The sequence below is a fragment of the Leptolyngbya sp. NK1-12 genome, assembly GCF_032598965.1.
GTDB lineage: Bacteria > Cyanobacteriota > Cyanobacteriia > Elainellales > Elainellaceae > Elainella.
In genome coordinates, this window is sequence record NZ_CP053586.1 from 455,001 (window position 1) to 512,671 (window position 57,671).

A 57,671-nucleotide genomic window follows, 5' to 3' on the forward strand; every position below is an offset into this window, starting at 1 on the left:
AATCCTGAGTTAGGAAACCGAGCGGTCAATAGTATCATCAAGGGTCTGATTAGGAGCGTGGTTGTGGGGCGTACTGGCAATGAGATTGGTGAAGGTGGCAAAGCCTATCCCGTTTGAGAGATTAGCTGTTCAGCCCGCCCCAACTTGGGAGGTTAATCGTAATGAGGAGCGTTATGAAAAATACCTCGTCCATCGCAAAGCGTAAGTTAGCTCAATCTCCAGCCTTGCCTGCCCAGCTGGCTCATCTTGAGCAACTCAATCTGCATGCAGCGGGAATTGATGTGGGTTCTGCTGAGCATTGGGTTTGTGTCCCTGCTGGAAGAGCCGAAGTCAATGTCCGTGCCTTTGGTTGCTTTACCCCAGACTTACAAGCGATGGCAGCATGGTTGCAGGGGTGTGGGGTGACAACAGTCGCAATGGAATCAACAGGAGTCTACTGGATTCCAGTCTTTCAGATTCTGGAGTCCAGCGGGTTGGAGGTCAAACTGGTGAATGCACACCATCTCAAAACGGTGCCTGGACGTAAGAGCGATGTGCTTGATTGTCAATGGCTCCAGAAATTGCACACCTATGGTCTGTTAGCTGGCTCATTCCGTCCTGAGGAGCAAGTATGTGTGCTGCGAAGCTATGTACGTCAACGAGAACGACTGATTCAAAGTGCGGCTGTGCATATTCAACGGATGCAACATGCCTTGATTCAGATGAATCTGCATCTGCACAAGGTGATTAGCGACATTACTGGCTTAACGGGGATGTCCATCATTCGAGCAATTGTTGCAGGAGAGCATGACCCTCAAACCTTAGCTGCCCTCAAGCACTCGCGTATCCGCAGTAGCCATGACGAAATTGCCAAAGCGCTCAGCGGTAATTATCGAGCAGAATTGGTGTTTGTTTTGCAACAGGAGTTAACGCTTTACGATCTGCATCAACAGCAGATTGCTGCTTGTGATGAGCAGATCGAGCAGTGCCTGTTGAAGTTTGATGCAAAAACTGAGCAAGCACCACCAGAGGCAAAGAACAAGCGGCGTAAGACCACTCAAAATGCTCCTGCCTTTGATTTGCGTGGGCAGCTATATCGAATCAGCGGCATCGATTTTACTCAGATTCCTGGGCTTGATGCGTTGAGCGTCCAGACGATTCTCTCTGAGGTGGGCTTAGAGTCCAATCGCTTTGCCAGTGTCAAACACTTTTGTTCCTGGTTGGGATTATGTCCTGGGACGCGCATTACTGGGGGAAAGTCGCTGAGTTCTCAGACACGAGTAGTGGTGAATCGAGCAGCGAATGCTTTTCGTTTAGCGGCTCAAGCTGTTAGCCATAGTCGCTCAGCCTTAGGGGCATTTTATCGACGCCTGCGGTCTCGTTTAGGCGCACCTAAGGCAATCACAGCAACGGCTCACAAGATTGCTCGTCTGTTCTACAAGCTATGGTCTGAGGGCGGAACCTATGCTGACCCTGGAGAAAACTATTATGAGCAGCAATACCGGGAACGCCTGGTTAAACACCTGAAGAAAACAGCTCAGTCTCTCGGTTTTGAAGTTGTGCCCCACTCCTCCACTGAAAGTGTTTCTTGAGAGCTAGTCCATCTGCCTCTTGGCACTAATGCGATGGATTTAAGCGACAATTAATTAGCCAGAACAGTGTTGAAAGGATGGGTTCTCGTGAATTTTCAGTCGGTGATTGCTACGCTACATCAGTTTTGGAGTGACCGAGGCTGCTTGATTGTTCAGCCCTACGATACAGAGAAGGGAGCTGGTACCAAAAGTCCGCATACATTTTTGCGAGCGCTGGGTCCAGAACCTTGGTCAGTGGCGTATGTGGAGCCTTGTCGGCGTCCAGCAGACGGTCGATATGGAGAAAATCCAAATCGGGTGCAGCATTACTATCAGTATCAAGTGCTGATTAAGCCGTCGCCAGAAAATATTTTGGATGTTTATTTAGATTCCCTGAAGGCGTTGGGTATCAAACCAGAGGATCACGATATTCGATTTGTGGAAGACAACTGGGAAGACGCTGCTGTAGGTGCATGGGGCGTGGGCTGGGAAGTCTGGCTAGATGGAATGGAGATCACTCAATTCACCTATTTTCAGCAGTGTGGTGGAATTGATTGCCGGCCCGTGTCAATCGAGATTACCTATGGTCTGGAGCGACTGACAATGTATCTCCAGGAGGTCAACGCGATTTTTGACATCCAATGGAACGAGAAGTTCACCTACGGTGATGTTTTTCTACAATCAGAGATTGAAAACTCGACCTATAACTTCGAGGCTTCTGATCCGGAAACGCTGTTTACTCTGTTTGGCATTTATGAGCGTGAAGCTCACCGATTGATGGAAGCCAAGCTGGTTCTGCCCGCGTTTGACCAGGTTTTGAAGTGTTCCCACACGTTTAATTTGCTCGACGCCAGAGGTGTGATCTCTGTAACCGAGCGAACTCGCTATATTGGTCGCATTCGTAGCTTGGCACGGCAAGTCGCTCAACTCTATCTACAGCAGCGGGAAGAGCTAGGATTTCCACTGATGAAAGAGTCTGAGGCCAAGGCAGCTTAATTGCGATTGGGGTCGCTCAACTAAGGCGAGTAATGGCTTGATTGACTTTGGGTTTCCCAAACCTGGCCCAAGCACTCCCCCCTCTAAGGAATAGCTCCATCCAGCGGAGGGGCTGACCATCGGTGCCTGTCCAGCCGGAGCTGCCAGGTGCAAAGGCGAGTGTACCTTCAGGGACTCGGAAACTGCCGTCGGAGTAAACAGCGTCGCTGACAATATCGCCGATTCGGATCACAATTTTGGTTTCAGGTTCCAAATTGAGCGTATGCGCCGGAATCGTGGTTTTGATATTGCCATAGCCGTCGATCCAGGCAATTCGGTCGAGGGGCACATCCAGGATCTGACTCGGTTCAATCGGATTACCCAGCAGGGACAAATCGTTATGGGCAATAGCGGCGGCGGCTGGAGGAAAAACATCCCGAGAGCGGAACTGGGAACCACCACGCGAGACGTTAACTGTATAGATTTCTTTGGCGTAGTTTTTGATAAAGGAAAGCGTATAGCCAGCGTTAACACCGACCACCTTGATGCCGTTAGTCAGGAGCGCATAGGTCAACCCTTCTCCCTCATTGTTGCGTCGAGCTTCTGGATCATCCTGTCGAGGAGCGCAATTGTGATAGATCAGACGCTCTGCCGGACCTGGATTCAACCCTAGCTGCGCAATCCAGAAACCAGTAGCCAAGGTACTGAAGGGCGGCACAGAGAGTTCATGAATCTGGGCTTGAGGGATGCCCAACAGCAATTGCTGTTTCACTTCCGCAAAGGCGGGATCTCCGATACCGTAGTCCGCAATCAACGAAATGAACATGGAATAAGCTCAAGAGAAAGAATGTGCAAACATGCTAGCGGCAGCCTAACCTATTTTGATGGGTTTCGCTAGCGGCTAGAGCACAATTTATTCCCGCAATTCGTTGGTTTCGTCGCTTGTTTTCACGGCACAAATTTGCTGCTGTCAATTGCCGCCAGCACAAGATTTCAAGACCCATCCCAGCACGACACCAATGCCACCGAAGCGAACCGCCTGCCAGAACCCTTCTCGCAGCTCCTTCCAGGAAAAAAGCTGACTTTCGAGGGCAAGCTCAATTTCTTCTAACTGTTGGCGGATTTGCTTCAGTTCAGCGCGTAAAGCATTGGAGGTGCGATTGCGGTTTAACTCTCGCTGAGTTTGGTTAAGCTGCTGTCGGAGTGCTTGCTGCCGTTGTTGATCGGCTTTGACTTGGGCATAGCGCTGCTTTAAAGCTCGCAGAGCTTCCTCAAGATTCTGTAGCGATTGCTCAAACTCTTCTGGATTGGGAGCGGAATGATCTGATAGCGGCGGCATGGAATTGGCGTAGTAGAGTAGGAACAAAGAGTCATGATTCGCTAATCCTCGATACTACTATGCCCGATATCGCCATGCCCAATTCAAGCCAAACCCAACCGATATTCTCAGACAATCTATCTACATCGCGAACCGATCCCTGCGCCGAGTTGACCACCCAGGAATTGGCGCAGGCTTTAGCAGCTCGTCTGGCGATTGCTCCGAATGATTGGCATCGGCTCAAAGCCAACCGTAAAGCTAGAGCGAGTGAACAGGCCGCGATGGCGCTAGTTTATCTGCTCAAAGACCAACCAGAAGAAGCATTGGCCCGGCTCCAACAAGCAACCGGATGGTTGGATCGGTCGATTTCGGCCCCACCTTGCCCAACCCACGGTCGTTAGATACAACTCGATTAATTGAAAAAGCGGCGGTTCAAACTGTGCCTCTATGGACAAAACCCGCGAAGTCGGACTACCCAGTTAAACTGAGCATCGGCCAAGGTTAGCTTGAGGTGCAGATTAGATAACCACACCTCTCAGCTGATCTTTTTTTAGGGGTTGTCCTCAAAAATTGCCGTATTCAGCAATTGCTGTTTTCAAGCGGTCAACTACTTCAGCAACGGGAAGACTACCCAGTTCTCCAGACGCGCGGGTGCGAATACTGAGACTGTTAGATTCCGCTTCCTTGGCTCCTACCACCGCCATGACTGGGATTTTTTCTTTCTCAGCATTGCGGATCAGCTTGCCTAGCCGCTCACCGCTCTTATCGACCTCGACCCGAATCCCCAATGGCCGCATTTGGGCCGCCACCTGATCGCAGAAGCCCAGCACCTCTTCGGTCACAGGCAAGAGACGCACTTGGACCGGGGCTAGCCATAGCGGAAAGTCACCAGCGTATTCTTCGATCAAGATACCGATCAATCGCTCCAATGAACCAAAGGGAGCACGGTGGATCATGACTGGACGTTGGCGGGAGCCGTCTTCCGCGACATATTCCAAATCAAAGCGTTCTGGCAGGTTGTAGTCTACCTGGACGGTGCCGAGCTGCCATTCCCGTTCCAGCGCATCCTGAACCATGAAGTCGAGCTTAGGTCCATAGAAGGCTGCTTCCCCAATTCCTTCAAAGTGATCCATACCCAGCGTTTCTACTGCCCGTCGGATTGCACTTTCAGCCTTCTGCCAAGCTTCGTCACTACCGATGTACTTATCGGAGTTGGGGTCACGGAAGCTGAGACGAGCTTTGAAGTTCTTCAGCTGGAGCGAGTTAAACACTGTCTGGATCAGATCCACCACTTTTAAGAACTCATCATCGAGCTGTTCAGGAGTGACAAACAGGTGAGCATCGTCTTGAGTAAAGCCCCGTACCCGAGTCAGTCCACCCAATTCGCCCGACTGCTCATAGCGGTATACGGTACCAAACTCAGCTAGACGCATGGGCAGATCACGATAAGACCGCAGCTCGCTCTTGTAAATTTGAATGTGGAACGGACAGTTCATCGGCTTCATCACAAAGCCCTGTTCCTCAGCTCGCAGCTCGTCATCATCGGCCATGAGTGGGAACATATCTTCCTTGTACTTTTGCCAGTGCCCCGAGGTTTTGAATAAATCAACCCGGCTGATGTGGGGCGTCACCACCTGCTGATAGCCGCGCTGAACCTGCTCCTGCTTCAGGTAGTCCTCTAGAATGGAGCGCAGTATTGTACCCTTTGGAGTCCAGAGGGGCAGACCCGGCCCGACCTGATCGGAAAAAACAAACAGTCCTAGCTCCTTCCCTAATCGACGGTGATCTCGGCGAATCGCTTCCTCTTTGCGGCGCTTGTATTCAGCGAGCTGCTCTGGAGTTTCCCAAGCAGTGCCGTAAATGCGCTGAAGTTGAGCCTTGGTTTCATCTCCACGCCAATAGGCTCCAGCAACGCTTTCCAGATCAATGGCATCTGGATTGAGGTCAGCCGTACTCTCCATATGGGGACCAGCACAGAGATCCCACCACTGGTCGCCTAAGTGATAGATCGTAATTGGCTCTTGCAAATCAGCCAAAATTTCCAGCTTATAGGGTTCCTTAATGGCCTTGATGCGACGTTCAGCCTCTTCGCGACTCACCTCCTCGCGAATTACCGGCAGCTTGCGGTTAATGATTTTGGTCATCTCCTTCTTGATAGCTTTGAGATCCTTTTCGGTAAATGGATCGGGGCTATCAAAGTCGTAATAAAACCCATTTTCAATCCATGGTCCAATCGTCACCTGCGCTTTGGGAAACAGCTTTTGCACTGCCATTGCCATGACATGGGAGGCGGTGTGGCGAATTTTCTTCAGTGTTTCTGACTCACTGGTGCGCGGCAGATAAATTTTTTGAGGCTGTTCTGCAACAGATGCGTCTGATTTAACCATTGCAAACAAAGACACTACCACTTAATAAACTTTACTAGCCTCTATCTTATCGAGACTAGATACAGAACCGCAGCTTAAAGCACTCTATCCACATTTTCTCTACAGAACGCTTTTCTAGGCTTGATGAAAAAGTTTGCAAGATTTGTTAAGAAACGTAAAGTGCGTTAAGCTTAGCTTTAGTAAAACTCTAGCTTCAACAAATTTCTACATTAAATGTTTAATCCTGGTTCTAATCTACCTGAGCCTGAGCTGCTGAAAGCCCTATTGCAGCCTTTATTAGAAGACTTTGAATATTGGTTTAAACGAGCGCGAATCCTCTTAGAGGATTACACCATTGACTTTCTTGGTGAAGAGCAGCAGGCTATGTTGCTGGAGCGAGTGAAGCAGGCGCAGCAAGAAGTTAGTACGGCGCAACTCCTATTCCGAACAACGGGAGGGCAGGTTGGAGTTGAAACCTCAGTCCTCGTGCCTTGGCACCAGTTAGTGACCGAATGCTGGCAAGTTGGGATGAAGTTTCGTTTAGAAAATCCTGATATTACAATTCAGGAACGATTTGACTCATCCCAGCCTTGAAAAGATTAAGCTTGAGGAAGAGTTGTAATCCTGTCTTCAGATTCTGGTTGATCTGAGAATGGTTAAATAAAGTTATTATTTCAGTACCAATACTTTACGTCGTTCGGTTTAGGTTCCCATCTATTCGATTAAAGCTGTCGGTTTCGAGGAGAGCTTATGCTGCATTTGCTTTATATTCTTGCTTTCACAATATTGGCATTTTTAGCGGTTGGCAATTTAATCCGGAATTTAATGATGCTGGGCATGGAGTCACAGCGTTCCTACGGAAATCGGGGCCGCTTTGCACCAGACGGCTCTGATTCGCAGGGTTTGACAAACGGGCGCATTCGTTCAGTTCCCCATCCCGAACTGTTGGATGAGCAGGGAAATATTGTCAACGAGCCATTTCTGGTGATGCGGTCGATTACGGTCGAAGATGCTCGTGAGCGTTTAGATGCCCTCTACAATGCTTCCCCTAGTCCTAGTGACGATAAGCAGGGAGACGCTCAAAAATAATGAAAATCGCCTGAAGCGACCTAGCTCAAAGCCAGTACGATAAAGGACGCCGTTGGCGTAAATCAAGACTATCAGCCAAACTGGGTTCCTCCCAATCCAAAGGATGGCTTTGATGCGCTGGTAAGACGGTAGCTTTGACTTCGGCGGCCTCGGATTGGTGTGCTTGTTCAGGCCGACGAGTGCTGGACAGTGGCTCGGATAGTGTGAAGGAGGGTTGGGCTATAGGCTGTAAAGGTGGGAGCAGCAACTCTGCCTTTGATGGAGCCGGAGTCATGGGCTGAGTTTGTGGAATAGTTTGCGGCAGATTGGATGCTTGGCTACGCGCTTGAGGCAATTTTTTAGACCGCAAACGTCTAGTCTTAGCTACCTTAACTGCTGCATTAGGCTTTAACCATTGGGACAAGAGGAAGCACCCCGCGGCACAGCTTAACAGGATAGCCCCTCCAGCAGAAAAGGGAGATGTCGGCTCAGCAGCTTGACGGGGTTTAAACGCCTGCTTTGAAGCGGTTCGAGCCTGAGACGAATTGACCTGTGCCTCCGCGTCTGCGTTCGATGCAAACGCCGGACTAGGCTGAATCACCGGTAGTTGCTGCGTAGACGGCTCCGGTAGATCTGGCGGTAGATCTGTTTGAGGAGATGGCAGCTGAGAGTCTACTGAAGCAAGTGCAGAATGCTGCTGATTGCTGTACTTCACTGAAGCATCAGGATCCATAATCGACATTACTGCTGCGGTTGTGCTGCCGATCAGGATCGCGAAAGCAGCTAGCCATAATAGCGGTATGTAGCCTTGCAGAAGCAGAAAAACAAACTGAAGCGGGGACTGCCGACTCGATTTGGCAGGAATGCCTGGTTTGGAGGTGTCCTGCGAAGGTCGGATTGGCTGCCGTACTTGGCTGCGAACAGTTTGCTGCCTGCTCATAGGCTAGACCTTCATAAAAAGCAAATAAAGCTGAATATTTTGGAATTATGCTTTCTAAGCCTTCCCTAGAGAGGCTGTTGAAGGCACAAAGAACTACAAAAAGCTGCTGTAAAGTTTCCCAGGCTATCTTGAGAGACCGTCTCCCAGACCGCTTTCTGCAAGCTACTCGCTCACACACAAATTATTTTTGGTCAATATCATTCTACGCCCTTCCCAAGCATGTGACCAGTACGGGCAGGAAGAACAATGGTTAGCCGGATTTGCTAGGCTTCTAATTTGCTGGGTTAGCGCCGTTCCTGAGCCAACTGCACCAGCTGATCGACCAAAGCGGGAAATGATATGCCGCTGGCTGCCCAAAGTTGGGGATACATGCTGGTTGCTGTAAAACCGGGCATTGTATTGATCTCGTTCAGCAGAATTTCTCCAGTCGCTTCGACATAAAAGAAATCTACGCGAGCAATACCGGCGCCATCAATAGCTTTGAAGGCCTGTACCGCCATTTCTTGAATGCGGCTGCTAATTTCAGCCGGTAGCGCCGCTGGAATCTGCAAATCTGCTTTACCTGCCGTATATTTTGTTTCGTAATCGTAAAAATCGCTGTCGAAGGTAATTTCACCTACCACAGAAGCTTTGGGTTGGTCGTTACCCAACACCGCACATTCCACCTCACGGGCAATTACCCCTGCTTCTACGATCAGTCGCCGGTCGTAGCTTGCCGCGTTGTCTAGAGCTGCTTCCAATTCTGAGCGGGTGCGTACTTTAGCAATACCTACAGATGAGCCGAGATTTGCCGGTTTGATAAAACAGGGATAGCCAAGGGTGGCCTCAATTTGGTCACAGAGCTTGGGAAACACACAGGGATTGGACCAGACTTCGCTGCGACTGACGGCAAGGTACTTAACTTGGGGCAGTCCAGCTTGGGCAAACCCTGTTTTCATAGCCAGTTTGTCCATCCCAATCGCCGAGGCCAAAACACCGCAGCCCACGAATGGTACCTGCATCAGCTTCAGCAACCCCTGAATAGTGCCGTCTTCACCATTGGGACCATGCAGAACAGGAAACCAGACATCAACCTGCGTCACCTCTGCAGGAAACATCCAAAGCGATGCGTCTCCCGCAGCTTTATCAGCCGGCACTCCCGATTCTAGGACCGTTTGCGCCAATTCTCCTGTCTGCCATAGCCCATTTTTTTGAATATAGAAAGGAACTACCTCATATTTGCCTTGATTGGCAGCGTCCAGAAGTGCTTGAGTAATCGCTTGGGCAGAGCAAATTGAAACCTCGTGCTCGCCCGAACAGCCACCGAACAATACTCCAACGCGCAGTACCATACCTTTCTCCTCTGACCCAGCCTGATCGCAGATAGCGTATCATACCCTTTCTTTAAGTTTCGTGTCATTGAGGGGCGGAGTAAGCCAGCAATTCTCATTTTGGCGAAAAGCTGTTCAAGTCCTGGAAATATCGGTATTGTAAGAACATCTAAGAGAGCCAAGAGAGCCAGAACCGTTGAAAGAACGGGGGTTGTTTGACACAATAGTTGGTTCCTTTCGCCAGCGCCTGTCCTCGCTACCGGACAAACGCACGGGCAAGAATACCCGCTATGGGATGGAAGATGCAGCCTTGAGCGCGTTTAGCGTGTTCTTCACCCAAACCCCGTCATTTCTGGCATACCAGCGAATGATGGAGGGCAGTAAAGGTCATAGTAATGCCCAAAGTCTGTTTGGAGTACATCAGATACCGAGTGACAACCAGATTCGGGCGTTGCTCGATGGGGTGAAACCAGAGCAGGTATTTCCCATCTTTGAGGAAATCTTGCAGGTGTTGGAGCAACAGGGACAGTTGAAGAGATTGCGCTCGTTTGCCGACACTCTGCTCATGGCAATCGATGGCACCGAATACTTCGGTTCGAGCCAAATCCATTGCCCGCAGTGTTCAACGCGCCAGTTGAAGTCAGGAGAGATGTACTATTTTCATAGTGTGGTCACTCCAGTCATCGTTTGTCCGGGTCAATCTCAGGTGATTCCATTGGTGCCTGAGTTTGTCGTACCGCAAGATGGGCATGACAAACAAGACTGTGAGAATGCAGCCGCCAAACGGTGGTTTTTGCAGTACGGACAACGCTACCGTGCCTTCAATGTAACGGTTTTGGGCGATGACCTCTACTGTCATCAACCCTTATGCCAACAGCTCTTAGCTCAACAATTCGACTTCATTCTGGTATGCCGTCCGGAGTCTCACGCTACCCTCTATGAGCATCTCGAAGGCATTGATTTACCGACAGTGACGACCAAACGTTGGACTGGAAAGGTCGAGGAAACCTATACCTACCGCTACCTCAACGACGTGCCCCTCAAAGATGGGGATGATGCGCTCTTGGTGAATTGGTGCGAACTGACGGTGAGCCGCCCAGATGGGAAGGTAGTCTACAAAAATTCCTTTGCCACCAATCATCCAATTACCGACGACACTGTGGCAGAGGTCGTCCTAGCCGGTCGTACCCGCTGGAAGGTGGAAAACGAGAATAACAACACCCTCAAGACCAAGGGCTACAACCTCGAACACAATTTTGGGCATGGCAAGCAGCATCTTGCTTCATTCCTCGCTACCCTCAACATCCTGTCCCTGCTGTTTCATACCTTACTGGAGTTGCTCGACCAGAAATACAAGCTGTTGCGATCTCATTTGCCCACTCGCAAAACCTTTTTTGATGATTTGCGGGCGTTGACCCGTTACCTGTATTTCAACAATTGGGATCACCTGCTCACCTTTATGCTTGAGGGTTTAGAGCTAGAAATCCCACCTAACACCAGTTGATTTTCCATACTGAGAATTGCTGGGAGTAAGCTCTACCCTCGTGGTGATGCCCCAGTTCTATGCCAACGCTTAAAGTAGACGATTATGTTATTTCAAATACAGTTTCGGAGGAGCCGATATGGCATCTGAGCAAAAGCGAGGCCCCTTAGTTATTATTGGTGGTGCAGAAGACCGAGAAGGCGATTGCGTTGTACTGCGGGAATTCGTGCGTCGAGCAGGTGGGGTGCAGGCCCATATTGTAGTCTTGACAGCTGCCACTAGTATGCCACGAGAAGTGGGTGATGATTATATTCGTGTTTTTGAAAAAATTGGCGCAGAAGATGTACAGGTAATTGATACTGAATATGCAGAAGATGCTGATAGACAGGAAGCAGTAGACAAAGTTATGCAGGCAACCGGTATCTTTTTTACCGGCGGTGATCAGGCTCGGATTATTGAATTGATTAAAGGAACTCGTGTCGATAAGGCAATTCGAGAGCGGCATGCCCAAGGTGCAGTGATCGGCGGTACCAGCGCTGGAGCAGCCATGATGCCGGATACAATGATCATTGAGGGGGATTCTGCTACGAATCCCCGGGTTGATATAGTTGACATGGGTCCAGGAATGGGATTTCTCCCTGGTATCGCGGTAGATCAACACTTTGCCCAGCGGGGTCGTTTAGGTCGGTTGATTGCGGCGCTAGTTCAGCAACCTGCGATTTTGGGAATTGGAATCGACGAGAACACAGCAGTGATTGTAGATGGTGATGAATTTGAAGTCGTAGGTCAGAGCGCTGTCACCGTGGTCGATGAATCGGAAGCCACTCATAATAATCTGCAAGGTTTGCTTAAGGGCGAAGCGTTAGCTGTTTGCGGTGTCAGGCTGCATATCCTTCCCCACGGCTACCGGTTCAACCTCAAGACTCGTCAGGCAATTATTCCTGGTGAAGTGCAGCAGTCTGCTCAGCCTCAGGCTGTAGCCTAGCTATGCGTAGGGGTACTATCGAGTTCAAGATAACTGAATAGATGGAAACTTAAGGGAAATGAGGGAGGTGGTAAAAGCCGTCATTCCCTCAGTTTCCCATTTTGTGATTTTGGGCCGCTACTACCACTCTCTTTTTCACCACAATTAATATTGCAGCAGCGAGTTGGGAAGTGCCAATCCTGACTACCGTAGTCTAGTGTAATTTGCTGATATACACTATTTTCTTAGTGCTGGCAGTAGTTGAGTTGAGAAATTCTGGCTATTTTCCAACTGAATACTTCGGAGAGTTTACTGTTTACAATCAAAAATGTATTCTCTATTACCTCTAACTGCATGCTACGTGTTGCTGTTTGCATCTACGTTAGGTAAACGGCAGCGGCTTTGTGAGCAGGTTTGCAGACGTTGCTGCCGTTGAGCAACTAGGGTTCCTAGGTCTGGGCGTCCGGTGAGAACCAAGCGCCATTTTGCCCAGATGCCATACAGTACATCAGCAATCGCACCAATCAAAGGTAATTTAGTTGCTGCATAGACCCATCCCATGCCCAACACCTCGTAGACTTGGCGAAATACTTCAACATTTTTGACGACTGTTCCATCAGGCAAAATTGCATGAATTCGCCCCATTGCGGCTTCAAAACTGACATCACCATGAGCGGTCGAATCGTAATTATCATCTGTAATATCAACAAACGCTACCAACCCACGGCCTGCATCTCGTTTCTTCAAGAAATTCACTTCCCGTAGGCAAAGAGGGCATTGCCCATCGTAGAGCAATTTGATCTTCCAAGTGGGTGAGACAATATCGAGCGATTGGGGAAATTGAGCGGGTTGGTAATTCGATTGAGTCATCTTGAGTAGTCGTTCGAGCAAGTGATGTAGATTTTAATTATTTAACTCAAAAAAAGCTAGGTGTAACAGTCCCTAGCTCAAGTATGGTATAGAGTGTGACGACAAGACGCTGCTTAACGCATTCAGGAAAACTAAAAAATTCTAATCTTGGATCTTTGCTCAAATTTCTGATCAACGTTCATTGCAAACAGAATTAAACATTAAAAAAGCTACCGAAGATACCATTGAAGTTTGTCGATACACCGCTCGGACCAAAGCTAACGGAACCGGTTGGGTATTTTACAACGCCTCCATCCGATGTAATAGTGACACCACCGCCAGGATAGCTAATCGAGAAGCCGTCGCCCACCGTATAGCTGACATTACCCCCAGGAAACTTGATTTCCCCCTCCTGAGGTGTAATATTGACCGAACCGCCAGGATAGGTAATCACGCCATCAGCGGGTGTGATACTAACACCACCACCTGAAAAATCCACATTCACGCCATCGGGGGTAATACTAACACCACCACCTGAAAAATCCACATTCACGCCATCGGGTGTAACGTTTACCCCACCGCCTGGAAACGTAATCGTTCCACTATCACTCGTAACGTTGATGCCTCCTCCTTGAAAATTGACTACAACCCCTGCTTGTGTAACACTGACGTTACCACCTGGAAAGTTAATTGCCGCATCCTCAGAGAGGATTTGAGTACTACCATCAGGATAGGTAATAGTAATTCCATCGGGTGTAAGACTGACACCGCCTCCTGGATATTTGATTTCAGCGTTATTTAGAGTGACTTCAATCCTGCTATCATTAAAAGCAACCACCGCGCCACTCTCGGTAATGTCGATACTACCACTAGGAAAATTTAAGGTAACATCATCACTTACAATCGGAGTACGGCCATCGGAATCAGTAATTGTGACTCCATCAGACGTAATACTGACGCTACCACCCGGATATTTAACTTCAGCACCGTCAGAGGTAACGCTGACACTACCACCTTGAAAATTAACAGTTGCGCCTTTGGAAACAACGCTGACCGATCCACCTGAATAGGTGATGGACGCCAAAGTATCTGAATCTAAAGTATCTGAATCTATAGACACCTGATTAACACCAAAATCGACGAGATTATTTTGATCTGGTGTATCTTGAATGTCAAGTACATTCTGTGTTACCAGTGTCTTACGACTGAAAGTAGATTCCAGGCCATCCTCAGCGAACCGCTTTTTCACTCGTTTGATGAAAGTAGGAGTAACGTCAAATACTTCACCGAGTGTCCGATCCGTCCAGCGTCTACCACGGTTATTGATATCTGACCTCAGCAGAATACGAGCAACTTTTACTTCACGAATAGAAGTGTCATCATCCGCAATAATTCGTCGTAATATTTGTCGCTCGCTAGCCGATAGGGAAATCACAAATTTACCTTTAAGCATTGGCTGTCACAGTAGTTTAGTAGTGGTACAAGGTCTATGAATCGCTTTCAACTGCTTTCCGAGCAACTTCCGAGTAACTTCCGAGTAACTTCCGAGTAACAGTGCCTATCTATTCGTCCACCCAGGGTACAGCGTTTTTCACTCATGTGAGGTATGGGGTGTGTGTGGGTTTCGCCTCCACGCAGGGGCACTGCCCCTGCACCCCGTTTTTCGTACTTTACTAGCCTGAAAAAAGCTGTACACAAACAACATCGAGCAGAACTCAAGCTGACAGCAACCTAATGGTCAAACCACCTTCAATCCACACCCCTAAATGCACAGACCTGAGAGCTATCACCCTAAGTATAGGGAATCGACCGAAAATTGGTCATTTAGGAAACAGCTTATTCAACAGATTTACGCAAAGTCCAGCAGCTTTACACAAATTTTATATAAATCCATTCTCAGATTCATGTACCGCTTTGAACTAGCCCGTGATTTATCGGGCCTACAAAGTAAAATTTACAGTAATTTAATTAGCCCTTGCTACTGATGGCCTAACAAACGGCTATCGAAGCGTAACAAGGTTTACTCTGAGCTTACACTTTCCGTATGACTGTGAAATATCGATAAATTTTGTACATGCTTCTACGTACAATCTGGGTTTGTGTGGCAACTTGATACGTAAGAATCCCATTCCCCATGAGGAAACGCTTCAGGAAGCGTGCATCAACTTTTGCATTGCATAGAAAAGTTAGACGTTTCACTGTTCAAGTTTAAAGGCAGTGAAATGCTAGTTTTCTTGTGAGATTAAACCAGATACCGAGGTTGATTCCTCTGAGAACGAATTTTATACAAGGGTGATCATCCGCTTTTCAGGGTCTTCTGCAAGCTGTCTTGCTGCGATCGCTGATTTTTTGGAGCACTCTTTATGACGGTTTTAACATCTGTTGATCCACAATCCTCTGCTGATTCAAACTCGCCTCCGACAAGTTCCAGTGCATCAGAAACTCAGCCCCAGAGTAATTCCACCACTAATACAACTGCTGGAACCACAACCGCGGTTAATTCTAATTCGACTGGTACTAGCACCGCTGTAGGTTCAGCTCAAACAAACCAAATTTCTGCTCCCGCCCCCGCAGCAGATTCCACTTTGTCCTCTCAGCTAAATTCGCCGCCTGTGAGTTCTAATACATCAATTGATCCCTCAACAACGAGTACTGTTGCTCCGAGCACCAAGTCTACAACCTCTGCGACCACGGCATCCACGACTGCCGCAACTACGACTGCCGCAACTACGGCGACGCCCATTGTCGCACCAGCTAATGCAACCACGGCTACTGTAACAACTGCGAGCGCATCAACTACTAGTGAACCAACTAGTAGTGAACCAACTAGTAGTACATCAACTGCCAGTGCATCAACTGCCGGTACAACCGCCTCCACTGCCACTGCTAGTTCTGGCTCCACTAGCTCCACTAGTTCTAGCCCCACTAGCTCCGATCCCATCGGTTCTGGTGCGAACAGCGTCGAGATCGCTACACCAACCGGTACAGTAGCTAGTGCAACAACTGGAGGTTCCACTGGAAGTACACCAGTTGCCAGTGCAGGTGCTTCAGCCGCGGTTGTTGCTGTTCCGACGGGGGGCAGCACGGCTTCCAGTGCCAGTACTACAAGCACAGGTACCGCCAGCGGCGCTACAGCAGCTACAACTACCACAGCTACATCAACTAGCTCCGCCACTCCCCTACCCGTACCAGCACCAGACATGCAGGCTAGTTCTAGTGCGGTTCCAGGTTTGCAGGCCAATGTAGTAGTAGACAACACCAGTACCCACAGTGCGGCGGGGGCTAAGGCAGTAGAAGAATCAAAGGGCCTAGGTGCAGCTGTAGTAACCTACAACGACGGCACTACAAATGCGGCGGGGGCGGTTGCAGTTGATGCCAGCAAAGGCTTAGCCACCAGCGTTTTTGTCTACAATTCTACGCCTGTGCCTGCTCCGGTACCTAGCCCTGTAGCAGGAGCCAGCACAGCAACAGTGGCGAGCACCGTCTCTAGCACAAGCACAACGTCCACTAGCCCAACGGCGGGTACAGCTAGTACGGCAACAGTGGCGAGTACGGTGGCGAGCACGCAGAGTGCAACTCCTAATCCTGAAACTGGCACTACTAGTACAGCGATTGTTTCTAGCACCACCTCCAGTACCACTACAGCAGTCGTTAGTCCTACAGCCAGCCCTACGCCCACTACGGCTAGTACTGTTTCTAGTGCAACCACTGCCACCACAGTTACCTCTACTCCGGCTGCTCCGACCAGCAATTTCGTGCCGAGTGAGAGCCTATTTGGTAGTGCGGGCTTACCCTCGTTGACCAATGCCACAGTTGGCGTGATTGATACTGGAAACGGACCGGCGGCTGGTGTGTTCGTCAATGGCTCCAATAATCCAATTGCGATTGCCAGCACGGCTGTTGATTCAGCAACGACGGCTTCTACCTCCAAGATTATTGATGACATTGTTAAATCCCTAATTCCAACACCACTGCCATCGCCACTTCCAGCACCGCTCTCGTCTGCCACACCGCAGAGCACTACGGTGCCGGGAGGAACTGCTGCTACAGCCACCGCTACAACCGGAACGACGAGTGGTGGTGCTGCTGCCTCAACTGCTGCCGGAAGCACAGCTGTAACTGGAGGAACTGCTGCTGCCTCAACTGCTGCCGGAACTACAGCATCGGGAACTACAGCATCGGGAACTACAGCATCAGGAACTACAGCCGCTGCAACCCAGACAGACAACAGTTTAACTCCAACTGCGGCATCTTCAGCTACAGAAATTGCAACACCAACGAGCGGAACAACTGCCGTAACAACGACTGCTGTAACAACCGCCACGACTGCCACAACTGTAGCAGCAGGGGCAACAGGAACGCCGACAGGTTCAACAACTGGCTCAACAGGCAGCACAGCAGCCCAGGGCATTCAAACAAATTTGCCTGCGATCACAACTGCTCTATCTCAACCCGTTCCTCAACAGACCACCAATGGGCAACCTACCCTGGCTTCTCAAGGGAATCTGACTGTTACTGCCAATATTCAGGCGTTCACGTTGAATGGTGCTCTGGTAATTGACTCTTGGTTGAAATCGCTAGGGGCTGGTGCCTTTACCATCAATGGCGACACCATGAAGGGGGCGGGTTCTGGTGCTACGGAAACTAGCTCGAAACTCTACGATGGCTTAGGCAACTTGGTGATGGATGCCAGCCTAAAGTCCGTTGGTGTAGGCAGCTTTAGCATGACCACTACGTCACTAAATGCAGCCGGTTCTGGTGCTACTGAGACCCAGACCAGTATGTTCTCGAATGGAATTGTGGTGATGTCCTCTAGTTTGAAGACACTAGGGACTGGTTTGTTTAGCGCAACCGGTACTGGGATTCACGCAGCCGGTTCTGGTGCTACAGAAACAGGCTTCATGGGGCTAGATACTAGTGGTGCATCGAGTTCTAGCCTCAAAGCCCTTGGAGCTGGAACCTTTAGCCTCGATCCAACAGGCATGAATGCAGCCGGTGCAGGAGCCGCAGATACAGGCACCCAAATCCTAACCAATGTGAACGGCACTGTCTTGGGCGTTGATGCTAACGTTCAGGCAGTTGGTGCTGGTACGATGAGCTTTACACCGCAGGGATTTGCAGCCCACGGGGAAGGAAATGTTGATGCTAAAGCCACCATTGCGCTTAGCACACCCAATCCTGTACCTGCTGCAGCGGCAACAACAGCAGCACCTACAGGCAATGCAGCTACGGCAGCAAGCGCAGCAGCCACAAGTACAACGCAGCCTGCTGCAACTACGGCGGCAGCAAGTGCAGCTACAGGCGCAGCTACAGGCGCAACAAATGCGACAACTAGTGCGACAACTAGTGCAACCACTAGTGCAGCAACGGCAGCAGCTAACCCAGCAACTACGGCTAGCCCGATTCCTGCAGCAACTGGCACTGCAACGGGTCCCGGTACGGCAGCCTTAACCACCAGTACTTCAACCGTAGCAGTTGTGCAGTCAACTACAGCTGCTCCCAGCGTCAACAGCCTTCTGGCTTCTAGCCTAATGGATGAGGTGCTGACTTGGGTAGCGGTGATGCAAACCGTGGGTACTGGCCTCTTCAGTGGTGGTAATCATACTTCTACCACCTACAGAACCGCAACGCTGCGGGAAGTGATGGGTGGCTCTACCGATCTGAGTGCGTTCTTGCTCGGTCTAGGAGGAGGAACACAAAACAATGCTGCTGGTTTGGGTACTCCCCAAGGACTCCTGCAAGCTGCTAATACTTATGTTGCACCCTCCAGTCCTACCACCTCGGCGCTCTCTGCATCCGGAACGCAGTCTTACCTGAACGCAATGGCAGGGTACACCGGATCGAGTGCTGGCACTGCCATCATTGGCTCTATGCTAACGGGGGCAAGTTCAGTGTTGGGCAATGCTTCAGGAACTGGAACAGGCTCCCCAACCACCGGAACCACGACGGCTAGCACAGGAGGTACAACAGCAGCTAGTTCTGCTACGGCTACAACCACCGGAAGCGTGGCAACGCCTGTAGGATCTAGTTCAACCGCAAGTACAGGTACAGCTACAGGTACAGCTACAGGTACAGCTACAGGTACGGCTACAGGTGCGGCAACAACAGGAACCACTACTGCTGCAACTGGTTCAGCCACGACCGGTTCTGCAACCACCGACTCGACTACTCCAACCCCAGCAGCAAGCCCGACTACAAGCAGCACATCCGGTACGGCGTTGGCTTCAGCAACGGGAACCGGGACTGAAACAGCAACGAGCGGAGCCGCTAATTCAGGACAAACCGTGGCCAATCCAACGGCAGGTTTGGCTACTGCCCTGATGAGCAGCCCCGATCCACTACAGGGTGGTTTAGACATCGTAGGAGCGCAAGTTGGATTACCGCCCGGCAGTCTGTCGCTCAGTAACGCCCAAGCAAGCTTGGCCCTATTAGAAACACAGGCTGGTCTGCCTGCTGGTTCCATGAGCCAAGTGAGCAACCCACAAGCCGCCCTGACGATAATTGCGAATGAAACCTTGAAGGCGGTTGGTGTTCCCGCCAGCAGCTTATCGAATCCGACTCTGACGCCTCAGGAGTATTTAGAACTTGCTCAAGCGTTGCAGCCACTGTCGGCCAAATTGCAAGCTGCGCCAACGGGCGGCAGTTCTGCTTCCGCCGGTGCCGCCGGTGCCACAGATACCACAGGTGCTGCCACAGGGGTTCCTCAAGGATCTGGTAGCCAAACTAGTAATGGCACTACGCCAACGGGAACCCCAACAGAGACAGGAAGTGCACCCACAGGTACAACCGGAGCAGTTACAGCAAACAACTCCGCGGCCGATTTTGCTGCATTTGCCAACGCTGTAGCGACTCTGCTGAGTAGCCCAAATCCACTCGAGGCAGGATTAGGATTACTTACCACTCAATTAGGATTACCGCCTGGAACCATTTCTCTAGAAAATCCCCAAGCTGGTATTGCCCTAATTGAATCGCAACTCGGATTACCGGCGGGTACCGTTGCTGCATTTAGCAGCAATCCCCAAGCCACGTTGGTCTTTTTGGCTCAGCAAGCTTTGGCTGGTACCGGTGCCTCTGCCGCGCTGATCGATTTGCAATTTGCAGCCAACAACACGTCGCCTTCCTCGGATGATATGACGCCTCGAGGATCAGTAAGCATCTTAGAAGGCATCCCCTCCCTATCCGAGAATCTGAAGAACCTGCCTGCTCCACCACCACCAGTAGTAGATAATTCCAATCCGGGTAATGGCTCTTCGGGGTCTGGTACTACCGGATCTGGCAACACTGGCTCTACAGGTGGTTCCACCAGCGGTGGGTCTACAGGGAATACTTCTGGCTCCACCGGAGGCTCCACGGGGTCAACCAGTGGTTCAACGGGAAGTGGTTCAACGGGCGGTTCAACGGGCGGTTCAACGGGCGGTTCAACGGGTGGTTCAACGGGTGGTTCAACGGGTGGTTCAACGGGGTCAACCGGCTCTACTGGCTCCAACGGTACAGCATCTGGTGGCACCTCTGGAAATCCTGATTTGATCGCAACCATTATCAATAGTCCTAACCCGTTACAGGCAGGACTGGAAGTCCTAGCCAATCAGCTCGGTTTACCCCCAGGCAGTTTGTCGTTGGAAAACGCTCAGGCTAGTTTGGCTCTCCTAGAAGCACCGCTCGGTTTACCACCGGGTACAGCAAGCAACATACCGGATCCACAAGCAGCTCTGGTTTTCGTAGCTCAGCAGGTATTGACGACTCTAGGAATTTCACCCGACATACTTAACCCCGACACTTACTACCAGCCCGGTGGTCAAACAGGGGGCGGCTCCAGCGGCAATGGGTCTACTGGAGGCGGAAGCACTAACACCGGCAATACCAATGATGGAAATACTGGCACCGGCAATACCAATACTGGAAGCACGGGTAGTGGCAGTGATTCTAATGGTCAATCTGGTAGCGCTAATGATATCCCTGGAGGCAGCGGTACTTCGGGTGGTCCTGTAGGTGGAACTGGAACACCTGGCGGAAATTCCTCTACAGATCCGGGCAGCAATGGGGCACAGCCAGTTTCTGATTCAAACGGTTCTCCTGGTTCTCCAACTGACACGAATGGTTCTGGTAACCCACAGCCATCTCCAGGTGGCGGCACTCCCTCTGGTGGACTCAATCCAGCACTGCTCTCGGCCATCATCAATAGTCCTGATCCATTGCAGACGGCTCTAGAGCTACTGGCGAATCAACTTGGATTACCGCCGGGAAGCCTGTCTCTCAATACCGCAGAAGCCAGCCTCGGCTTATTAGAAACCCAACTCGGTTTACCGAGCGGCACGGTTACTAATGTTGCGAATCCTCAGGTAGCGCTATTGCTCTTGGCGCAGCAAGTCTTGGTGGGACTTGGTGTTCCTCCTGAGCTGATTGATCCAAGTCGGTACTATCAGCCTGGTAACTACTATCAACCCGGTGGACCATCAAACGAACCATCTAATGAATCGCCAACCGATAATCCTCCAGATGATACTGGTACTTCTAGCGGCGGTAATCCTCCACCAGAGGACAATACCGGAACGGGTAATCCTAATACACAGCCCGTTGCAGTAGATACTTCTGGAAGCGATTCTGGTGATAATTCATCAGATGGTGGTGATGACGTAGGCAGCGATCCAGATACTGACCCACCCGGCACTGACGACGAACCTACTTCTGATACCGATCCAGATGGCTCAGATCCTGACCCAACACCTGTTGACAGCGATTCTGACTCCGGCGACTCACCCGATAATCCACCTGATGATGCAACGGGCGGAGGCACAGATAATCCTAATCCGCCTGATGATGCAACCGATGGCGACATGGATAATCCTAATCCACCTGATGATGCAACCGGCGGTTCACCAGATGATGGTCAACAGCCTCCTGATCAGCCACCTCTTTCCGGTGGCCCCACCCAGGGCAACGATCAACCAAATTCAGGTGGGGCTTCACCGATTGCGGATCCAGCAGCAGATCTAGCAGATAATTCCACTCCACTCGGAGGTAACATTCAAGCCACAAAAGCTCCACCTACTGTCCGAACTGGAAGTCGTGGACGGGATGTGCTCAGGGGTACTGATAGCGATGACATCATCACTGGATTGAAGGGTAATGATGTGATTAGCGGCTTTGGCGGCGATGATCAACTGTTTGGAAATGCTGGCAATGACCGATTGTTTGGTGGTAATGGTGATGACATTCTGGTTGGCGGTGGCGGCAGCGACATCCTTGTGGGTGGTCCTGGACGTGATGTCTTTGTCTTGGCAGTAAGCAGGGGCAGAGATACTATCCGCGACTTCCAAGTGGGCGTCGATACCATCGGATTGGCTCGTGGTTTAACCTTCGGTCAGCTTACGCTCACCCAATCCGGCCGTCATACAATAATCGGTGTCGGTGATACGGTGCTGGCAGTTGTGAGAAACGTACAGGCGAATGACCTCACCCAGGCTTCGTTCAGCCAATTCTAGCCTCCGCTTTGAAGGATCTTCGGATTGCAACACTGAGGGGTAGGCATTGCCTGCCCCTTTCTAGTTCCAACCGGAGGCAGGTCATTCAACCAATTAGTCATTTAACTCAATTAAACGAACAAGGGAGTGTGAGCATCTTGCCCACCGCAAGCGAGTCGCTTGCACTACAAATCGTTTAAATAATTAGATCGACTTGCTTACCACATCTATCTGAAAGCTTGTTTGTAAACAAAGATTGAGATCCCCCTAAATCCCCCTTAAAAAGGGGGACTTCAGAGATTTAACTCGGTTCCCTCCTTATTTAAGGAGGGTTAGGGAGGATCAGATGGGAAGTCGATTCTAGCCTCTTAAAATTCATTTACAAACAGTCTCTGAAAGCGATCTGAAAGCAGAATAGAAGAGTGATTAAACAGTTCAGACAAACAAAGAAGTTGACTTAGGCTAGATCCGGTTTGAATCTAGCCTAAGTCGTAGCTGTTGTTTGATTGGTTTGAATGATTTAGATACTGCTCTGGAATTTCTGGTCAATGCTAAGAGGAACAACATCAGTGGCAACATTCATCTGATTGAGCATCTGCTGAATCTCGTTAGAGTAGATGGGGTTCATCACAATTACCTGATCTGGCTGATAGGCTTGCAAGAATTGAGGGGACATGATTTCCTTACCTAAACCAGGAATGAAGCGGCCATGCCGATAGGGATTGATATCAACAATGTATTCAATCTGATCGGTCGCGCCCAATGTCGTTAAGAAGGAAACACACTTGGACCCCGATCCCCAGATTACTACGCGCTTGCCTTGTTGCTTGAGTTGATTTAGGTGCTGTTTCCAGCTCGATAAATAGGTTTGAATGCGATAGAGAAAATGCTGCAACTCTTGGGTCAGTTGCTCCAACGTTTCTTCCTGCGGGTGAATCAGATCAGAAGGTGATGCCACCGGACGTGCCTCAATCAGCAGATATTGATCGGCATAGGCGCGGTATAAATCTGTTACTTCAAAGCCGCAGGAGCGGAACAGCCGCGCTAGGGAACCTGGCGTGAAGTAGGAGCAATGTTCGTAATATATATCTTCAAAGGCCAGCTCTTTGAGAATGCGAATCGTATCGGGGATTTCAAAAAATATAGCTGTGTCCAGACGATTACCAATCGAACGACGGACCGTTTTCAATAAGTCAGAGACATCATAAATATGTTCTAAAGTATGGCGACAGCAAATCAAATCACCCACATATTCGCTGTGGCGCTCGGAATAGTATTCGGCAAAGAAGCGCACCCGGTCAGCCGCTGCACTCTGAACCCGCCCTGGAACTGCACTGGGATCGATACCGATGCCGTAATTGTTGCCCAATTCGCACAGCAGCAGCAAAAAATCACCCTTACTACAGCCAATCTCGACAATCTGCTTGTGGTGTAGGTCGTATCGCTCAATCAGATGATTTGCCAAATCCAGCGCGAACTGATTGAACGTGGGGGAAAAGCTTTGCTGATCTTCGTAATTGGGAGCATAGGCGGCCAATTCTGGATCATAGGCCAGATTGGTGATAAAGCCACAGTGCGGGCAAAAGCCGAGATCGATATCCCCCTTTGGAAACTCGATTGCTGCTTGCTGAGTGGGCAACATCAGACAGCTATGAATTGGTACCTGCTGGACCTGATAAAACGATGTCAGATGCGAATGACCGCAGCTAGGGCAGTTTTTTTGAGACTGCAGTTTGGGTTGGTCGAGCAGGGAAGGTTGTTTCATGGTGAGGGGGTGGAGGGGTAGGGGGTAGGGGGAATGATTACTTTTTACTTTTTATTTTTAGAGCTGACTCTAATGCAATTTCGGTGGGACGAAACACCAAATTTAGATCGGCGCGAGCAGGAGGTTCCTTTTCGTAGAGCGCTACAATTTCTGCGGGGAAGGGGGCTAGGTCGGAAGCCCGCAGGAAGTCGCGTAGAGCGGTGTCGCGGGGGTTGGAGTCGGCATTGGGGGCACCACTTTGGGTGGCTACTTCGCTCCAATGGACGGTGCGGAAGTCGATGCTGTAGCGGGTGCGGCCTGAGGTGTTGGGTACGGTGGAATGGAGATGGGCGGGTGAAAATAAAATCGCGCCGCCAGTCTCACAAACAACTCGCAGTTCTGGTTCTAGATCAATCGGTTCTTCGGCATGGGGCTGTTTGCGGGTATCGGCACGAATATGCTGAGCCGCATTTTTGCGCCCAAACGTGTTCCATTCGTAGTAGCTGAACTCGCGGGAGCCGTTGCGGATTGGTCGGTTCCAGTAGGCAGGATGAAACGCGAGGGCACTCTCAGACTCGAAGTCGTAGATCGGCAGCCACCAGTTGATCTGACACATGGGTGCAGAAAACCAAGTGTCTCGATGGGGATGGTGAGCATAGCCGACCCCAGAGGTGAGATAGCCATCGCTCGTGACCATGCGCAGACGCGGTACATCGAGGTAGGTTTTGTCGAGGTCACAGCCAAATTCGATTAAAATGTTGCGAATCAACTGCTTGGTTTTGGGATGGTGAATGAACTTGGGCTTGAGGGGAGCCACAATTGCCACATACTCTTCTACCGGCATGTGGTACTGGGCATAGAGCGGATCGAGTCCGGCAAAGGCTGCTTCGATCATGGTGCGGGCGTGATCACAGAGAGCCACCGTACTGGGACAGGGGCTGTAGGTGAAAATATGCCCGTCGTACAAGCGCTGGCGTCTTAGATCATCAGGAACACGAGAATCAAAATAAATGGTAGTCATAGTTAGACAAAATCAGGAAGATAAACTACACCACAATGGGTTGGGGAATCGGAACGATGAATTTACCACCCTGTTGGCGATAAGCGGATTGTTGCTTCAGAATTTCCTCGGCAAAATTCCAGGCCAGCAATAAAACATAATCTGGCTGTTTGTCGAGTAGCGTACTCGGCGGCAGAATCGGTAAATGATTGCCACCCATATAGCGCCCATGCTTGAACGGATTCAGATCCACCACATAATCAACTAAACTGCGGTCAATCTCAACATAGCTCAGTAGAGTTGTAGCTTTGGCGGCAGCTCCGTAGGCGGCGATCGAGTGACCCTGTTGCTTGAGGCGATGCAGTAATCCCAACAGCTCATCCTTGATCTGGCGCACCTGATTAGCGAACTGTTGATAGTAAGCCAACTGATCCATTCCGGTCTCGGCCTCGGCTTGCAGCAAACTCGTGACCGACGCGTCTACTGATTCGCGGGGTTCGACAAACAGCCGCAGCGAACCACCGTGAATTGGCACCCGCTTGATCTGATTGAGATACAGCCCATGCCGCCGAAACAGTTTGTCTAGGGCTGTAACCGAAAAATAGCAGAGGTGCTGGTGGTAAATTGTGTCAAACTCACAGTGTTCGATTAGATCTCCTAAATAAGGCGCTTCGATCACCGCTACGCCTGTATCTTTGAGCAAGAGTTTGATTCCGGCCACAAAGCCGTTCAAATCGGGTACATGGGCCAAGACATTATTGGCCAAAAACACATCAGCAGTTCTGCCTTCCTGCCGCAACTGTTGAGCTAAATCGCGGCCAAAGAAGGTGCAGAGTGTCGGGATGCCAGCCGCTTGGGCGACCTGTGCCGGTCCCTCTGCCGGGTCGATGCCCAATACCGGAATGCCCTTCGCCATAAAGTTTTTCAGCAGGTAGCCATCGTTGCTGGCCGCCTCGATCACCAAACTGTTGCTGTCCAGCGAACGCGAATCGATCAAAAATTCAGCGCTGGTGGCAAAGTGGTTGAGCAGCGCTTTCGAGACCGATGAGAAGTAGGGATAATCGCGACAAAACAAAATTTCCGGCGGTACCGATTCGGTGATCTGAACCAGGGTGCAGTTGGGACAGAACACCAGATCGAGCGGGGCAAAAATTTCTGGCTCTTGCAGTTGCGCTTCGGTTAACAGAGCATCTGCCAACGGCGTTTCACCAAAGGAAATAACCGGTTCGAGATGGGTGTGACCACAGGAAAAGCAGGTTGCAGACATAGCTTGCTAGATGAAGAAAGGCAGGATTAACCAATTGCCAGCCCAGGGTAGGGAGTGTGAGGCAGCCAACCACCACCGGGTTTCGCCAACACTAATACATCTTGAGCGCCAGGGATGTAGTCAATCAGATCAAATACTGAGCCAAATACGCTGATTACTTCCGAGCGTTTCTGGAATATATCCCAACCAGAGCCACCCACCTGAGTTGAAAGCGAAGCGCTGGGGCTAGAGCTAGTCAAGGTCAAGCGACCCGTGCGCTCATATTCCGCTCGTTCTTCACCAGTGAGATAGTTCCAGTGGGGATGGCGTTTGCCCACCACCGTACAGAGAAAAATGCCGCCCGGACGCAGCACACGCCGAATTTCCTCTAGCCAGCTTTGCTGCCACTCCAAAGGAATATGGGTGAACACAGAAAGAGCAAACACCAGATCAAACGAATCGGGCTGGGCAAAGGCCAAAGGCGGCTGTAGCTCGTTAATGTAGAACTCAATGCCGGGTACATGCTGCTGACACCAATCAATCATCTCTGGATTCACATCCGAGCCGACCAGCCGCAGTCCCTCGATGCAGCGAAAGTGACGCAGGTTGCGGGCCGTACCACAGCCTAACTCAAGAATGCTGCCAATTGTGCGGGGGTTGATCGAAAAATGCTCTAAAATAGCGAACCAATTGGCTGCAATGTGATAGCCACCAGCGAAGTAGAGATCGGAATTGGCTTGTCGGTTTAGCCCTGCTTGATCCATCGCCGAGGTTTTAGCGATTAGTTTAACCGGCGGTACTGGTCCCGGATCGACGGCCCGAAAATCTTGACCAAACCGCTGCTGCAAATAGCGATGCCAACGCTGCCGCTGCTGACGGTGCCCCAACCGATAAAGCAAACGTTCGATCAGCGAGATTTGACCGGGAGGCTGCAACTCGAAAGACGAAACTGGAAGTGCTTGGGTTTGCATACAGCGCAAATACTATTCAGTAAAAAACAGATATCAACACAGTTGACACTACAGTTAGCAGCAGAATTAAACTTAACGAATCAGTTTAGGATAGATCAGTCGAGCCGCCAAGCTGGCAAAAGTGAGGGTCACTACAACCAGCCAGAGTAATTGCCATTGCCAATAGGTCGGTAAGCCCAGCGGCCAGCGCAGTAGGTCGATTAGAGATGCTAGCGGAAATGCAGTAGCGATGGCATTGAGGGGCTTGGGTAAAGTATCGCGAGGAAAATAAGTGCCAGAAATCGTGAACATCGGCACGATCAACAAGAAAATCGGAATGTTGACTTGCTCGACTTGCCGCACACAGGCGGCGGTTAGTAGCCCCATTGCGCCAAACAGGAGGCTACCCAGTATCATCAGCGGCAGTGAATTGAGCAGATCCCAGCCGGAATAGAGTCCCCAAATCACCGTAACAATGGCCGTCAGCCCGCCGACAATCATGCCTTTGGTGGCCGCCCACAACCAGTCGCCCATAAACACTTCCGCAAACGACAGCGGTGCGGTTAGCAATCCCTGCCAGGTTTTTTGATACTCCAGACGAATAAATGTACCGTAAGCCCCTTCAAAGAAGGATTGAAACAGCAGCCCAATCGCGATCATAGCCGGGGCAATGAATTTAGGATAAGGCACGGTATTGCCCAGGTACGTAACATCGCCAATCAGCGGCGTCAGCCCAAATCCAAAAGCGGTTAGGTAAACAATCGGTTCGGTCAGCGGCAGCAAACAGTTGGCCAGCCACATCCGCTGATACACCTTGGCATGTCGTCGCCACACCGAATAAACACCCCAGAGCGAAAAGGCATTTTCAGTCACCTTGCTGGTGCTGCGGGCAGTTTGTCCGCTTGGAGCCGTTTGAGCTGAGATCATCGGTTTATCTGGAATCATGACAATGCACTCCCGGTCAGACGAAGGAAAACATCCTCTAGATTGGCGGCGCGACGAGTCAGACGACGAGGGTGAGTAGCGGCTAAGCGACTCCAAATTTCGTCAGCGTCAGCAGGATTGGGCAGAGAGAGCAGATAACCGCTGCCAAAAGGACGCAGCCAAGCATTGGTGTGAGCTAGCAACTCCTGCAAAATCGGTTCCGGGATTCCTTCGATTTCGATAACTTCCTGCCCAATCGTGCGCTCGATCAACTCGTCGGGCGTACCCTGATCGATAATCTGGCCTTGTTGCAGCAACAGCAAGCGGTCGCAGAGCCGATAGGCTTCATCCATGTAGTGGGTGGTGAGCACAATGCCACAACCCTGCTGCTTCAGATCCGTGACTACTTTCCAAAAGTCCTGCCGCGCATCGGGATCGAGGCCGGTGGTTGGCTCATCGAGAAAAATCACCTGGGGCTGGTTGAGTAAGGCCCGTGCCAATACCAAACGCCGCTTCATGCCGCCAGAAAGCTGCGAGATGCGATAGTTCGCGTGATTTTCCAGATTCACTTGCGCCAACACTTCTCCGGCTCGCTGACGGGCTGCTTGGCCAACAATCCGATAATGATGGGCGAAATGGATCAGATTTTGCAATACCCGAAATTCCAGGTCCAGATTATCTTCCTGCGTCACAACGCCTAAGCAGGAGCGCGCTCGTTTGGGCTGGAGGTGAACCTGCGCGTCGCCAATCTGGACATAGCCCCGACTGGGTTTAACAGCACCATAGAGCATTTCAACGGTGGTCGTTTTGCCCGCACCGTTTGGACCGAGCAGCCCCAACACCTCACCCGGATGCAGCGTAAAGCTAACATCTTGCACTACCGTATGCTTGCCGTAGGACTTCCACAGACCATTGGCCGTTAACACAGGCGCAGTTGGCAGATCTGGCCGCAAAGATTGGGGTTGGGTTGAGTAGACATGCATGGGCTTGGCGTTGAAGTTGAGCATTGGGCTGTCAAATGGAGGCCGGTTTATCTGGGTTTTCGTTACCCGTCTGGGATTTTAGATTTTTGATTTGGGATTTTAGATTTAGGTTGAAAAGATTTGGTTAGAGCTGTTTTTGGTGATCTCTTTTGGTGATCTCTTTTGGTGATCTCTACAAATAGAAATCAGATTGTCGCAACTCTAGAGCCGTTGCAGAACGCGCATCCTGACACCGCCTTTAGGGCTGATATTTACGCCACGCCGTACAGCTGAGATGGGCGGTTTCTCGGCTAGCTCCAGCAAATAGCGTTTCAGAATTGTGGCAAGTACTAGCTTCATTTCAAATCCAGCAAAGGCAGCTCCGATACAGCGACGATTATTACCACCAAAGGGATAGTATTCGTAGGGCGAATACTGCCGCTCTAAAAAGCGCTCAGGTTGAAATTGACGAGGATTGGGATAGATATCTTCGCGGTGATGCGTTAAATATTGACAAGGCAATATGACTGTATTGGCAGGCAGCTCATAACCTGTGATTTTAACGGGTTGATTGGTGACGCGCACCGCTACCGTTGGCCCGGCTGAGCGAAGACGCAGTGCTTCTGAACAAACAGCATTCAGATAAGGTAGACGGGTAATAGCTGTAGGATCATCAACAGATGCCAGTTCGTTTAACAATTTATTTTTTGCGGTAGGTGACGCATGAAGCATGTAAAGCGTCCAGGATAGCGTGGCAGCACTAGAGTCATGCCCCGCTAGGAGCATTGTCATCAGCTCATCCCGCAGTTCTTGATCGGTGAGGGAATCACCTGCTTCGTCTTTAGCGCTGATCAACAACGTTAGGATATCAGTACGGTTAGGATCAAACCGAGCGCGGCGTTCGCGAATTTCAGCGTAGAGCAGCTCATCGACCTGCTGGCGTCTCTTCAAAAACAGCGTCAGAGGTTTCCACGGGCCGCGATCCTGCATAATACCAGGAAAGAAGGTGAGCATGTAGGAGAAGGGATCGGCTCCAATCTTTAAAAATTGAGCAATGTTGTCCTTGAGCTGCTGATAGCGCTCTCCTTCGCTTAAGCCAAATACCACTTTGAGAATCACTTCTAGCGTGATCTCATTCATAAATGGCAGCAGTGTAACTACATCGCGTGGTTGCCATTGATGCGTCACTTGTTCGGTAATTTGACAGATTACATCACCATAATTACGCATTCGTTCACCGTGGAAAGGCGGCATGAGTAGCTGACGACGCTGACGATGTTGCTCTCCATCGAGTGTAAGTACTGATGATTGCCCCAGTGAATACTTGAGAGCTTGTTGGGCTCGACCCGAATCGAAAAGCTCTGGGTTAGAAAAGATATGAGCAATTGCTTCAGGCTGGCTAAAAAACACGGATTCGGCTTTACCAATGCGGGTAATGAAGCAGTCACCATAATGCTGGGCACAATTGTCTAAAAATTCTAGCGGGCGAAATGTCCACTGCAACAACTGCCAAAACCTTGGTGCTTTGACAATGGGTGGATAGCTACTGCTTGGCTGCTCCGTCAGCGTCGCAAAGATGGGCCGCGTTTCGATCAGGTTGTTTTGCATGATGTTAGTCGCAATTCGCGTTTTATCGTGGAACGGCAAGTCGCTTAAGCTAGGACAGAACGGCTGAATGAATGGTTTGTTGGGGAGAGGTTACCCAACGGTAGTTGGCATCGAGGCGATTTTGCTCGATTAAGTGCTGCAACTGAGAGACGCGGCGGTAGCGAATCCCTTCAAATTCGTCAAGCGTCAGTCCGATCTGCTGATAGGTTTCATAGAGCTGTTGGGCGGCGCTGCGAGCGTTCCACTGCGGCTGAAATTCTGGCAGGGTGTCGAGCAGTTTGCGGCAATCGACTTTGTAGCAGCGCGAGTCGGAGAAGGCGGTGCTAGCATACTCAATTTTGCAGCCAGGAATAGTGGCTTCCACGATTTCGGCAATTTCGCGAACTCTGTAGTTGTCTTCGTTGCGTCCCACATTAAACGCCTGATCGTGAATCAACTGACGCGGCGCGTGCAGCACGGCAATGAATGCTCGTGAGATGTCTGCGATATGCACGATTGGTCGCCAGGCCGAACCATCGCTTTTCAGCAGCACCTTGCCTGTGGTGAAGGCCCAGGCCGCCAGGTTGTTCAGCACTAGATCGAAGCGGATACGCGGCGATGCCCCGAAGGCCGTGGCGTTCCGCAGATACGTCGGACTGAAGTTGTCGTCAGCTAATTTAGCTAGACCCAGCTCGGCGTTGGCTTTAGAAATGCCGTAGGGTGTGACCGGATTCAGCGGTGACTCCTCGGTGAGCCAATCCAGCCCGCCTGCTCCGTAGTTGCTGCAAGAAGAGGAGAACAGAAAGCGCTCGATGCCAACCTGCTTACAGAGCTGCGCTAAACGAATCGTCGCCAAGTGATTGATTTCGTCGGTGAGCATCGGATTCAGGTCCCCCATCGGATCGTTAGAGAGTCCCGCTAAGTGAATCAGGGCATCGTAGCCTGTCAGATCGGAGGTGGTAAGGTCACGGATGTCTTTATGCAGTTCGGGCACAGCAACAATACTATCTCCGTCGCCAAAGGTGCTATCGGCAAACAGGTCACTGTCAATGCCCAAGACTTCATGGCCGCAGTTTAAAAGCATGGGCACTAAGACGGTGCCGATGTATCCCTTGTGTCCCGTGACGATCACCCTCATTGATCTTCTCCTCTGCGTTTGGCTGTTTCAATTGTGCGAGCTGTTCGAGTTGGTTAAGCTGTTGGCGTTGAAGTTTTGTGTCCCACACTTTCCAGGGTGCTTTACCGCTTTGCCAGAGGCTTTCCAGCAGACGTTTTTCGCGTAATGTATCCATGCATTGCCAGAAGGAGGTGTGGCGATAGGCCATAAGCTGCCCAGATCGCGCTAATCGCTCTAGCGGCTCTTTCTCCCAAAGCGTATCATCCCCGTCGATGTAGTCAAATACTTCCGGTTCTAAAACAAAGAATGCACCATTGATCCAGCCTTCGCGAGCCTGCGGCTTTTCTGAGAAATCGACGATTTGATCACCATCTAGCTCTAGACAGCCAAATCGAGCGGGCGGACGCACCGCCGTCATAGTGGCCAGTTTGCCGTGGGCACGGTGAAATGCCAGCAGCTCATGCAAATTCACATCCGATAGCCCATCGCCCCAGGTCAGCATGAAGGTTTGGTTGCCCATGTAGGGAGCGAGTCGCTTGATCCTGCCGCCTGTATTGGTGTTAAGACCTGTATCAACTAGATCTACCTGCCAGTCGAGTTGATGGCTGCAATGCGGATTTACCGTGCAGGTCGAGAAATCGACGCTGAGGCTGCTGTTGAGTAGACAGTAATCGACCATGTAGCGTTTAATCATCTCGCCTTTGTAGCCCAGCGCAATTGCGAACTGATTAAAACCATAGTGGGCATAGTGCCGCATGATGTGCAGCAAGATCGGCTCACCGCCAATTTCGACTAGCGGCTTCGGTTTTGTGTCAGTCTCTTCGGCTAAGCGAGTACCATAGCCGCCTGCCAAAATGCCAACTTTCATGGGGAACCTCCTGGAACCGGAATTTTAAGGGAACGTTCGACGGGCAGGTGATCAAGGATGATTTCGACGGCACGCTCAACGCCTCGCTCGGCGCGGACGCTTTCACCCACAGCTTTGGCTCGCTGCCGCAGATTGGAGTCTGTGGCGAGAAAGCGAATTTGCCTGGCTAGTTTGTTGACCGAAAGCTGTTTCAATCGCTGTGGCGGCAGACCTGCACCTCGTTTAGCCACCTGTCTGCCCCAAAAGGTATGGTCGTAGTAGGAAGGAATCACCATTGAGGGAATGCCCGCTCGCGCCACTGCGCCGATTGTGCCTGCGCCACCATGATGAATTGCCGCTGCCATTCGGGGCAACAGCCAGCGATGCGGTGCATCTTTCGATTCGACTTTTAGGATCGTGTCGGGTAAATCGGCGTCGGTCAGTCCGCCCCAGCACAGATCGAGGATTGCCCGCTGTCCGCTCTGCTGCACGGCTGCCAAGATCATCTCGGTGATCCGCTGCGGATCTTCCCAGACGGCGCTGCCAAAGCCGACGTAGACAGGCGGCGTGCCTGCTGCCAAAAAGTCAGTCAACTGCGAACTGGGCTGCCAGTCGCTCTGCTGATCGAGAAACCAAAATCCTGGCACATGAATATTGTCGCCCCAGTCGGTAGGTTTAGGCAGCAAAGTCGGACTGTAGCCATACAGAGTGGGGATCGGCTGACTGTAGAATTCTTTCAGCGCTTTCAAGGGCTGCGGCGGTCGCTGTAGGGTTTCGCGTTGCCACTGATCGAGAACTGGGCCCCAATACTGAATGCAGAGCAAATCGACGAATGGATAGGATAAGCGATTGAGAATGCCCAGCGGCAGTTCGGAGGTCAAATAGGGATGAGCAAAGGCAGTGGTGGGTGTATTGGGCGTTGCCCAAACGCTAATAAACGGGATACCCAACGTTTTGGCGATCAGATAGCCACTTGGCACCTGCGGCATACAAATAATCGCTTCGGTATTTTGACAGACCTGCCACGACACATCCAGCAACTCGCGCAGTCCCGGAATCACAAACTTCATACCCTGTCGAATCGAGCTGATAATGTTGCCCGTCTCATGGTTCAGATAATGCTTCCAGGCAGAATCGTTGTGTTTTTGGCGAGTATTGCCCGGAAGTCGGGCATACTCTAAGCCGCACCCAGTTACAAAGGTTTCGTAATCAGCCTCGGTGCCAACACAGACCTGATGCCCAGCCGCTTGCAACCCCATCCCTAGCGCTACATAGGGTTGAACATCGCCTCTAGAGCCAATTGTCAGAATAGTAATGTGCATGATGATTCAACGCGATATTAGATGAATTTAGGACGTATGGCGTAGTTGAGCTTAAGAGTTTGAGACTAGGGACTTGAGACTTGAAACTGGAGAATAATGAGACTGGAGGCTGACACTTCGTCAATAATCTAAAGTCAATCTAAAGTCGGTAGTTGATCAATTTAAAATTACTGAGGTTGTTTACCATAGAGAAACCATTGAGCTAGCAGGATTGAGCGGCTGATAGGGGTTGTACTGCTCAAGCTGGATTTGCTGCGGTCCTTGAATGTGATAGGTGATGCCGCGCCACTCGATGCGACGCACCAGCAGCGCTGAGATCAGCATCAGATTGCAAAGCAACTGCGACAGCGGAATGCCAATCAGCAGCTTGACCAAAGCGATGGCCGAAAAGGGGCTGTTGGCTTCGCCGCGATTGTCCAACCCCAAGCAAACTTCACGATGGATGCCGATCAGCAACAGCACGCTGATGCTCAAGTTGAGTAAGACAGCGCCACTCAGCCAAGCCGCTGCCTGCCATTGCTGGATGAAGATAGCCACAGGCAGCAAAGCATAGAGGCAGAGCAACAGCGCCAAAATTATGCCGTTGAAGCAAACGCTCTCGGTCCAAGCAGGATGATAGAGCCGCACAAACACAAACTGCCGCTGCAGCCAGCGCAGAAAGCTAGAGAGCTGACAGTCTTCGCGGTTGACCATCAGCACCGACAGCACTGGTTGAATCTGTAAGCCTCGCGCTTTGATCGCTTGATAGAGGGTGGCATCTTCAACCAACGACTGCTGCCATTGCTGTAATAGCTCCGGCTGCCGCACAATTTCGGCTCGCACTGCCAGTGAACCACCCCAAGGAATCGTGTATTTATACATGTAGACAATTACCGAAGCGTTCCACAAATAGCGAATTAGGCTACCCCAGCCATTGCTGCTCGGCATGTACCAGCGGTTGCCCGTGGTTGCGCCAATTTGCGGATCTTGCAGCGGTGTGACTAGCTCTTGTAGCCAGGTGGGATGAGTGATAGTGTCGGCATCGAGCAGAGCAACAATTTCGCAGTCGGAATCGAGTTCGGCCACGGCTTGCAGCAGAGCGCTGCACTTGAGACTACAGGTAGCATGTCTGACACGCAGAGAGCTAACCTTAACAGGCAGATCAGTTTGATTGGTTACGATCTGGTTAACAACACTCCATGCTGGATCATCCGGGTTATCGACTACAATATGCAGCTGATAGTTGGGGTAATCCTGACTTAATAGCCGCTTTAGGCAATCCGGCAGGAATGGATCGGCTCCTCGCAAGCACAGAATAATGGTTGCTTTCGGTAAAGCCAGCCTAGGCAGAGCCGAATCCGCACGGGTTTGTCGCAATTGCTGAATGAAAGCGATCACATAGGGGATCTGAATGATCACCAGCGTTGTTAAACACCAGAATAGGGCAATGGAGATCGCAATCATGGATAGGCTCTCTGGGAAAACAAACCAATTGGAATAAAACCAAATACAAGCAGCAAACCGAAAACGGTCAAACCCAACGTTAAACTATGGAAGCAATCGGACGCAAAAGACGTTAGAGGGTAGAACCTAGGAGCAATTAGACAGAACCGTAACTGCGATGCGATCTACAGGCTGATTCAAGGAGGAAGGCTATATAAAACTACTTTTCAGAATAAGTGATATTGCAATAGTATGAGTTAGCATCCAAGGATCACTTTTAGGTATATTGTAGTACCTCTATGCAAATAATTCGTGTGAGTATAGAGTTTTAGCATCCATCAGCATTGGGAAAATTTGGTCATCAAAATATTCAGTCATTAAGCACCAAGACATTAACTCCCTATCTGAAAACTCTGGCAAGTTTTCGAATTTTAAAACCCTGAAGGGATTTTTCGGATAGGCTCTAAGTACCGCCGCTTGCGTACCTTCATATCATCGCCCCGCGCTATTTAGAGGTTTAGACAATAGACCCATCAATGCTAGATCTACCAGATCTACGGAATTTCCGAGCCTTCCCAGCGGTAGAGCAGATTGAAATCATCATAAATCCTTTCCGCTGTTTCACTAGAACAGCCTCGCAATCTTCATATTTCTCCCGACCTGAATTTGAAGCAACGATAAAGTGTAGTCTAAGCGACAACACTGAACTGCATCTACGAAGCCTTTGCTCGCGCTAGCCACTCGGACGATAAAACATTCTCCTGTTGCAGCCATTCTGCTGTGCACCGCATTCCCTCATCGAGGTCAATTTTGGGTCGATAGCCAAGCTGATTGCAGGCTTTTTCAATCGAATAGGCATAGGGGCGAGTCACACTATCAATGCTGGCAGTAGAAACGCTGCCGTCGGCCACGTGTAGTTTAGCTAGCGCACGAACGGCAAACTCTGGAACTGAGTTAGGTTTGGGCATACCGCCAATTTCGGCTAGACGGGTGAAATACTCCTTCCAACTCGTTTCGCACCCGTCAGTCAAGTTGAAGGTTTCACCATAGGCTTCCTGCTGAATAGCTAGAAAAATCGCGTCGATTAAGTTATCGATGTAGAGATGGTTCATCACACCGCGCCCATCGTTGATCAGAACAAACAATCCCTTTTTCATAAACTGGAGAGGCCGCACTACCCAAATCAATGAACGGGGGCCATAGACATCACCCGGACGCAGGTTAATTACACCAAAAGACGGGTCATTGAGCTGCATCACCTGCTGTTCGGCAGCAATCTTGGTTTGACAGAAGGGATTGTTGCCCTGATAGAGCGGACCCGTCTCGGTGACATGGTTGGGATAATTAAAGCCGTACACCATGGCGCTGCTCATATTCACAAAGCATTGAACACCGCATTTCTTGGCTGTTTTAGCTATATTCAATGCACCGGTAACGTTGTGGTGAGTGAACTCATCCATATCGCCTGATTCGCGAACTAGCCCCGCCAAATGCAGTACAACGTCTACCCCTTGACAGGCTTGCTCCGCCACTCCTGCATCCGTGATGCTGCCAACGATGACTTCTGCGCCTAGCGTTTTTACGGCTTCTGCTTTTGCGGCGGTACGCTGTAGTCCTCGAACCGTCATGCCATGCTGCAAGGCGAGTTCAGCGGCTCGCAGACCAATAAACCCACCGATGCCGGTAATTAAAATCGTTTTGCCTTGGAGTTCCATAGGTTTTTGAAATCTAAGGTTTTGAAATTAAGAGACTGTTTGTAAATGAATTTTAAGAGGCTAGAATCGACTTCACATCTGATCCTCCCTAACCCTCCTTAAATAAGGAGGGAACCGAGTTAAATCTCTGAAGTCCCCCTTTTTAAGGGGGATTTAGGGGGATCTCAATCTTTGTTTACAAACAAGCTCTAAGGTTTTGAAATCAAGATGCTGAAATTACTACTTAGAAACCGAATGCGAAAAATTCTTCAGCTTGCTGCTCCAGGTAGGAGTAAAAATATTTTCGGTTTGTAACCATTCTGCTGTGCGCTGCATACCCTCATCGAGACTAATCTTAGGCTGATAGCCGAGCTGGATGCGGGCTTTCTCGATTGAGTAGGCATGAGGTCGAGTCATGGTATTGATTAGAGCTGGCGTGATGCTGCCATCAACTAGCTTTAACTTGATCAGGGATTTAATCAGAAAACTGGGCAAGGAAGGCAACGAATGCGGCAGTCTGCCGATTTGGGCCAACCGGGTAGCATACTCGCGCCAGGTGGTTTCGTAGCCATCGGTAATGTTGAAGGTTTCGCCATAGGCTTCCTGCTCAATCGCCAGAAAAATCGCGTCAATCAAATTATCAACATAGAGATGGTTCATGACATTGCGACCGCCATCAATCAAAAAAAACTTGCGCTGCTGCATCGTGTGCAGTGGGCGCACCACCCAAACCAACGAACGGGGGCCATAGACATCACTCGGACGAATGTTGATCACGCCAAACCGAGGCGGTGAATTCAGGGCCATGACATGTCTTTCGGCTTCTAGTTTAGTTTTACAGTAGGGATTATTACCTTGATAGAAGGGGCCATCTTCGGTGACATGATCTGGATAGGTGTAACCATACACCATAACGCTAGACAGGTTGACAAAACACCTGACTCCTGCATCTTTAGCGGTTTTAGCCATGTTAATCGTTCCCCCGACGTTAACATGCAAAAACTCGTTCATGTCGCCTTCTTCCCAGACAATGGCTGCTGTGTGCAGCACAATATCGGCATCGCGACAGGCTTTTTCCGCGGCAATGGGGTCGGTGACACTACCGGTGACCACCTCGGCATCTAATTGGACAGACGTGATGTCTAACCCTCGCACCTTCATACCACGCTGCATCGCTAATTCAGCAGCTCGGCGACCGATTAGTCCATTGATGCCAGTAATCAGAATAGTTTTACCAGTGAGTTCCATAGGTAATCGAACTGGGTAGCGCGGGGAATGAATGGAATGAAGCAAAGCGATCAACGATTGTCAGCGGAAGCGTCAGCGGAGTCAGCAGAGCCAGCAGAGGTATGACCTGGATGATCGAGGAAAAAATCAACGGGGGCATAGGCAGTGCTCCTGAAACAAAGGAAAGAACTAGAGGGATGCTTTGGAGCTGAGCAGTTTGGCTAATCGGTAGGGGCGGTATTCAACCAAATGGATATCATGGGAAGCCTTGATTGTATAGGTAATGCCACGCCATTCAGTATGACGAGCAAAGGTAGCAGAGAGCATCAGAAGAAGTGTGAGTACTTGGGAGAGCGGAATACCAAGAATGATTTTGAGTAGAGCATTGGGCGAGAAGGTTGGCAAGGGTTGGGCGGTGGAATGCATCAACAGGCGAATGGCGCGATCGATTAACCACAGACCGGCTCCTAACCCAAGCAAATAAAAGATCACCAGACCGCCACCCAACCAAATCACGGCCTGTTGGCTCGTTTCAGCATCAGTGGATAGGCCCAACTGGGAACTCACCTGAAGTGTAATCATCAAAATCAGCGCCAAAATCGGCAGCACCGAAGCGATCAGGCTAAAGCCCAGCATCCAGTTCCAGTCTGGGTGATAGAGTCGCGTCAGCAACAGTTGGCGACTGGCCCAACGCATGAAACTTGGCAAATTGCACTCTTCATAGTTGACCATTACTAACGAGGGAACAAATTTAATTTCTAGCTTTTGCTTTTGCAACGCTAAATGGAGCGGCACATCTTCGCAGAGGGTACGGTTCCATTCTTCCAACAGATTAGCCTGACGCAAGAAATCGGTACGAACGGCTAATGTACCACCCCAAGGTGTTTTAAATACATACATCGACACAATCGCCGTAGAATTCCACAGATAGCGGACAATCGATCCCCACTGGTTGCCTGACGGCGCATACCAGCGATTTCCTGTGGTTAAACCAACTCGACTATCAGCCAACGGGGCAACCAATTCTTGCAGCCAGGTAGACGCAGGAACCGTATCCGAGTCAACCAGTGCCACCACTTCACAATCGCTGTCCAGCCGGGATAGAGCCTGGATCAAAGCACTGCACTTGAGGCTACAGGTTGATCGGGGGGATTCCAGCGTCTGTACCGTAATCGGGATCTGTTTCAAGTTCCCAATCGTTTGGCTCACAATCGACCAAGCTGGGTCTTCTAGGCTGTCGATGATAATGTGCAGTTCGTAGTCGGGATAGTCTTGCTGGGTCAGAGCTTTAATGCAGTTGGGTAAGAACGGATCCGCCCCGCGTAGACAAAGCACAATTGCCGCTTTAGGGGTGTAGGGCACAGCAGGAGAGGCAGCTGAAGCTAGGTACTGGCGCAACGACAGCAAAAACTGCCCTAGAAACAGCAGTTGGATGGCCGCCAGGATCGCCAAAACCCAGAAAAGAATGATCGCTAGTTGATTGATCATAGATTCTCAGGAACCAGATGCTCTAAAAGATTGCCCTAACCGCGGAGGAGGGAGGAGTAGATGGGTAGATGGGCTATCACCCATTCACCTACCTCAAGCTGCCGCTTCTGACTGAGATTTGGCCGTAGAGGATAGGGATTGATCGTCTGGCGGAGTGACTGAGCCAATAGCGGCAATGGCAGCTCGCCGATCAGCAATTTGCTTTTCAATCTTTTCTCTCACTTCATAGCGGAACTTAAACAAGTGTTCGCCAAACGCCAAGATTGTCAGAAAACCTGGAACGAGATGGGGTTTCTGAATGATCAGAGTAATTAGATATTTCCAGTAGAGAAAACGAGTTGAACGGAGAACGCCATATCGCCAGGAGATTGCCTTCAACATACGAATGCCAACTTTCTGTGCCATAGCTTGACCGACTTGATAAGCGATTGGCGGAACGTGATCGGGGTTCGTATTGGTTTGGAGTTTACCCTGCATCATGCTGAGATGGCGGAAAGTACGTTTTAGATAGGTTGTAGGTTCATAGAGTTTCCAGAAAGCGTCGATATACTCAGTAGCAATCTCCTCAATTGGCCGAGTCGGAACAAAATTCATCAATGCTAACTGGGGCGACAACGTATCCCCATCCTGTTCTTCGATTGTGTCATCAATCAGACGTCCTTCTCGTTTCAGCCGCTGCCACATGGCGGTATTCGGCAAAGCAGTCAAGACACCTAGGTGTGCTTCAGGGATCGTGCTTTCTTCCACAAAATCAACAATTCGCTGTCCGGCACCAGAGCGCTCGCCGTCAAATCCAATAATGAAACCAGAGATAATTTTCAAGCCAGCGCGGGTAATTTTGTGACAGGCTTCCACAAGCGAACCGCGTGTATTTTGCTCTTTGTTGGCCACCATCAAACTATCGGCATCGGGGGTTTCAATCCCCATGAAGACAGCTCTAAAGCCCGCCTGCACCATCAACTCCAGCAGTTCATCATCCTCGGCCAAGTTCAGCGAGGCTTCGGTCAGCAGCGGGAAGGGAAAGTTGCGCTCCTGCATCCAGGGGATCAGCTCCCGCAAAAATACTTTGGCATTGCGTTTGTTGCCAATGAAATTGTCATCCACCACAAAGATGATGCCAGCCCAGCCCAGCTCATATAGTGCTTGAAATTCAGCTAGCATTTGCTGCGGCGTTTTGGTGCGAGGTTTGCGTCCGTAAATAGTAATGATGTCGCAAAATTCACATTGAAATGGGCAGCCCCGTGAGAATTGGATTGTCATCGACATGTAGGCCGTCAAATCCAACAGGTCATAGCGCGGGATCGGGGTTTGGGTAACATCGGGCTTCTCTAACGTGCGGAAGGTGCCGCTGGTTTCGCCGCGCTCTAGTGCTTCTAGGAACATGGGAATTGTGATTTCGCCTTCGTCCAAGATCAGGTAATCAGCACCCGACTCTAGGGCAAAGTCGGGCACAGAGGTGGGGAAGGGGCCACCCACGGCCACCTTTTTGCCTTTAGCCTTGGCGGTTTGGATTACATGACGAAGATCATCTCGCTGCACAATCATGGCAGAGACAATTACTAGATCGCACCATTCCCAGTCAGCTTCGGTTTCTAGCTTGACGTTGCGGTCAATCAACCGCATTTCCCACTCTTGAGGCAGCATGGCCGCGACAGTAATCAATCCCAGAGGGGGCATATTGGTTTTTAGCCCTAGCAGATCAAGCGTTTCTTGATAGGACCAGAATGAGTTCGGTAAAATCGGCCAAATGAGTAGAACTTTCATAGCTTATAGGGGGATTAGTTAACAAATAAGGAAACAATACGAAGCAGGCCCACTCAGGACACATCAAGCAGAATATGGGGAGGATAATGGAAGTTAGAAATGGACGGGTTATCTCCAACAACGTCTTTTGCCATTTCAATTGCTTCAGCAATGCTGTTGGCCGTGGCGAATCCCATAATTTCGGCAGGGCGCTTCGACTGGGGTTTGACGAAAATTACCTTGCCGAGGTGGGCCAAGCCATAGCAGCCCCAATACCACATATAGAAAGGATGCACACCGTGGTATGCGTTACCGTATCGGTAGGCTTCAATATATTTAGGATTATAGGCAAATTCTTCTTCGTACTTGTCTTGAATGGTTTTAGGATCGGTGGTATTGGTGAGAACGCGATTGTAAAACTCAATGTAAGAGGGATGGTGAACCGGGTGAAAGTCCTCGTGCAGCGGGTAGAGGGCAATTAAAACGCCGCCTTTACGAATCAGCGGCTTGCCTCGATAGAAGTTAAAGCTGTAGCCCAAGGCCATCACATAGGTGAGGATGGGATTCATGATCGAGTTGACATTGTAGGGGCTGAGGTAGGGAATGCCCACAATGCCAATATCGGCTTGCCCCTGAACGGGAACACAGTGCTGGGCAAATACTTTTTCCAGAATCTTTTCGTGAACAGGAGCAGTGCGTCCGGCGTAGATGCTGGTGAGTTTGTAGGGAGCGCGGAGCTGCTCAAAGATTTTGCGGCGAGTTTTGATGGAGCTGGCGTCGAGCAGTTTTTTGTTGATCCAGAAGTTACCCCAATCAAACCAGTTCATCTCCCAGACTGGCTTTTTCAGGTAGGTAGCATAGGCGGGCATGGTGTCATTGTTGAGCGTGGTCTCAATCTTGAAGATATTCATGTGCTCTTGAATGATCTTGCCCTGACGATCGCAGGAGGCATTCAACGCTGAGTTCTTGGGGTCCATATAGGACTTGCAGTGCATCAGCGTATGGTGATTGTGATGATGGCGAATCGTGCGGTAGGTGCTGAGTCCAGTTGCATAGGATTTATTACCGCCATCCATTGAAACCAAATTAATGTTGACGTAAATCACCAGATCAGACTCGACAGCGCGACGCGACACCTCAACTTCTTCACCTTTTTCCGTGGTGCCGAGGAAGATGTTGCCTTCTTTATCTTCGGCATCGTAGTTGTAGAGTCTACCGCTGGGATAAAATTCGTTGAAGATCTTGTTGCCTAGCTGATACTTCAGTTCGGCGGGTGTTTCGTGGCGATGCAGCGCGACAGCACAAATAATGTGAATATCGTCAATCCCTGCTTCCCCTAATTTCTTCAGTACTTTGGTGATGATCAGTTCCCGAATGTCGGGGCGGGCCATTGGCGGCAGCGGCAAGGAAAGATCGTCAAAGGCAATTGTCACTTTCATGCCCGGTCGGAGCTGAGCTGAGAGCGGATCGCAACCCAACGGATTTTCCAACGCATGCTCAATTGCCGCATCCACATCAGCTATGGCAGCATGGGACGGGTTGGGATAAATTACCCGCGTTCCTTTGGGTAATGACTCGTAATAAAAGCCTTCACCGCAATGGAAAAACACATTAGTCGGCTTTTCCAATACTCTGACATTGGGCTGCTGAGAAACAGAAGAATTCATTATGCGAACACCAGAAAATAACAAAAACACCCGACTAAGTTGTTCAACCTGATCAATTTCTGCGCCGACGGCGCCAGTCAGCCTGGGACAGCGGGAAAGATAAGTAGGTAGGCTAAATTAATCTTCGCTTCACAATGCCGGGTCTCGACTCCGCTCAACCCTCTGCTTCCCGAAACGTTGCGCATTGAGCGGAGTCGAAATGCGTCTTCTCAATCATTGCGCCCACCTACTTAATTGGGTTGAATCACTCGAAAATAGCGACCTGGATTGAAGGACTTTGATCTAAACATCCTCCTAGTCTAGATGCTGCAAGACTTGAGGAGGATTGGGAATTGCAGAAGCGAGTTGGGCATGAACCATAATTTGCGGCATTGCAAGACATCTGTGTTTGATCAGATCCCATACGACTCGTCGTCCTCGCCACGTGAAGAACAGCTCTTTGAGCGACACGCGAGATTCGGGATAGAGCTTTTTCCACAGTTCCAGATCGGCGAGCTGAATTGTCCAGTCGTCAATCCGATAAGCGTCAATTACAAAACCAGCTTGAGCAAATTGTTGAAATACATCCTCCTGGCTAAACACATGCAGGTGATAGGGATCGATGTGGCGAGTTTCACCGAGAGGAACAGAGAGCAAAAAATGACCATCTGGCTTTAATAGCTTGCGAATTTGGGCCAAAAACCGATCGGGATGGGGCACATGCTCAATGGTTTCAAACGAGACAATTACATCAAACTGCTCTGACCACTCAAACACCTCGGCATCGGCCTGGACAAAGGTGACGCCTGCAGTTTGGTAATGCTCCTGCGCATATTGGATGCTCACTGGCGAAATATCGACGCCAATCACCTGCTCAGCTCCGGCCTGTTTCAGCATTTTGCTACCAAAGCCAGTACCCGAAGCAATGTCCAATACCTTTTTGCCCTGCACATAACGGCTGGCGGTTTGATACCGTCCGAGGTGGATATCGAGCATTTGCTGAGTGCAGTGATCGCCCTCGGCCACCATCTCTGGAACCATGCGTTCCCAAACGCCCCACGTCGGCAGGCTGCCTTTAATTGTTTGAGACTTTCGTTCTACTGTGGTTGTCATTGTTTACACTCTCCGTTGAACTTGCGATATTCAGAATTTTGTGTCCAGTTATGCCAGCTTCACGACAATCGCGTGACCATTCAGATTGTGAAACACAAGGCGATCGGGCAGAGATCTTTGTTCTTCAACCAGTTTAGTGATGCCGTCACAGCCTAAAAAACCATAGTCGTCATAGACGATGATCCCGCCGATGACCATGCGATCCCAGATCCAGGCCACTACGTCTTTGGCCGACTGATATACATCTACATCCACATGGCAAAGCCGAAACTTATCATCACCAATCAGGTGGGCAGTTTCATCCGGAAAAATGCCCTTGAGAATTTTCACCTGGTGTAAACCAAATTGCTCGACCAGCCGTTCCACAATCACCTGAGACGTATCGGCATGTTCGTTGCCTTTATAGAAGCTATCTTTGTCAGAGGCTTTCACAACTCCCGAGAATGTGTCGCACAAGTAGACGGGATCGGTAATGCCACATTGCAGCGCGCGATGAGCCATTAATACGCCCGTACCTCCCTGCCAAACGCCCACTTCGATAATGCTGCCATGCCCTAGTTTCTGAGATTGCTCGACCAACGACCACAGTTCATAACAGCGATACTGATCCACGAGCGTGTTGGCAAAAATTGCTTTGTAGGTACGACGAAACTCTTTGTCAATTTTCCAAGGGGCATAGAGCGCCAAAGGAACCGCTTGTTGATAGCGTGGATCGCGGCTAAACAGCACATAGAACCTAGAGAAAATTCTATAGGCTGCCAACAAAAAGCGTTTTCTTAGGGCACTACTTGAATTCATTAGCTTGGTTTTCGTGGTTTTATTTTCGTGATTTTGCTCTAGCGAGTTTGCAACCATAATTTGACCTGTTCTAAGCCTTGATTTAGAAGAATTTTGGGTTGATACCCTAGCTGGGTACGGGCCTTTTCAATCGAGTAGAGATAGGGGCGACTCATCCAGTTGATCGAGTCAGGCGGCAGGTCGATCGGTTCGCCGTTCTGCTGCTGCTTTTTAATCCGTTGATTCAACAGAAACTTGACTAAAAACGTGGGCAACACAATTGGAGGTGGCGCATTCGCGATGGCCGCCAGCTTGGTGAAATAGTCTTTGCAAGACGTGTCCTGCCCATCGGTAATGTTGAAGACTTCGCCATAGGCTTCCTGCTCGATTGCTAAGAAGATGGCGTCGATCAAGTTATCTACGTAAACATGGTTGATCCGGCCCTTGCCTAGCCGAGGCAGCGCAAATTCCTTGCGGTGCATATAGCTGAGCGGTTCTACTACCCAAGCTCCGCTATTGGGACCATAGACATCTCCAGGGCGAATGATAATTACACCAAATTCGGGTGGTTGGTTGAGTTTTAGCAGCTCTCGCTCGCTGTCAATTTTGGTTTGGCAATAGGGGTTATTTTCCCCCCGCAGGGGACTCGATTCTGTCGCGTAGGGTGGATAGTTGAAGCCATACACCATAACGCTCGACAGGTGCACAAAGGCTTTGACGCCTTGCTGTTTGGCTGCCTGCGCCATATTCACCGCGCCTTGCAGATTGACCTGCCGAAAGGCGTCCGGGTCACCGTCGATTCTGACGATTGCTGCCGTGTGCAGCACCAGATCCACACCTTGACAGGCTGTTGCCGCCGCCGCTGGGTCCGTAATGTCGCCCACCACAATTTTGACGCCCCGGTCTTTGAGCGGAGCAGCTTTTTCCGCTGAGCGAGCCAGCCCCTGCACCTTCATGCCTCGCTGGAGGGCCAACTCAGCAGCACGGGCACCAATGAATCCAGTGATGCCGGTAATGAGTAAGGTTTTGTCCTGTAGGTTCATAGGCATGGCTCCGGAGGCTGAGAGACAACGGTTGGTGAGGATGGCGTCGAGTGTCGATCCGCCTTCCATTGCTTGATCGGCCAACCTGCTTGCGTAGCGATGCGAGACAGGGCCACATCCGGGTTTACTGCGACTGGATGCCCAATTGCCTGCAACATCGGCAGATCGGCAATACTATCGCCATAGGCATAGCTGTGCTGTAAATCAATCCCCTGCGAGGCAGCAAACTGGCGGATCAGTCGCGCCTTTTCCTGTTCAGCCACGGGTTCGCCTTGCAGGTTGCCGGTGTAATAGCCATTGCAAACCTGAAGTTGGGTGGTGAGGCTGCTGACTCCCAGGAATTCTGCGAGTGGGGCAATAATGCAGTCCACCGAACCAGTCACCAAAACAATTTTGGCTCCCTGGCTTTTATGTTCGGCAATCTGCTGCAAGGCGGCTGGAAATAGTCCGGAGCGCAGTTTTTGCTGAAAGTAGCGTTGGCCTAAGGCAAAACATTGCTCGACCGATAAGCCATCGTAATTCTGGTAGAACACATGATTAAAGGCATCGCGGCTGATTCGGTCCAGCCAGAGATAGAACGGCACAAGGCTAAGCAGGCGTGCGGTTGTCAGGCCCTGCTGCCAAAGCGAGCGGTCTTGTTTCGCCAGATAGAGGTAATGATGCACGATGTTGGCCTTCAGCAAGGTGCCGTCTACATCAAAGAAGGCAGCGATGGTCATTTGATCGCCCTCCCGTTGGTTTGGGTGGGAATGGGAGCGAAGGTTTGCTCTAGCCGGTTAGCCCGCAGTTGCAAAATAGCGGCGCGGGTTTGATCGGTAATCGCCTGACACGCTTCTCGATCGGCAGCATTGCGCTGGGGAGAGGCTAAATCTAGAGGAGCGCCGAACGTCACCTGAATCGGATGGCGACGGGGCAGCAGCCGTCCTTTGGGCAGGGCTTGATAGGTGCCTTCAATGTAGACCGGCACAATCGGCACATTCAGCTTCAGCGCTAGGAGGCCCAAACCAGGCTGAAATGCCTGAATTTCTCCAGTGCGCGAGCGCGTGCCTTCCGGAAAAATCAAGATCGGCGTGCGAGCATTCAGCAACTGTTCGCAGTGCCGCAGGGCATCGAGTGCACCCAATAGCGTACCTTCCCGGTCGAGGGGAACCAGATTCAAAAAGCTTCTGGAAAACCAGCTCTTGAGGGCGTGATCAAAAAAGTAATCTTTGGCCCCCAGGCAGATCACCTGATCGACCTGCTTCAGCAACGAGACGACAATCGCTCCGGCATCGAGATGACTGACATGGTTGGCCGCAAGCAGGTATGGGCGATCTGTAGGCAAATGCTCTAAGCCCTGGCAACTCAACTGAAACCAGTGCTGGTATACCGCTTGGCTCCAAGACCAGAACAATCGAGAGCGGCGACGGGGCAACGGACAGGGCGTCAGGTTGGGACTCGGCTGGTACAGTTGGGTCGTGAGCACTTGACTGAGCTGAGCCAGCGTCAGGTGGTCGTTCAGCAGATCTGAATCGAGCGATTGGCCCAACCAGTCTTCCAGATCAGCCACCAAGCTGACGGCTTCCACCGAATCTAGACCGTAGTCAGTCAAGGGTCGCTCAAGATCGATCTGTTCTAATCCAACCTTGAGGCGAGCGGCAATCTGGACCTGTAGCCAAGTCTGGATTGTTTGCTGCTGTTGACTAGCGGGCTGAGCCAGCAGGGTTTCCCGATCGTAGGTAGGAAGGACGACAACAGGGTTGGAGTCGGTTTGGGCAACCTGCCACTGAGCCACGCTGGCTAATGTCCCGGTTTGGAACCCAGTCCGACAGGCATGGCGCTGAATTTTGCCGCTGGACGTTTTGGGCAAATAACCGGGCTTCAGCAGCACAATCGCGTGAACTTGCAAATCGTGCTGTTTGGCAATGGCGGCGCGAATTTGGCTAAAAATCACTTCCAGCTCATCCGCAGCGGTTTTGCGCAGCGCGGTACGTTCCACCTCGGCCACCACCACGAGTTGCTCATCGCCCTCAACTTCTACGGTAAAGGCGGCAGCTCCGTTGGGACTGCGGAGGCTGGCATGGCTCTGCTCAACGGTCAGTTCAATGTCTTGCGGATAGTGATTGCGGCCTCGGATGATAATCACGTCTTTGAGCCGTCCGGTGACAAACAGCTCGGTGCCCTGAATAAAGCCCAGATCGCCCGTGCGCAAGAAGTAATCGGGGTTGTTGGCCGCTGGTGCTAACTGAGCCTGGAAGGTGGCAGCAGTGGCGTCGGGTCGGTTCCAGTAACCTTGGGCCACGCTGGGGCCAGACACCCAAATCTCGCCCACTTCGCCTTGATGGCATTCGGTCAGGGTATTGGGGTCCACCACAATCACGTTTTGATCGAAGCGGGGATGACCACAACCGACCAACGGTAAACCTGCATCAGTCAAGACAACACGATTCTGGCTGAGGCTGTCTGGCTCTACGGTGAGAATTGTGGGAGCAGCGGTTTTGGTTCCACCCGTGACAAACAGGGTTGATTCAGCCAAACCATAGCAGGGATAGAACGCTTCGCGGCGAAATCCGCACTCGGCAAAAGCAGCAGCAAATCGATCCAGCGTTTCGGCCCGGATCGGCTCGGCTCCGGTAAAGGCCACATCCCAACGGCTTAAATCGAGCTGGCGGCGCTGCTCTGGCGAAATTTTGCGCACACATAGCTCATAGGCAAAGTTGGGTCCGCCGCTGCTGGTGGCTCGATAGTCCGAAATTGCTTGCAACCAGCGTAGGGGTTTTTGCAGGAACGCCACCGGAGACATCAATGTGCAGGGCAAACCGAGATAGAGCGGTTGCAGCACGTTGCCCACCAGTCCCATATCGTGAAATAGCGGCAGCCAGCCGACGGAAATCGTCTGATCGTGATGCCCAAAGGCTTGCTTGATCAAGCGTTCATTGTGCAACAGGTTACCGTGGCTGACCATGACGCCTTTAGGATTGCCAGTTGAACCAGACGTATATTGCAGAAAGGCAAGGGTGGCGCTCGTGATCGGGGGTTCCTGCCAGTTGCAGTTGTGCGAATCTAAACCATCTGATGCTAACCAGTGAATCGGCGGCAGCGCTTCCTCTCTCCACTTGCGCTGCAAATCGGGCAATAACGCCTCGGTGGTCATGGCAGCGGCGGCATCAGCATCGGCTACAATCGCCTGCAGTCGATTCAGAGTTTGGTTGGCTTTGGGTGGATAGGCCGGGACCGCAATGGTTTGGGCATAGAGGCAACCAAAAAAGGCAGCGATGAATTCCAGTCCCGAAGGATACAGCAACAGCACCCGATCGCCGGGACGAGTTAAAGCTTGCAGATGGGTAGCAATGATTCGGGCCTGATGGTCAAGCTGCTGGTAGGTCCACGACGCTGCGATCGTTTCTCCATCTTTGAGGAACACAAAGGCTGTATCGTCAGGCTGAGCGATGGATCTATAGCGCAGGAGGTCAACCAGCGTTGCTATCTTCTGTTGTGTCCCGAATACGTAACCTGCCGCTGTCATTACGTTCTCCCTATAGTTACGGATATCTATGGCAAAGTCTCTGAGGGGATTTATAAAAATTTCAATTGAGGGCTTGAATTGGGGCTAGGTTGAGGCGCCGTCTGGGGTTCTGACTGGTTTCAGGAACCTTTACCGACCTTTGGCTAGCAAAATTTAGTGGAGTTTCAGCTTGATTGGAATGCAAGACAAGACAGATGCAGGTTGCCTGATTAATCTAGAGGAACTAGTAGATGAACGGATGATGGAATCTTTTTGGATAAATTGATACCTCTAAAGTGAAATTGACGAGTAGAACTCAGTTAGAAATCTAGGTGGGCGTTGCTGTGGCTTCCGCAGCAATATTGATTCGCTTCCACTCCTCAAAGTCAAAGCCCCGACGGAGGGTAGCAATTGCCCGCTGCCAAGCCAGAAACATTCGCAGTTTGGCAATCGGAATCGGGCCATAGGTTTTGGCATCCAGCATCTGCTGGTGCAGGAAATAATCGAGATAGGTGGCCGACAGGACCGGGTTGACCGGATGACAGGCAATGCCGCTGCCCTTGAGGGCGTCTAGGGTGGCCGTGCAGTCGAAGATTGGCGTTTTGTCGCGAGTGTAGAGTTCGGGAATCGTCAGCCCTTCTTCCGAAAAGGGTTCTAGGAAGAACGAACGCAAACTAAACAGTGGATGATCCGGAGTGGTGGCCTGTTGGGCTAGCCGCGCTTGCCATTCTTTGTAGGGCAAGCGTTCCACAAAGGAGCCAAGCCGTTCATCCCAGGCGGTGGTTTCGGTGGATGTCACCGGATTGGGATTCATCAAATGGAAAATCTGGTTCTCAGACTGGGGCTGCTGAGCCAGGTAGGTAATGGCTTGGCTGGCGTAGTCTACCGGGCAAATATTCACCCAATAGTCGAGTACAGGAGCACAGCCCATTTCGGTGCAGCCTTTGACCACCAGACAGGTGAAGTCTTTGGTATTCCAGGCTCCGGTGCGGCTATCGCCTGAAATAAAAGGCAAGCGGTAGATACAGACCGGCAAACCCCGCTCGCGGGCGTTCAGCATCATTTTTTCCGCTACCCACTTGGTTTGGGCATAGCCGAGAAACATCCCTTCGTGATGGTCGAGCAGGTCGGCTTCGCTCACCACTTTGCCGGCGTAAGCGTGGGACTCGAACACCGAGACGCTGGACATGTAGTGCACCGTTTTGCGTTTCACCAAGCTGGCTAAGCGAATCACATCCTCGGTGGCTGTCACGTTCATCGGCTTCAGCGCCTGATAGGGGAAGACAAAGTTGAGCGAGGCAGCACAGTGATAAATCACATCAATGTCATAGGCCAACTGCTCAAACTGAGCTTCCGACAACCCAAAACGCGGGCTAGCTAAATCCCCCAGCACCGGCACAATTCGCCCCTTGAATTCAGGCTTCCAGATGCCATAGGATTCCAGATTCTTTTGCAAACGGCGCTGTCCCTCTGCCGGATCTTTGGCCCGCACCAAACAGTGAATCACCGCCTGCGTCCGCTGCATCAGCTCGGCAATAATGAACGCGCCCAGGAAGCCGGTGCCGCCGGTCAGAAAGATGGTATCGGGATGGGTGATGAACTCGCCAGGAACTGCCAGCGGCTGAATGCTGGGGTCGAGTTCAGCCTCTTTCGGTAAGTCAATGGCGCTAGACGCATTTTCGCTAGAGGAACCAGGCCGATAGACAATGCCGACTTTTTGCTTCAGCTTCTGCATCAGCAGTTCGCGCTGTTCCGGCGACAGGTTGGCAATGCGTTCAGAGAGGTTGGCAGTCGTGGTCATGGCGGGAAGGGGTGAGGGGTAGGGGGTGAGGGGTGAGGGGTGGGGGGTGAGGGGTAGGGGGTGTAGCTAGGAATTTATTTTGTTTCGATTTCGTTGAGAGCTTGGGCTAGGGTTTCGGGGTCGAGGGTTTGCAGCAGATCGGCTTCTAGCTGTTGGGCTTCTTCGGCTAGGCGCTGTGAGAGGCCGGCAATGGTGGGGTAGTGCCACAGCCAGGAGGGGGAGAGCTGAAAACCCAGCATTTTTTCGGCGCGGCTGGCGATCAGCATGGCTCTGGCTGAGTTTAAGCCGAAGTTATCGAAGCGGTCGTTGACATCGATGTCTTCGGGATCAATGCTGGTCTGCTCGGCGATTTGGGCAATGAACCAGGCCTGGATGCTTTCAGTCGTAAAGCTGCTGGTGGTTTGGATTTGAGTCATAGTGACCTCCTAGAACGACATCCTGATAGAAATCTTGAAAACTGCGGGAGCAGACCCAGTTAGAGCAAGGGCAGCGGCTGATAGTGGCTGAAGTCGGCAGGCAGGTAAATTCCCTGCATTTTTAGCGCCTGAATCCGGTAGAGGTAGGCAGCTCCAGTGAGAATGTGATGGGCCACATCTACTACCCGGCGATTGGCTGGCTCGGCTAAGTAGGACCCTTTTACCCATTCGTTGAAGGCTCCCATTGCTGGACCACACCAGATCTGATAGTCCGATTCCCGTCCCGCTTCGCCAGAATTTGACCAGCGCGAAGACAAGCCCAGGTACCAGCGGAAGATCAGCGCCATTTTGCGTTTGGGATTCTGGCTGGCGCGCTCGATCTGGCTGGGGTCGCGCTGTTGGAAGAAGGCGACGGTGCCTTCCCAGACTTCATCCAGGCTTTTTTTGAAGATTTGCTTTTCCAGACGCTGGCGTTCGTCTTTGGGGATGGCGTCGATCGAGTCGTAGCTGCGGTAGATTTCGTAGAGCTTTTGTGCCCGGACTGGGAACAGCGTGCCGCGCTTCAGCACTTGCAGCTTGACGCCCATCTCGAACATGTCGGCAGCGGGGGCCATCATCACGTCATGCATTTCGGCTTCGGCCAGCAGGCGTTTGGTGTAGTCGGAGGTGCCCGCTTCTACACAAGCCTGGTTCACCGAACCCGTGACCACATAGGCGGCTCCCATCATGAAGGCGGCTAATGCCGATTCGGGCGTGCTAATGCCGCCTGCGGCCCCGATCCGAATCAATACCGGATATTGATATTTGGCTTGCAGTTCATCTCGACGCTTCAAAATCGAGGGCAGCAGCGACACCAGGGGGCGGTTGTCGGTATGGCCGCCCGAATCGGCTTCGACGGTAATGTCATCGGCCATTGGCGCCTGTTCGGCTAAGCGGGCCTGCTGCTCGCTGATCAATCCCTGCTCGACCAATTCCTTCAGCAGTTTGACTGGAGCGGGCTGCATAAACTGATCGGCCACTTCTCGCCGCGATAGTTTGGCAATTACCTTGTGCCCGATCTGAATCTGGTTGTTGGCATCGAGGCTCAACCCGGCGGCCCGGTAATACACGAGGTTCGCAGTCAGAGCCAGAAATGCCGAGGCTTCGATTGTCTTAACGCCGTACTTCAGATACAAATCAACCGCACCGCGCTCCATGGCCGGTTCACTGGGACTGTGGATTAGGTTAAAGGCATAGGGGCCATGGGGTAGGGCTTGCTGGATCTGCTGCACAGCGGCCTCTAGTCGAGCCGGAGCTACACCGCCCGCCCCAAAGGATCCCAACAGTCCGGCCTGACCGAGGGCAATCACGAGATCCGTCGAGGCAATGCCGCCTGCCATCGCGCCGGTGGTATAGGCATACTTGATGCCGTGAAAGGCGCGGAAGTTCGGGTCGCCCAACTGCTCTAGCGGAGTGGGAGGCAGAGTTGCTAGTACTTCCAGCCCCGACCGTCCGGTTTCCACTTCGCCAACATAGGCTTGATTCACCATGCCAATCTGGCCGTCATAGCGCACCACTGAGCAGGGATGGTAGAGGTTCAACAGTCTGGCTTTAATTCCAGCCGCATCGAAGGCGATCGCGTCTAGAGGTACTGAAACCGAGGGTGTGTAAACGCTAGTCACTTTTCATTCCCCGCTAACGAGAGTGAGTTGGAACGTGAGCTGTGGTTGAAGTTGGCCGCCGGACGTTCGACTAGCTCTAGGCCCAGGTTCTTCATCACGGCAATGGTTTTGCCCTCGAAGATTGCTGAGCATTCTGCCTTGACATAGGGTCTGGGGCTGAGGCCGATTTCGGTGACTTCAACCCGGTAGGTGATCGTGCCGGTCGTGGGCTTGATCTGGCCGCGATAGTGCCCGATTTGGGTCTGGTTGAGCAGCGGCTGGGTGATGGCATCCTCGACTCGCGTGTGCAGTCCCAGATAGAGCAGATAGAAGGCTAGAAGCTGGCCGCAGCCTTCGCCGACTAAGGTACCGGGAATACAAAAGTCGTTCTTGAAGTGGCAGTTGAAATACCAGGCATCTGGAGTGAGGTCTTTTTCGGCCACTAGCAGCCCCAGTCCCCAAGCACCGCCCTGCGGATCCACCGAGGTGATGCGGTTGATCATGCGAATCTGGGTGGGTGGGAAGAAGCTGAATTTGGCGTTGTGGCTCTGGGCAGCATAATCAGTGCCGAAACAGGCGGCAAAGTTACCCTGGTTGAGCTGCTCCAGATCGGCTTCCAAGAAGGCGGTTTTCGTGCAGGGCAGCAATGGCTGGAAGTATTGCTTCTTCAGTTTGCTGCGCATCAGTTGGTCGAGCTTGCTTTGGGGAATGCCTTGACCTTTGAGCAGTTCCTCGTCGGAGAAAAAGCCCGCCTTGCATTCCATCTGCATGAATTGCTGGTCGCCAATAAAGCACTTGTGGGTGAAGGTGAACAGCAGCGTCTCGCCCATGCGGCTAAAGGAATGGGCTGTTACCTCGCAGCGCATGGTTTCGCCTTCTTTAGGCAAGCGGCCTGTGAAGGTAATTGTGCCGCCCAGCGCCCGGTATACCCGCTCACCTTTGGTTTCAAAGTCAACCCCGATGTAGCTCATCAAAAAGATATTGGAGTGAGACGCTTCCACCGCCACGGCACAGGGCATATAACCACCCGTGGTATACCAGGCTCCGTAGGGAATGTCGTACTCGGTCTCGATGAAGCAATCTTCTAAACTGCCGCGTTTGGCTGCGATTTTGGTAACGCGACTGATGAACAAGTAGGGTGGCATCGGAATCCGGGTGCAGCGCGGCAGCGCATCAACCACCTCGTACTCAGGACCAAACACCTTCGCCAGTTTGCCGCAGGCCACTTCCAGGACTTCAGCCTCATCGAAAATCACGTTGGCTGGTTTTGGTTGCGGCTGAGCTAATTGCTGAGCTGATTGTTGAACCTGTTGAACCTGTTGAACCTGTTGAACCTGCTGGACTTGAGGCAATTGCTGAGCTTGCGGTGCTGCTGGTATCACTGGGGCCGGCGTAACCGAAGACAACGACTGTTCCGTCAGTTTTGTTTGCAGGAGCAGCAGTTCCCCCAATTGGCGCAGGCCGTCTTGCCGTGCTTTCAGGAAGGCGACGTTGGTGGCTGTGAGCTGAGACTGGTGCTGAGTCAGCTTCTGTAGCCCCTGGCTCATGGCCTGGAAAGCTGCGGCTTTGGATTGGGAGTTGACGGAGGGCTTGATTGGGGCAGGACTAGCGCTATTGATATGCGCCCCGTTGGGTGGTTCGGATTCAAAAGGTGGGAACTCAGAAGAATCAAGCGCTGGAGGCATAGGACGTTCAGAATATAGACGAGAGGATGCAGCGGCGGCAGACGAGCCATTCTGGAACAAATGATTTTCCACCGGATGGTTGGAATGATTCGCAGCATGATGGTTCAACTCCGCCCAAGGGGCTGACGGCTTGGCGGCACCATTGACAGCGGGGGGAGCAGGCAACGGCGGCTCGGCCATGATTTGATTCGACACAACTACAGGCAGGTCGGTCGGTGTTTCTGGAGATAAAACCTCTGGAGGCAAAACCTCTGGAGACAAAACGGTGAAGGACAGCCTGGGCAACTCAGCACTGGTCTCGGTTGGCACAACGACTGCTTTCTCAGCGGCTTTCCTGGCTTCTGGTGAGGCAGGCAGAGTGACAACGCGCTTGACACAGCCCGCAAATTTCTCCCGATTTGCTGGAGCCAAAATTTCTTCCTTGATCCGATGGGCACCGGGCAGCGTGACCGTGCGAATCAGCGACTTGCGCTTGTCTTGCGGAGATTTCAGCGGCACATACAGCGGTGAAATATCGACACTGACTTGATGGCTCACCAGTCTAGCCAAGGCCCGTACAGTTGAGGTGTGAGTATCGATGCCGCGAGTGCTGACGGTAAAGGCAAGGTGCGCCCGGTCATTCAGGGTTTCCTTAATCCAGCGGGAACAACTGCTGCCCGGACCCAGCTCCAGGAAAATCCGCACTCCGTCTTCGTAGGCTTTGTTGACCAGGCGCGGAAAGTCGCAGCACTGGCTCAGCGCAGTGGCAACTAAATCGGCTACTTTTTCGGTGCTGAGCTGATCAGGCTGATCGTAGCCGGCAGCAGAGTAGAAGTTAATGGTGGTTTGTTCTTGCACCGGTAGAGTCGCCCACTGCTTCAGTTGCTCATATTCCAGCCGCACCGGATCGCAGTGCAAAATTCCGCTGATCGGCAACGGGAAGTAGTCGCATTTGAGCGCTTCTATCAAGCGTAGGCAAGCCTGTTTGTCGCCGCCAATCACGACTTCCTGCGGCGTATTGATATGAGTGATGTAGACGCGGCTTTCTTGCTGGACTGCCGCCTGCACTGCTGCAGCTGCGGTAAGGAGGACATAGGTGCCCCAGAAATCGCCACTCGAATCCGATTGGATCGGCAAGCCCCAGAACTCCTGAATTGCGGTTTTCGGCCCCGACAGGCGAGTTCTAAACAGCTCGGAGGAATTGAGGTTGGTAGCAATCGACTGGACGTTCGACCAAACACCTAACGAGAACAGCATGGTCAACTCGCCCAAACTATAGCCAAACGCAGCCTGAGGCTCTAGCCGGAAGTAGTCTTTCAAGATTCCAGAAGCTTGAATCGCTGCCACGGTACCGGCCACCAGCATACCTACAGAATCATTGGCAAAGTTGGCTTCTAGCGCCTCCCACTGGCGAGGTGTGAGTTTACTGAGACTGCGAGGATAAAGCAACCGACATTGGGCATAGAGCAGGTCAGTCAGCTTGGCGCTCTCATCCGGCAGAATGTCATAGAGTTTGGGAAACAACCGCGATACATCCCGCCCCATGCCCATGTAGGACATAAAGGCACCCGGATAGACAAAGGCGACTTTGCCTAGCTTGCCCTGAGGAGCGGGGGTGAAGTAGCTACCGGCTGGGGTTTGCCATTCCCGCTTCTGCTGAAAGGCGCGTTCAATGCCCTTCAAGCCCCGCTGAATCTCTTGCAGCACTTCCTCTTGACTGTGGCCCACAATCACCGCTACATACTTGGCTTCAGGCCGCTGCCGGAAGGTGGCGAAGGTTTGGCTAGCCGTTTGGTGCAGCGATGTGGAAGCGGTCACTGCTTGCTCTAAGGCCCGCAGCTGGTCGAGCAGCGATGCTTGGTCATCTGCCGCCAAGGGAAACAGGTGGAACGGCATTTGCTCTAGATAGCGGCTGGGGCGCGTCGTCTGAGCCAAGTCTTCCGACAAAATCACATGGGCGCAACTGCCGTCTAGACCCAGTCCACTCACTGCGGCAATTCGCTTTGCCTGTTGTGATTTCACCGGCCAGGGTTGGGATTCGGTCGCCACGAAAAAGGGACTCCCCTGCCACAATTCCTGATGCTTAGGAGTAGACCACTGAGGCAGCGATGGAATATAGCGGTGGTAAACACAGAGGGCGGCTTTGATCAGGCTGGCAATTCCGGAAGCAGCAAAGGTATGGCCGATGTTGGCTTTGACTGTGCCCAGGCCGCAGGTGAGGTCGGTCTCACCGGTCTGATAAGCTTGGGTCAAACCAGCAATTTCAGCCACATCTTCAGCCGGAACGCCGCTGCCATATACTTCCAGATAGCCAACATCCGCTGGCCCGACTTTGGCTTGCTCAAAGGCTTGCTGACAGGCTTGAGCAACGGTGGTCGCCGAGGGTGGAGCCGGATAGCGGTCGGACGACGTCGCGCTGTGATCCTGCACGAGACTGACGGCATCCACAGTGGCGTAAATCCGATCTGAGCTTTGCTTTGCTTGGTCCAGCCGCTTCAGCACAATCGCGCCAGCTCCTTCGCCTACCATC

At 51.4% G+C, this 57,671-nt stretch carries 42 protein-coding genes (1 of these 42 only partly in view); 8 read left to right on the plus strand and 34 right to left on the minus strand.

The features are described 5' to 3' along the window. Window positions 1–173: 173 nt before the first annotated feature. Together HJG54_RS01535 and glyQ are read left to right on the plus strand one after the other, a co-directional pair. The gene (locus HJG54_RS01535; RefSeq protein WP_316431088.1) at window positions 174–1,571 is read left to right on the plus strand and encodes an IS110 family transposase; all 1,398 of its coding nucleotides are present in this window, start codon (window positions 174–176) and stop codon (window positions 1,569–1,571) included. 87 nt (window positions 1,572–1,658) lie between these two features. Continuing rightward, on the plus strand, window positions 1,659–2,546 hold the full coding sequence (gene glyQ, locus HJG54_RS01540) for a glycine--tRNA ligase subunit alpha (RefSeq protein ID WP_316432958.1): 888 nt from the start codon (window positions 1,659–1,661) through the stop codon (window positions 2,544–2,546). Window positions 2,547–2,562: 16 nt separating this feature from the next. Here the strand turns inward: glyQ and HJG54_RS01545 are convergent, their stop codons facing one another. Together HJG54_RS01545 and HJG54_RS01550 are read right to left on the minus strand one after the other, a co-directional pair. After that, window positions 2,563–3,351 (minus strand): SAM hydrolase/SAM-dependent halogenase family protein, encoded by a 789-nt coding sequence (locus HJG54_RS01545; RefSeq protein WP_316432959.1) that lies wholly within the window; start codon window positions 3,349–3,351, stop codon window positions 2,563–2,565. A 144-nt stretch (window positions 3,352–3,495) separates the two neighbouring features. Then, complete coding sequence (locus HJG54_RS01550) at window positions 3,496–3,864, minus strand: hypothetical protein (RefSeq protein ID WP_316432960.1); 369 nt, start codon at window positions 3,862–3,864, stop codon at window positions 3,496–3,498. A 59-nt stretch (window positions 3,865–3,923) separates the two neighbouring features. Here HJG54_RS01550 and HJG54_RS01555 point away from each other — a divergent pair, with 59 nt between their 5' ends. Next, on the plus strand, window positions 3,924–4,244 hold the full coding sequence (locus HJG54_RS01555; RefSeq protein WP_316432962.1) for a DUF6439 family protein: 321 nt from the start codon (window positions 3,924–3,926) through the stop codon (window positions 4,242–4,244). A 162-nt stretch (window positions 4,245–4,406) separates the two neighbouring features. Here HJG54_RS01555 and thrS read toward each other — a convergent pair whose 3' ends face one another. After that, a complete protein-coding gene (gene thrS / locus HJG54_RS01560) occupies window positions 4,407–6,230 on the minus strand; it encodes a threonine--tRNA ligase (protein WP_316432963.1) in 1,824 nt (607 codons plus the stop codon). 213 nt (window positions 6,231–6,443) lie between these two features. On the opposite strand from thrS, the gene HJG54_RS01565 reads away from it, so the two are divergent. Next, window positions 6,444–6,803, plus strand: coding sequence for a DUF2605 domain-containing protein (locus tag HJG54_RS01565; RefSeq protein WP_316432964.1), 360 nt, complete (start codon window positions 6,444–6,446; stop codon window positions 6,801–6,803). A 156-nt stretch (window positions 6,804–6,959) separates the two neighbouring features. Then, entirely contained in the window at window positions 6,960–7,298 is a 339-nt protein-coding gene (locus HJG54_RS01570) for a DUF2973 domain-containing protein (protein ID WP_316432966.1), read from the plus strand. A 25-nt stretch (window positions 7,299–7,323) separates the two neighbouring features. Here HJG54_RS01570 and HJG54_RS01575 read toward each other — a convergent pair whose 3' ends face one another. Then, the gene (locus HJG54_RS01575; RefSeq protein WP_316432967.1) at window positions 7,324–8,217 is read right to left on the minus strand and encodes a hypothetical protein; all 894 of its coding nucleotides are present in this window, start codon (window positions 8,215–8,217) and stop codon (window positions 7,324–7,326) included. 284 nt (window positions 8,218–8,501) lie between these two features. Next, the gene (locus HJG54_RS01580) at window positions 8,502–9,548 is read right to left on the minus strand and encodes a D-alanine--D-alanine ligase family protein (protein ID WP_316432968.1); all 1,047 of its coding nucleotides are present in this window, start codon (window positions 9,546–9,548) and stop codon (window positions 8,502–8,504) included. A gap of 202 nt (window positions 9,549–9,750) precedes the next feature. On the opposite strand from HJG54_RS01580, the gene HJG54_RS01585 reads away from it, so the two are divergent. Next, complete coding sequence (locus HJG54_RS01585) at window positions 9,751–11,031, plus strand: transposase (protein WP_316435595.1); 1,281 nt, start codon at window positions 9,751–9,753, stop codon at window positions 11,029–11,031. Window positions 11,032–11,149: 118 nt separating this feature from the next. Next, complete coding sequence (locus HJG54_RS01590; protein ID WP_316432969.1) at window positions 11,150–11,995, plus strand: cyanophycinase; 846 nt, start codon at window positions 11,150–11,152, stop codon at window positions 11,993–11,995. 336 nt (window positions 11,996–12,331) lie between these two features. On the opposite strand, the gene HJG54_RS01595 is transcribed toward HJG54_RS01590, so the two are convergent. From HJG54_RS01595 to HJG54_RS01605, 3 genes are all read right to left on the minus strand, one after another. Beyond that, complete coding sequence (locus HJG54_RS01595) at window positions 12,332–12,844, minus strand: thiol-disulfide oxidoreductase DCC family protein (RefSeq protein WP_316432970.1); 513 nt, start codon at window positions 12,842–12,844, stop codon at window positions 12,332–12,334. 193 nt (window positions 12,845–13,037) lie between these two features. After that, the gene (locus tag HJG54_RS01600; protein ID WP_316432971.1) at window positions 13,038–14,276 is read right to left on the minus strand and encodes a hypothetical protein; all 1,239 of its coding nucleotides are present in this window, start codon (window positions 14,274–14,276) and stop codon (window positions 13,038–13,040) included. Window positions 14,277–15,416: 1,140 nt separating this feature from the next. Continuing rightward, entirely contained in the window at window positions 15,417–16,025 is a 609-nt protein-coding gene (locus HJG54_RS01605) for a hypothetical protein (protein ID WP_316432972.1), read from the minus strand. On the opposite strand from HJG54_RS01605, the gene HJG54_RS01610 reads away from it, so the two are divergent. After that, complete coding sequence (locus HJG54_RS01610; RefSeq protein ID WP_316432974.1) at window positions 16,024–22,305, plus strand: hypothetical protein; 6,282 nt, start codon at window positions 16,024–16,026, stop codon at window positions 22,303–22,305. The two genes, HJG54_RS01605 and HJG54_RS01610, sit on opposite strands and share 2 nt — an antisense overlap. 499 nt (window positions 22,306–22,804) lie before the next feature. Here HJG54_RS01610 and HJG54_RS01615 read toward each other — a convergent pair whose 3' ends face one another. The 26 genes from HJG54_RS01615 to HJG54_RS01740 all read right to left on the minus strand — a co-directional run. Next, on the minus strand, window positions 22,805–24,049 hold the full coding sequence (locus HJG54_RS01615; protein ID WP_316432975.1) for a class I SAM-dependent methyltransferase: 1,245 nt from the start codon (window positions 24,047–24,049) through the stop codon (window positions 22,805–22,807). A 37-nt stretch (window positions 24,050–24,086) separates the two neighbouring features. Continuing rightward, on the minus strand, window positions 24,087–25,049 hold the full coding sequence (locus HJG54_RS01620) for a phytanoyl-CoA dioxygenase family protein (RefSeq protein ID WP_316432976.1): 963 nt from the start codon (window positions 25,047–25,049) through the stop codon (window positions 24,087–24,089). A gap of 25 nt (window positions 25,050–25,074) precedes the next feature. Next, window positions 25,075–26,295 (minus strand): class I SAM-dependent methyltransferase, encoded by a 1,221-nt coding sequence (locus HJG54_RS01625; protein ID WP_316432977.1) that lies wholly within the window; start codon window positions 26,293–26,295, stop codon window positions 25,075–25,077. A gap of 26 nt (window positions 26,296–26,321) precedes the next feature. Further along, on the minus strand, window positions 26,322–27,245 hold the full coding sequence (locus HJG54_RS01630) for a class I SAM-dependent methyltransferase (protein WP_316432978.1): 924 nt from the start codon (window positions 27,243–27,245) through the stop codon (window positions 26,322–26,324). Window positions 27,246–27,317: 72 nt separating this feature from the next. After that, window positions 27,318–28,169 carry an ABC transporter permease gene (locus HJG54_RS01635; protein WP_316432979.1) on the minus strand — a complete coding sequence of 284 codons (852 nt, stop codon included), beginning with the start codon at window positions 28,167–28,169 and terminating at the stop codon, window positions 27,318–27,320. Next, window positions 28,166–29,155, minus strand: coding sequence for an ABC transporter ATP-binding protein (locus tag HJG54_RS01640; protein WP_316432980.1), 990 nt, complete (start codon window positions 29,153–29,155; stop codon window positions 28,166–28,168). The genes HJG54_RS01635 and HJG54_RS01640 overlap by 4 nt, the downstream gene beginning before the upstream one ends. A 177-nt stretch (window positions 29,156–29,332) precedes the next feature. Next, window positions 29,333–30,718: a cytochrome P450 gene (locus tag HJG54_RS01645; protein ID WP_316432981.1), complete on the minus strand. Its 1,386-nt coding sequence runs from the start codon at window positions 30,716–30,718 to the stop codon at window positions 29,333–29,335. A gap of 49 nt (window positions 30,719–30,767) precedes the next feature. Then, complete coding sequence (locus HJG54_RS01650; RefSeq protein WP_316432982.1) at window positions 30,768–31,835, minus strand: NAD-dependent epimerase/dehydratase family protein; 1,068 nt, start codon at window positions 31,833–31,835, stop codon at window positions 30,768–30,770. Next, complete coding sequence (gene rfbF / locus HJG54_RS01655; protein WP_316432984.1) at window positions 31,759–32,682, minus strand: glucose-1-phosphate cytidylyltransferase; 924 nt, start codon at window positions 32,680–32,682, stop codon at window positions 31,759–31,761. Before rfbF ends, HJG54_RS01650 begins: the two co-directional genes overlap by 77 nt. Further along, the gene (locus HJG54_RS01660; RefSeq protein ID WP_316432985.1) at window positions 32,679–33,983 is read right to left on the minus strand and encodes a glycosyltransferase; all 1,305 of its coding nucleotides are present in this window, start codon (window positions 33,981–33,983) and stop codon (window positions 32,679–32,681) included. The genes rfbF and HJG54_RS01660 overlap by 4 nt, the downstream gene beginning before the upstream one ends. A 180-nt stretch (window positions 33,984–34,163) precedes the next feature. Continuing rightward, the gene (locus HJG54_RS01665) at window positions 34,164–35,426 is read right to left on the minus strand and encodes a glycosyltransferase (protein ID WP_316432987.1); all 1,263 of its coding nucleotides are present in this window, start codon (window positions 35,424–35,426) and stop codon (window positions 34,164–34,166) included. 692 nt (window positions 35,427–36,118) lie between these two features. After that, on the minus strand, window positions 36,119–37,120 hold the full coding sequence (locus HJG54_RS01670; RefSeq protein ID WP_316432988.1) for an NAD-dependent epimerase/dehydratase family protein: 1,002 nt from the start codon (window positions 37,118–37,120) through the stop codon (window positions 36,119–36,121). Window positions 37,121–37,339: 219 nt separating this feature from the next. After that, entirely contained in the window at window positions 37,340–38,347 is a 1,008-nt protein-coding gene (locus HJG54_RS01675) for an NAD-dependent epimerase/dehydratase family protein (RefSeq protein ID WP_316432991.1), read from the minus strand. Further along, the gene (locus tag HJG54_RS01680) at window positions 38,331–38,486 is read right to left on the minus strand and encodes a hypothetical protein (protein ID WP_316432992.1); all 156 of its coding nucleotides are present in this window, start codon (window positions 38,484–38,486) and stop codon (window positions 38,331–38,333) included. The genes HJG54_RS01675 and HJG54_RS01680 overlap by 17 nt, the downstream gene beginning before the upstream one ends. A gap of 29 nt (window positions 38,487–38,515) precedes the next feature. After that, entirely contained in the window at window positions 38,516–39,814 is a 1,299-nt protein-coding gene (locus tag HJG54_RS01685) for a glycosyltransferase (RefSeq protein WP_316432993.1), read from the minus strand. Between the two features lie 93 nt (window positions 39,815–39,907). Continuing rightward, window positions 39,908–41,578, minus strand: a complete 1,671-nt coding sequence (locus HJG54_RS01690; protein WP_316432994.1) for a B12-binding domain-containing radical SAM protein — start codon at window positions 41,576–41,578, stop codon at window positions 39,908–39,910. 53 nt (window positions 41,579–41,631) lie between these two features. Beyond that, window positions 41,632–43,224: a lactate racemase domain-containing protein gene (locus HJG54_RS01695; RefSeq protein ID WP_316432995.1), complete on the minus strand. Its 1,593-nt coding sequence runs from the start codon at window positions 43,222–43,224 to the stop codon at window positions 41,632–41,634. A 294-nt stretch (window positions 43,225–43,518) separates the two neighbouring features. Beyond that, entirely contained in the window at window positions 43,519–44,316 is a 798-nt protein-coding gene (locus tag HJG54_RS01700) for a class I SAM-dependent methyltransferase (protein ID WP_316432996.1), read from the minus strand. A gap of 48 nt (window positions 44,317–44,364) precedes the next feature. Next, window positions 44,365–45,171 carry a TylF/MycF/NovP-related O-methyltransferase gene (locus tag HJG54_RS01705; protein ID WP_316432998.1) on the minus strand — a complete coding sequence of 269 codons (807 nt, stop codon included), beginning with the start codon at window positions 45,169–45,171 and terminating at the stop codon, window positions 44,365–44,367. Further along, a complete protein-coding gene (locus HJG54_RS01710; RefSeq protein ID WP_036001147.1) occupies window positions 45,153–46,136 on the minus strand; it encodes an NAD-dependent epimerase/dehydratase family protein in 984 nt (327 codons plus the stop codon). The genes HJG54_RS01705 and HJG54_RS01710 overlap by 19 nt, the downstream gene beginning before the upstream one ends. Further along, entirely contained in the window at window positions 46,133–46,855 is a 723-nt protein-coding gene (locus HJG54_RS01715) for an HAD family hydrolase (RefSeq protein ID WP_316433000.1), read from the minus strand. Before HJG54_RS01715 ends, HJG54_RS01710 begins: the two co-directional genes overlap by 4 nt. Continuing rightward, window positions 46,852–49,641, minus strand: a complete 2,790-nt coding sequence (locus HJG54_RS01720; protein WP_316433001.1) for an AMP-binding protein — start codon at window positions 49,639–49,641, stop codon at window positions 46,852–46,854. The genes HJG54_RS01715 and HJG54_RS01720 overlap by 4 nt, the downstream gene beginning before the upstream one ends. A 307-nt stretch (window positions 49,642–49,948) precedes the next feature. Continuing rightward, entirely contained in the window at window positions 49,949–51,421 is a 1,473-nt protein-coding gene (locus HJG54_RS01725; RefSeq protein ID WP_316433002.1) for a thioester reductase domain-containing protein, read from the minus strand. Window positions 51,422–51,495: 74 nt separating this feature from the next. Further along, window positions 51,496–51,837 (minus strand): acyl carrier protein, encoded by a 342-nt coding sequence (locus HJG54_RS01730; RefSeq protein WP_316433003.1) that lies wholly within the window; start codon window positions 51,835–51,837, stop codon window positions 51,496–51,498. A 59-nt stretch (window positions 51,838–51,896) separates the two neighbouring features. After that, window positions 51,897–53,498 (minus strand): PfaD family polyunsaturated fatty acid/polyketide biosynthesis protein, encoded by a 1,602-nt coding sequence (locus HJG54_RS01735; RefSeq protein ID WP_316433004.1) that lies wholly within the window; start codon window positions 53,496–53,498, stop codon window positions 51,897–51,899. Further along, a protein-coding gene (locus HJG54_RS01740) for a beta-ketoacyl synthase N-terminal-like domain-containing protein (protein ID WP_316433005.1) crosses the window boundary here: on the minus strand, window positions 53,495–57,671 show its 3' portion. It continues 2,171 nt past the right edge of the window; only the last 4,177 of its 6,348 coding nucleotides appear in the window; its start codon lies off the right edge, out of view; the stop codon is at window positions 53,495–53,497. The genes HJG54_RS01735 and HJG54_RS01740 overlap by 4 nt, the downstream gene beginning before the upstream one ends.

Bases quoted from the DNA above. Each gene is read 5' to 3' on its own strand.
- HJG54_RS01535 (WP_316431088.1), top strand. From the start codon at position 174: ATGAAAAATACCTCGTCCATCGCAAAGCGTAAGTTAGCTCAATCTCCA.
- HJG54_RS01545 (WP_316432959.1), bottom strand. From the start codon at position 3,351: ATGTTCATTTCGTTGATTGCGGACTACGGTATCGGAGATCCCGCCTTT.
- HJG54_RS01550 (WP_316432960.1), bottom strand. From the start codon at position 3,864: ATGCCGCCGCTATCAGATCATTCCGCTCCCAATCCAGAAGAGTTTGAG.
- HJG54_RS01555 (WP_316432962.1), top strand. From the start codon at position 3,924: ATGCCCGATATCGCCATGCCCAATTCAAGCCAAACCCAACCGATATTC.
- thrS (WP_316432963.1), bottom strand. From the start codon at position 6,230: ATGGTTAAATCAGACGCATCTGTTGCAGAACAGCCTCAAAAAATTTAT.
- HJG54_RS01565 (WP_316432964.1), top strand. From the start codon at position 6,444: ATGTTTAATCCTGGTTCTAATCTACCTGAGCCTGAGCTGCTGAAAGCC.
- HJG54_RS01570 (WP_316432966.1), top strand. From the start codon at position 6,960: ATGCTGCATTTGCTTTATATTCTTGCTTTCACAATATTGGCATTTTTA.
- HJG54_RS01575 (WP_316432967.1), bottom strand. From the start codon at position 8,217: ATGAGCAGGCAGCAAACTGTTCGCAGCCAAGTACGGCAGCCAATCCGA.
- HJG54_RS01580 (WP_316432968.1), bottom strand. From the start codon at position 9,548: ATGGTACTGCGCGTTGGAGTATTGTTCGGTGGCTGTTCGGGCGAGCAC.
- HJG54_RS01590 (WP_316432969.1), top strand. From the start codon at position 11,150: ATGGCATCTGAGCAAAAGCGAGGCCCCTTAGTTATTATTGGTGGTGCA.
- HJG54_RS01595 (WP_316432970.1), bottom strand. From the start codon at position 12,844: ATGACTCAATCGAATTACCAACCCGCTCAATTTCCCCAATCGCTCGAT.
- HJG54_RS01600 (WP_316432971.1), bottom strand. From the start codon at position 14,276: ATGCTTAAAGGTAAATTTGTGATTTCCCTATCGGCTAGCGAGCGACAA.
- HJG54_RS01610 (WP_316432974.1), top strand. From the start codon at position 16,024: ATGCAGGCTAGTTCTAGTGCGGTTCCAGGTTTGCAGGCCAATGTAGTA.
- HJG54_RS01605 (WP_316432972.1), bottom strand. From the start codon at position 16,025: ATGTCTGGTGCTGGTACGGGTAGGGGAGTGGCGGAGCTAGTTGATGTA.
- HJG54_RS01615 (WP_316432975.1), bottom strand. From the start codon at position 24,049: ATGAAACAACCTTCCCTGCTCGACCAACCCAAACTGCAGTCTCAAAAA.
- HJG54_RS01620 (WP_316432976.1), bottom strand. From the start codon at position 25,049: ATGACTACCATTTATTTTGATTCTCGTGTTCCTGATGATCTAAGACGC.
- HJG54_RS01625 (WP_316432977.1), bottom strand. From the start codon at position 26,295: ATGTCTGCAACCTGCTTTTCCTGTGGTCACACCCATCTCGAACCGGTT.
- HJG54_RS01630 (WP_316432978.1), bottom strand. From the start codon at position 27,245: ATGCAAACCCAAGCACTTCCAGTTTCGTCTTTCGAGTTGCAGCCTCCC.
- HJG54_RS01635 (WP_316432979.1), bottom strand. From the start codon at position 28,169: ATGATTCCAGATAAACCGATGATCTCAGCTCAAACGGCTCCAAGCGGA.
- HJG54_RS01640 (WP_316432980.1), bottom strand. From the start codon at position 29,155: ATGCTCAACTTCAACGCCAAGCCCATGCATGTCTACTCAACCCAACCC.
- HJG54_RS01645 (WP_316432981.1), bottom strand. From the start codon at position 30,718: ATGCAAAACAACCTGATCGAAACGCGGCCCATCTTTGCGACGCTGACG.
- HJG54_RS01650 (WP_316432982.1), bottom strand. From the start codon at position 31,835: ATGAGGGTGATCGTCACGGGACACAAGGGATACATCGGCACCGTCTTA.
- rfbF (WP_316432984.1), bottom strand. From the start codon at position 32,682: ATGAAAGTTGGCATTTTGGCAGGCGGCTATGGTACTCGCTTAGCCGAA.
- HJG54_RS01660 (WP_316432985.1), bottom strand. From the start codon at position 33,983: ATGCACATTACTATTCTGACAATTGGCTCTAGAGGCGATGTTCAACCC.
- HJG54_RS01665 (WP_316432987.1), bottom strand. From the start codon at position 35,426: ATGATTGCGATCTCCATTGCCCTATTCTGGTGTTTAACAACGCTGGTG.
- HJG54_RS01670 (WP_316432988.1), bottom strand. From the start codon at position 37,120: ATGGAACTCCAAGGCAAAACGATTTTAATTACCGGCATCGGTGGGTTT.
- HJG54_RS01675 (WP_316432991.1), bottom strand. From the start codon at position 38,347: ATGGAACTCACTGGTAAAACTATTCTGATTACTGGCATCAATGGACTA.
- HJG54_RS01680 (WP_316432992.1), bottom strand. From the start codon at position 38,486: ATGCCCCCGTTGATTTTTTCCTCGATCATCCAGGTCATACCTCTGCTG.
- HJG54_RS01685 (WP_316432993.1), bottom strand. From the start codon at position 39,814: ATGATCAATCAACTAGCGATCATTCTTTTCTGGGTTTTGGCGATCCTG.
- HJG54_RS01690 (WP_316432994.1), bottom strand. From the start codon at position 41,578: ATGAAAGTTCTACTCATTTGGCCGATTTTACCGAACTCATTCTGGTCC.
- HJG54_RS01695 (WP_316432995.1), bottom strand. From the start codon at position 43,224: ATGAATTCTTCTGTTTCTCAGCAGCCCAATGTCAGAGTATTGGAAAAG.
- HJG54_RS01700 (WP_316432996.1), bottom strand. From the start codon at position 44,316: ATGACAACCACAGTAGAACGAAAGTCTCAAACAATTAAAGGCAGCCTG.
- HJG54_RS01705 (WP_316432998.1), bottom strand. From the start codon at position 45,171: ATGGTTGCAAACTCGCTAGAGCAAAATCACGAAAATAAAACCACGAAA.
- HJG54_RS01710 (WP_036001147.1), bottom strand. From the start codon at position 46,136: ATGAACCTACAGGACAAAACCTTACTCATTACCGGCATCACTGGATTC.
- HJG54_RS01715 (WP_316433000.1), bottom strand. From the start codon at position 46,855: ATGACCATCGCTGCCTTCTTTGATGTAGACGGCACCTTGCTGAAGGCC.
- HJG54_RS01720 (WP_316433001.1), bottom strand. From the start codon at position 49,641: ATGACAGCGGCAGGTTACGTATTCGGGACACAACAGAAGATAGCAACG.
- HJG54_RS01725 (WP_316433002.1), bottom strand. From the start codon at position 51,421: ATGACCACGACTGCCAACCTCTCTGAACGCATTGCCAACCTGTCGCCG.
- HJG54_RS01730 (WP_316433003.1), bottom strand. From the start codon at position 51,837: ATGACTCAAATCCAAACCACCAGCAGCTTTACGACTGAAAGCATCCAG.